This window comes from Streptomyces sp. McG3, from assembly GCF_018619185.1.
Taxonomy (GTDB): domain Bacteria; phylum Actinomycetota; class Actinomycetes; order Streptomycetales; family Streptomycetaceae; genus Streptomyces.
Genome location: NZ_JAAXYC010000012.1, coordinates 1 through 57,667, shown reverse-complemented (window position 1 = coordinate 57,667; position 57,667 = coordinate 1). Strand labels below are relative to the sequence as shown.

The following is a 57,667-nucleotide window of genomic DNA, read 5'->3' as shown; positions in this document are numbered from 1 at the left end:
CCCCCGCCCCCGTCCCCCGCGGTCCTCGTGGTGCGCGAACCGGCCCGCGTACTGCTCACCGGGGCGACGGGCTATGTGGGCGGGCACCTGCTCGACGCCCTGCTGGAGCGCGGCGCGCAGGTCACCTGTCTGGTACGCGGAGAGCGCGACCAGGACGCCGCAGGCCGGCTGCGCCGCGTCTCGCCCGGTCTGCGTGTGGTGGCCGGGGACATCGGCCGCGAAGGGCTGGGCCTCTCCGCGGCCGGGCACGCCCTCGCCCGGGACGCCCAGATCGTGGTCCACGCCGCCGCCGACGTCCGCCTGGTCGCCCCGCCCGAGGATCTGGAGCGCACCAACCACGACGGGGTGCGGCGGCTGCTGGCCTGGATCGACGCCGAGGCCATGGGCGGGGTCCGGTTCCACCACATCTCGACGCTCGCCGTGGCCGGCGGGATCGACCCCGCCGCCCCCAACCGCCGGTTCAGCGAGGCCGATCTGCGCATCGGCCAGCACTTCCGCACCCCGTACGAGCGGTCCAAGTTCCTCGCCGAGGAGGCGGTCCGCGCCTGGGCCGCCTCCGGCCGCCGCTGCCACATCCACCGGAGCGGCCACGTCGCCGCCCACAGCCGCACCGGCGCGTTCCACGGGGGCATCGCCACCAACCGCGTCTACCAGACCCTGCGCGGCTATCTGCTGGCCGGAGCCGCCCCGCGCCTGGAGGGGGCGACGTTCGCCTTCAGCCACGTCGACACGGTGGCCGCCGGGATCGCGGCACTGGCCCTGTACGCGGACGCGGCCCCCGGGGCCCACCATGTCGAGACCCCGCATCAGGTCGCCCACGACGAACTGGTGGGCTGGATGAGGCGGTCCGGCCACCGGATCGAGCTGCGCGACGCGAAGGACTTCGCCGCCGCGCTGGACCGGGCGGAAGGCGATCACCCCGAGGAGGTCCGGCTGGCAGCGGCCTGGAGTCTGCTGGAGGACCGCAACGTCCGGACCGACTCCTCGCACACTCTCGCCGTACTCGACCGGCTGGGGGTCCGGTTCACCGCCCCGACGCCCCGGTGGTGGGCCTCCGCGCTGGCCTGGGCCACCGAGTCCGGCTTCCTGCCCCGGCCGGACCCCGCCGGCCACTGAGCGCACGCACTCCCGCCACGGGCCGCAGGCTCCCGCCGCAGGTCCCCGAACCGTGAGGTGAACCATGCCCCGGCTGTCACCCGTACTGAAGCAGGCCACTCCCGTCACCGCCGTCCGGGGGGAAGGGCTGTACCTCTACGACGCGGAGGGGCGACGCCACCTCGACTTCACCGCGGGCGTCGGCGTGACCAGCACCGGTCACTGCCATCCACGGGTCGTCGAGGCGGTCCGCGAACAGGCGGGCCGGCTGATCCACGGCCAGTACACGACCGTCCTGCACGAACCGCTGCTCACCCTGACCGAACGCCTGGGCGAGGTCCTGCCCGAGGGCCTGGACACCCTCTTCTACGCCAACTCCGGGAGCGAGGCCGTGGAGGCGGCGCTGCGCCTCGCCCGGCAGGCCACCGGGCGAGCGAGCACCGTCGTCTTCGACGGGGGTTTCCACGGCCGGACCATGGGCGCCGCTTCCCTGACCACGGCCGGCTCCCGCTTCCGGGCGCGCACCGGCCCGTTGATGCCGGGCGTCGCGGTCGCGCCCTTCCCCCACGCCTTCGACCTCGGCCTGGACGAATCCGCCGCGGTGGAGTTCGCCCTGCGGGGCCTCGACCGGGTCCTGGCCACCACCAGCGCCCCGGAGGAGACCGCCGCGTTCGTCGTGGAGCCCGTACTGGGCGAAGGCGGTTACGTTCCCGCCCCCGACGGCTTCCTCGCCGGACTGCGCGAACGCGCCGACCGGTACGGCATCGTCCTCGTCCTCGACGAGGTGCAGTGCGGGTTCGGCCGCACCGGGCGGTTCTGGGCGCACGAGTACGAGACCGGGGCCGCGACCCCCGACATCCTCGTGACGGCCAAGGGCCTGGCGAGCGGTTTTCCCCTCTCGGCGATCGCCGCGCGCGCCGATCTCATGAGCCTCGCCCGCCCCGGCTCCCACGGCGGCACGTACGGCGGGAACGCCGTCGCCTGTTCGGCCGCCCTCGCGACCCTCGACGTCATCCGCGACGAGAAGCTGGTCGCCAACGCGGCCGAGCAGGGCATGCGGCTCGCCCGCGGCCTGCACGCCGTCGCGGAGCGGACCCCGGCCGTCGCCGATGTCCGCGGGCGTGGGCTGATGCTGGGCAGCGAGTTCCGCCGGCCCGACGGGTCGCCCGACCCGGACACCGCGGGCAGGGCTCAGCAGGCCGCCGCCGAACTCGGCCTGTTGCTACTGACCTGCGGGGTCTGGGGGAACACCGTCCGGATGATCCCCGCCCTGACCGTCACCGGCGAGCAGGTCGACGAGGCGCTCGCCCTGTGGTCGAAGGCCGTGGCGACCGCCGTACGGGACCGGGACTGAACAGCACGCGCCGCCCTCACTCGTGCGGGAGCCGGCACGACGTACAGGACAGCCGAAGGGACCCCGATGGAGAACGCTTCGCGTGTCAACGCGCCCACCCCCTCCGGGGCTTGGGACACCAGCAGGCTCAAGGCCGGGCACGAGGTGTGGCGCCTGGCACCGACCGAGCAGGACCGCGCCCGGCTGTGGTCGGCCGCCGGCGGCCCGCGAAGGGAGCCCGACCCGGTCTGGGAAGCCCTGCGCTCCCGCATCCGCACGGGGCTCGATGCCTTCGGGTTCGCCCTCGTGCGGCAGCTCTTCCCCACCGGCCCTGTCGCAGACCTCCACCAGGAGGCGGACGTCACCGAGCGGGTCTCCCGGCTCGTCCGGGACTTCGGCGAGATCGTGCCGCAGAACGGTGCGGGCGACGTGACGCAGGTGCTGCGGCACCGGGAGGGGGACCCGGACGAGATCGCCTTCCACTGCGACACCTGCGACCTCCTCGTCCTGCTCTGTCTGCGGCCGGCCGCCCGGGGCGGCGCGACGCGTGTGGCCGGAGCTCCGTACATCCATGACGTCCTCGCCGCCGAACGCCCCGACGTGCTGGAACTCCTCGGCCAGGACTGGTATTTCGACCGCACCGGCCGCGCGGGCAGTCAGCTGGTCCGCACCCCGATCCTCACCACCGGACCGGACGGCGCCGTCACCTGCTACTACCAGTCCCGTACGGTGCGGGCCTCCGCCGGGCGCGATGGGCGGCCCCCGCTCGACGCCGCACGTGCCGAGGCCCTGGACGTCCTGGACGAGGTCCTCAACCGCCCGGAGACCGCCCACGCGGTCACCCTGACCTCCGGAGACCTGTTGATCATCCGCAACAGCCGCGTCATGCACGGTCGTTCCCCGTTCACCGACGGCCCCGAACCGCACCACCGGCGGGTCCTGCGCCTGTGGCTGGACGAGGTGGCGGTGTGAGGGGCGCCGTGAGCGGTACGGCAGTCGTCACCGGCGCGGGCAGCGGACTGGGCCGTGCCGCCGCCCTGGCCCTGCTCGGCCGGGGCTGGAACGTGGTTCTGGCCGGCCGGCGCCCCGACGCCCTGGACGGGACCGCGGCCCTCTCCCCGGCCGGGGACGAAAACGCTCTCGCCGTCCCCACCGACATCACCCGCCCCGACGAGGTCGCGGCGCTGTTCCGTGCCGCCCGCGACCGGTACGGGAGGGTCGATCTGCTCTTCAACAACGCCGGAGCCCCGGCGCCCCGCGTTCCCGTGGCCGAGGTGGCCCTCGACGACTGGAACCGGGTGCTGGGCACGATCGTCACCGGCACGTTCCTCTGCTCGCGGGAAGCGTTCCGCGTCATGTGCGAGCAGAACCCCTCCGGCGGACGGATCATCAACAACGGTGCGCCGTCCGCGTACGCACCCCGCCCGCACTCCGCCGCCTACACCGCGGCGAAGCACGCGGTCCTCGGCCTGACCCGCTCGCTCTCCCTCGACGGCCGCGCCCACAACATCGCCTGCGGCCAGCTCGACGTGGGGAACGTCGAGCCACCGGACGGCGCCCCGCAGCCCCCCGCGCGTCAGGCCGACGGCAGCGAGGCGGTGGAGTCGACACTGCCGGTGTCCCACTTCACCGACGCCCTCCTGCTGATGGCCTCCCTGCCTGTCACCGCCAACGTGCAGTCCCTCACCGTCCTCCCCACCACGATGCCCTTCGTCGGCCGTGGCTGAGCGCCCCGCGACAGGCGGACGGACCCGGCCACGCCGAGCCCCGCCCCCGTCCATCGCGCCGTACGACACACTCTCCCCGCCCCTCGACCGAAAGAGGCGAACCATGCTCGGCGAGACCGCCCGCACCTGGCTGCACCGCTGGGACGAGCAGCAGGAGCGCTACAGCCCGGACCGGGAGGAACGCTTCCAGGTCGTCCTCGACATCGTCGGCCGGTCCCTCGACCGGAGCGGGACGGCCACCCGGCCGCTCCTGGTGGACCTGGGCTGCGGCACCGGCTCGCTGACCACCCGGCTGGCCCGCGCCTTCCCGCGGGCCGACACCGTCGGCGTCGACGCGGACCCGCTCCTCCTCGGTCTCGCGGAGGAGGCGGTCACGGGCACGGACATCCGCCTCCTGGCGCGCGACCTCACCGCACCCGGCTGGGCCGACGACATCGCACCGGCGCCCTGGGACGCGGCCGTCTCGTCCACCGCGCTCCACTGGCTCGACCCCGACGAACTCGCCGCGCTCTACCGCACCCTGGCCGGCCGGCTGCGCCCCGGAGGCGTCTTCGTCGACGCCGACAACCGCAGGCCCGCCGACAACCGGGAGCTGAACGACATCGCCCGCCATGTCCGTTTCCGCCGCGGCCACCGGACGGGCCGTCAGGGCCGCGAGGCCTGGGCGGGCTGGTGGAAGTCCTTCCTCTCCGCCCCGGAACTCGCCCCGCTCGCCGAGGCCCGGGCCCGCTCGCCGATCGCGCACCGCACCTTCAGGGAGCCCCACGGACTGACGACCGCCGACCAGATGACGCTCCTGAGCGAAGCCGGTTTCAGCGGTGCCGCCACCGTCTGGCAGTGCGGCGACGACAGTGTCCTGGTGGCCGTCCGCTGAGCCGGTGAACGGCACCGGGCCGGCCGGCGGGGTCGCGGAGGACCGGCATTCCGGGTCCCGGCACGAGGACGGGCCCGACCATCCGGTGCGTGGCGCACGGTGACGCGTCATCTTCTCCGGTCCAGGACGGTGGTCCACGGCCGGCCGCCGACGCGACTCAGCCGAGGTCATCGGGTGTGAGGTCGGGACGCAGGCGGTGCCAGGAGGGCTGGCGCAGCCGTCCGGCCCTGGTGCGGGTCGCGTAGCGGACCTCGCCGACCAGCCGGGGCTCCACCCACCGGGCCCCGGTCACCGCGGGCCGCTCGGTGAACGGGCAGGTATCGGTCGCAGCGGCGTGGAGGAGGGCCCCGAGGGTGACGCGTTCGGCGTCGCTCCAGCCGGTGCCGACGCCGCCGACGTAGCGGAGTCCCCCGCCGGGGTCCGGCCGGCCCATGAGGAGGGCGCCGGGCAGCGAGGTGAGGCGGCCGTGGCCGGGCAGCCAGCCGCCGACGACGATGTCCTCGGTCCGCACGTGCCGGATCTTGACCCACGCCCGGGAGCGGACACCCGGCTCGTAGAGGGAGGTGCGCCGCTTGGCGACGATCCCTTCGAAGCCGGCGGCCCGGGTCATCTCCAGCGCCCGCCGACCGTGTCCGACGACCGCGGCCGGGGTCGACCACGCGGGCCCGCCCAGGTCCAGGGAGTCCAGGACGGCGCGGCGCTCGGAGTACGGGGTGCGGGTGAGCCGGCTCGTGCCGAGGAACACGACGTCGAAGAACATCAGGTGCACGGGCGCCTTCGCGGCCATGCGGGCCGCCCTGGCCCGGGAGCCGGCCAGCCCCATCCGGGGCTGCAGCCGCTGGAAGTCGCCGCGCCCCTCGTCGTCCAGGGCGACGATCTCCCCGTCCAGCACGGCGGGGCGGGAGCCCAGCGCCGCTCCCAGGCTCATGAGCTCGGGATAGGCGGGGGTGATGTCGGCGCCGGACCGGGAGCGCAGCTGTACGGACCCGTCGCCGGGAAGGTAGACCATGCACCGCTGCCCGTCCTGCTTCACCTCGTACGCGTACGAGGTGTCCTCCGAGGGCGGGGGCAGCCGCCCGGGGGTCGCGAGCATCGGCGCGATGCGGGGCAGACGCGCCACGGAACCGTCCCGGTCCTCGGTCAGGAGGCGCTCCGCTTCCTCGCCGTGCGTTGGGCGCCGGTCGTCTTCTTCGCCGCGGTCGTCTTCCCTGCGCCCGTCTTCCGGCCGGTGGTCTTCCTGGACGCGGTCGCCTTCCGGCCGGTGGCCGACGTCCCGGACGAGGCCGTCCTCTTCGCCGGGGTCTTCTTCCGGGGCCGCATCTCGTGCACCGTGGCTTCCCCTCCCCCGTCCTCCCCGCGGCTCTCCTTCGCCGCCTCGACCGACGCGTTCAGCGCGGCCATCAGGTCCACGACCTTGCCCTCCTGCTGCTCCTCGCCCTCGGCGGGCTCCGGAAGCTCCTTGCCCTCCGACTTCGCCGTGAGCAGTTCCTCCAGGGCGTCCCGGTAGGTGTCCCGGAACCCGGCGATGCTGTCCACAGCCATGGTGTCGGTGAGCTGGACGGCCCGCTCGATCTCTTCGTCGTCCAGCTCGACCTGGAGCGGGGCCAGGGACTCGGGGCTGCGGATCTCGTCCGGCCAGCGCATCGAGTGCAGCACGATCGCCCCTTCCCTGACCCGCAGCAGCCCCAGCCGCTCACGGTTGTGCCAGGCGAACTTCGCGACGGCCACCTTGTCCGAGCGCTCCAGCGCCCGGCGCAGCAAGGTGTAGGGCTTCTCGGCGACCTTGCCGTCGATCGCGAGGTAGTAGGAGTCGCTGATCCGGATCGGGTCGACGCTGCCGGCGTCCACGAACGCGACGATCTCGATGGCTTTCGCGGTGGGCAGCGGAATCCGGTCCAGTTCCTCATCCGTGATCGGCACCGTCTGTTCCTTGGAGAGCTCGTAGCCCTTGCCGATCTCGTCCTGCGACAGGACTTCGCCGTCCAGCTCGCAGACCTTCCGGGTGCGCACCCGTCCGAGGTCCTCCAGGTGGACCTGGCGGAAGTGGATCGAGTGGTCCTGGGTCGCGGAGACGACCTTCACCGGGATGGTGACCAGGCCGAAGCTGATCGCACCGGTCCACAAAGGCCTCGGCATACCTACCTCCATGCCCGCCGCGCGGGCTGAGTCGCCGTGCGGGCTCTCACGACCCCCACCACATTCTCAGCACCATTCGTATCCCGGCGCCATTCGTGGTGCTGCGCCGGGACGCGGAACGGCGAAGGCGGCGGCCTTGTCGTTCCCCTCATTGGCGAGGAAGACGATTCCGTGGGGGGAAGACGGTCGCCTCACATCCGGGATCGCAGCACGTCGACCTCACACCCCGGTGCGAACGGGTCGAAGCCGCGCTCGATCAGCCAGCGGACCGCCAGCAGGCTTCGCAACGACCACCACGCGTGGATCACGTCGAGGTCGATGCCGCCGCCATAGCCGGCGAGGACGTCGTCGAGGTGCTTCTCCTGTCCGAGCGTGAAGGTGGCGAGGTCGTACAGGGCATCGCCCCGACCCGCCTCGGACCAGTCGATGATGCCCGTGACCTCGTCGCCGTCGAGGAAGACGTGCGCGATCTGCAGGTCGCCGTGCGTGAACGCCGGAGTCCACGGCCGGAGCGCGGCCCCGGCGACCCGGCGGTTGTGGGCGACCAGGTCAGCGGGCAGGAGGCCGTTCGTCACGAGCGACGCGCACTCGTCGTCGAGTTCCGCCGCCAGCGCGACAACGCTCCGCCCGGCACGACCGGGCCAGGGCGGCGGCGGCGCGTCGTGCAGCTTCCGGATGGCGGCGCCCGCCGCGGCCCACGCCGCCGACGACCCGGTGGACGGCCCGCCGAGACGCCCGAGCGTTGTTCCCGGGAGTGCGGCGATCGCGAGCACGGGCGGCTTGTGCCACAGGACCTCCGGGGTCGGGACCGGCACGAGGGACATCGCCTCGACCTCGACGTCGATGCGCGCCTGATCGGCGTCCACCTTCAGGAACACGTCGCCGACGCGCAGAGTCGCGCGCTCGGAATGGGCGACGACGACTTCGATCTCTTCCATGGGCGACCAGTATTCCGGGGACCACGACAGGACCACCAGCGGGCTGGGCTCCCCCAGCGAAACCGGGACAGTTGAGTACGGGAGCCCACAGGTGGACCGCCGGTTCGTACCCTGACGAGGGTGGAGGACCATAGAGCTACCAGGATCGTTACGCGTCCGGCGCCCGCCCTGCGGCGGTACGTCGGCTCGTATGCCGGTTTCGACCTTCGCGGGTTCCCGGCGGGGGTGCACTGCGGTCCGCCGGGCCGCATGCTCACTGCGGTGATCAGCCTGTCCGACCCTCTGGAGGTGGCGACGGGCGTCGACGACGGGTCACCGGTGACCCGATTCGGCAGCGTCGCCGGCGGTCTGATGTGCCGGTCCGTCGCGATCCACCACGACGGACACCAGCGAGGCGTGCAGGTGTCGCTGACACCGCTCGGGGCTCGGGCCGTCTACGGCATGCCCGCCGCTGCGCTCGTCCATCAACTGGTTCCACTCGACGAGCTTCTCGGAGCGCTCGGCGTCGAGCTGGTCGACCGGCTCCGAACGGCGACGACCTGGGCCGCGCGGTTCGCCGTGCTGGACGAGTTGCTCCTGCGAGCCGTCGGCCGCAGCGACGGTGGCGAACGCGTCCCCCGGGTACGCCCCGAGGTGGCCGAGGCCTGGCGCCGCCTCGTCGCCGCGCGGGGCCGTGTCCAGGTCGGGGCGGTCGCCGCAGAGCTGGGCTGGAGCCGCCGGTATCTCACCGAGCGGTTTCGCAGTGAGGTGGGCCTGTTGCCGAAGACCTTCGCCCGGGTTCTGCGCTTCGAGCACGCGCACGAACTGGCAACAGCGCACGCCCCGCTCCCGTGGGCCGATGTGGCGGCCCTCTCCGGCTACGCCGACCAGGCCCATCTCGTCCGGGAGTGGAGCGAGTTCACGGGCCGGTCGCCGACAGCCTGGCGTCGCGGCGAAGTCCTCCTCGGGACCGGGTAGTCGCCGGCCGGCTGCCCGTCGCGTCGGCTCCCGTTCCCTTTCCTTCAAGACCACCCGATGGCCGTCCGGTGACGATCGTCGGCATGAGACTCATCGACCACGAACGCGACGCCATCGACCTGCGGACCACCCCCGTACACCTCGGGCTGGGCTCGAGAGCCAAACCCGTCGAGGGCTTCGCCTGGGACCCGGAGGTGCTCCAGGCCTACAGCGCCGCGGTCGCGGCGGACGGCGCCGAGGGCCGGACAGTGACGATCTTCGACGGCGACGGCCCCGGCGACCACTGGGAGCGCCACCCCGCCGGCGACGAACTGGTCGTCTGCCTCAGTGGGTCGGTGACGGTCACCCGCGACATGGACGGGGTGCCCGACCGTGTGACGCTCCGGCCGGGCGAGGCCACCGTCAACCCGGCCGGGGCGTGGCACGCGGTCGACATGGCGGGGCCGGCGTCCATCCTGACCATCACCGCCGGCCTCGGCACCGACCAGCGTTCCCGGACCGACACCCGGGGACTGCTCACCGAGACATAGCCCGGCGCGACCGCGGTTCGAGTCCGGAGCGAGGCGGTCGAGTGGGAGAGGAAGCCACCAGGCCGGCAGAGAGCGGGCCGGTGGCTTCCTCGGCCACGTGGCGGTCTTGAGCCGATGTCACGGTGACGCGCCCCGGAGGACGGGGGGATAGGGCGGTGCAATCGCGAGTTGGCATCATTCCCAGCAGGTGTCCGCTCCCCCACACTCTCTCCGTACCGTCCCGCGCCCCGTCCGTTCAGCGGACAAACTCCAGGGTGCGGCTTCACCGGACAGTAGGAGAAATCCCCCATGAGACACGTCCCGACCGCCATCGCCTCCGCCCTTGCCGGCCTCGGATTATTCGCCGCGCTGGGTTCAGCTCCCGCGGTCTCCGCCGCTCCCGCTCCTGCTCCTGCCACCTCCACCTCAGCCGGCATTGCCGCGTACAACGGGTCGGGCGAGAACGCCGCCGCGAACCGGGCCTTCTTCGACGCGGTCATGAAGTCGGTCGCCGAGAAGCGGGCCGCCAACCCCGGAACCCAGGCGGTCACGGTCACGTACAGCGCGGCTTCCGCCCCGAGCTTCCGCACCCAGATAGCCAACAGCACCCGGATCTGGAACAGCTCGGTCTCCAACGTCCGGCTTCAGGAAGGCTCCAGGGCCGACTTCACGTACCGCGAAGGAAACGATCCGCGCGGATCGTACGCCTCGACCAATGGGCACGGCCGTGGCTTCATCTTCCTGGACTACCGGCAGAACCAGCAGTACAACTCGACCCGCGTCACCACGCACGAGACCGGACATGTGCTCGGCCTGCCGGACAACTACTCCGGACCGTGCAGCCAGCTGATGTCCGGCGGCGGCCCCGGCCCGTCCTGCACCAACGCACAGCCGGACGCCAACGAGCGAGCGCGGGTGAACCAGCTCTGGCAGAACGGCTTCGCGGCCGCGCTGGCCCGTGCCGCCTCCTAGCCGGGAACTGATAGCTGCACCTGCGTGAGTGGCGGGCCGTTCCGGGCGGGGAGCGGCCCTCCACACCGAGCCTTCTGCCGTCAGCGATCCGGTGCGGAGCGGCAGGCGGGAAGTCCGCGGCGGCGCAGGGTCGCGGTAGGGCCAACCCGACCACGCCCTGGTCACATGAGCCACACGACGGCAGAACCCGGCTCCACCTGACTGAGGGCCGCGTGTCGCGGAACTCCGGTGCCGGGCCCCTGCTCAGCCGGCAAAGCGCACGGCGACGCCGGGGCATTCTCGCGTCTTTGCGGGGTAGGCGGATGCCACACCTTTCCGAGGAGGAACCATGTCCGGACTGATCACCCGTCTCACGCAGTTCACCCGCAGCCCCCGTGGCCGGCGGACCATGGAGTCGGCCCGACGTGCCGCGGCCGACCCCCGCAAGCGCGCCCAGGCTCGCAGCCTGCTCGGCCGGCTGCGCGGACGCCGGTGACATCGGCGCTTCGGCGCTTCGGCGGACGACCGGAAGTACCTGCCGGCATCACCCATCGGAGAACGGGGATGAGCGGCCTCGACGGAAGTCGATCGCTACCCTGCCCGGCGCGTCCGCACGGCTGCCAGTCGCCGACCGCATCGGCGACACCATCGCGACCGACTTGATCCACAGATTCTGAATACTCCTCGTGGCGCGGGGTGGGCGTCAGTATGTTCGCTGCTCGCAGAGCAATAGACGGCACGACTCGACGCGGCCAACAGGGCGTCGCGGGTCTGTCGTTCTCCGATGTGATCCGCACCCCGCCTTGGCCGTGGCGTCGCACTGCCGCTCCGGCGTAGCTCCCGTGCTCGGCGAAGGCGAGGAGGTGCCGCCGCAGGCGGAGCCAGACGAAATCGGCCTCACCGCTCATGCTCCTGGCCGCCTTCGTGCTGGAGCCGGGCGCTGCGCGCCTTCGCGGGAATGGGCATCAGGTTCCCAGCCCTCGGACGTGGGCGCCTCTGGAGGAGGCCCCGTCGCTCGTGCAGCTGTCGTCCTCGCCGGACTCGCGCGGTACACCCAGTTGTCGTCCACAACGGGCTCGCCTGGTACACCGTCGGACTCCAGCCTGACCGTGGAGACGTCGGCCGGCGAGCGTCAGTGGCCAGCAGGCCGGTGTCGCCGGTCGCGCGGTGCAGCTCGGCCAGCCCGGCGAGGACGACGCCCTGGTGGTATGTCCAGGCCGGGTGCCGGTCATGGGCGCAGGAGTCGTCGAGGCCGTCGTTGACCATCCGGTCCGGGTTGATCATGCCGCTCTTCCGGAACCAGTTCCAGCCGCGTTGCGCCCGGTCCAGGTACGTGGTGTCGCCGGGGATGCCGTTGTGCAGGGCCGCGTTGACCTGGAATGCACCTCGACGGCCAAGGAGTGCAGCCCGAAACGGGCCGCGGTGGCCTCGATCCCAGCGGGGCCGGGGTCCATCAGTCCGATCCAGGCGACACCACCCGACCGCTCCAGCCCATCCGCGGCTTCCCGCAGGTCAGGCGGGCACGCGATGCGACGCCCTTCGGCGTGGATGCGGCCGTCGATGATCGTCATCGGGCCGCCCCGTCTCCGGCTCGCGGCACCGGGATCAGAACACTCTGCACGGCGGGCCCGACGAGCGTGATCAGCCTCTCGCGCTCCGCCTCGCTGAGGGTGGGAACGCCGACGACCCCCCGTCCCACCACGAGCCCGACGAGCATCGACGACACGATCCCCACCCGGAGCGCCACGTCGTCGTCCGGGGAACGCGACGCGAGAGCGTCCACGAGCAGTCGTTCCTGGAGGAACTCACGGAGTTGGCCGTTCGCCCCGTCGTTGGCGATGGCGCCGCGGAGCATCGCCATGAGCGGCTCCGAGCTCCGTACGTCCTGCTCCCACACATCGAAGAAGGCGCGGACGACGCGTTCCCCCAGGCCGTTCTCCTCGCCCTCGAACGCGGCGCTGAAGCGTGTCAGCGCGTCCGCGGGAACCGACATGACGGCGGCGAACAGCTCGTTCTTCGAGCGGAAGAACTGCATCACCAGCGACGCGTCCACCCCGGCGTCGGCCGCAACCCGGCGGATCGTGGTCGCGGTGAAGCCGTCGGTCGCGAATCGCGCGCGGGCCGCGGCGAGGATCGCCTGCCGCGTCGAGTTCGTCCCCGGTCGCCGTCCGCGACGGGCGGTGGTCGGATTCGTGTGAGCGGTCATGGCCCAAAACTACCGCCCGATCACTATCTCAACACGTGTTGAGTTTCCCGATTCGCAGACGTACGCTCGGTTCGTCGGCAGAAACCGCCTGCGGACGGAGACATGCGAGGAGCTCACCATGAGTGACATCCAGAAGGTATTCACGCACTCCCAGCCCCTGGAGCCGGGGCCCAGGTACGGAATCCTGAGCGGCTTCGAGCCCGGCACCCGGACCCTTGAGGCGGGTTTCCAGATCGCCCCGCCGTTCAAGCCGCTGCCTGTCGACATCGCGTTCGAGAAGGACGTGGCGGTCACCCTGCGTGATGGCGTGACGATCCACGTGGACCTCTTCCGGCCCGCCGGGTCCGAGCGGGTGCCGGTCATCGTGGCGTGGAGCCCGTACGGGAAGGGTCAGGGGACCTCCGCCAGCGTGATGGGCATCTTCGGCATGGTCGGGCTCGACAACGGGGTCGTCTCGGGGCTTGCGAAGTTCGAGGGGCCGGACCCGGCGTACTGGTGCGCGCAGGGCTACGCGATCTGCAACCCCGACATCCGGGGCGTGGTGGACTCGGAGGGCGACAGTGTCGTGTGGGACCGGCAGGAGGGCCGGGACTGCTACGACCTGATCGAGTGGCTGGGCGTACAGGACTGGTGCACCGGCAAGGTAGCGATGAGCGGCACCTCCTACCTCGCGGTCTCCCAGTGGTTCACCGCGGCCGAACAGCCCCCGCACCTGGCGGCGATCAACCCCTGGGAAGGCGTGAGCGACGTCTACCGTGACCTGGTGATGCGCGGCGGTCTGCCGGACACCGGGTTCGCCGAGCAGCTCCAGAACAACAGCTACTGGGGCAAGGGCCGACGGGAGGACATCCTCGCCGAAGCCGAGCGGTACCCCCTGATGAACGAGCTGTGGGAGAACAAGATCCCGCAGTTCGAGAGGATCGACGTGCCCGCCTACGTCGTCGCCAGTTACTCCAACACCTTGCACACCGCGGGCACCTTCCGTGCCTGGCGCCGGATGGCGTCCGAGGACAAGTGGCTGCGTGTCCACAACAGCCAGGAATGGCCCGACTACTACGACGCGGAGAACACGGAGGACCTGCGCCGGTTCTTCGACCGCTTCCTCAAGGACGATGACAACGGATGGGAGCGGACGCCCCGCGTGCGCTACTCCCTCCTCGACCTCCAGGGCGGCGACCAGGTCAACGTCCCGGCGGACCAGTTCCCGCCGGCGGACGTCACCCCGGTGAAGTACTACCTCGACGGGCTCTCACGGGGCATGGCGACCGAAGCACCTGGCGTGGCGGCGACGGCGGACTACGCCGTCGAATCCACCCCGGGTCAGGTGTCGTTCGTGACGCGCTTCGCCCAGGAGACCGTGCTGGTCGGTTACCCGAAGGCCCATCTGTGGGTCGAGGCGGAGGGTGCGGACGACATGGACCTGTTCCTCCTCGTCCAGAAGCTCGACGCGTACGGCACGCCGCTCCAGGCCTTCACCGTGCCCAACCACAACGCGCGGGTGCATGACATCACCGAGCACGGCGCCTCGATCCTGCGGTACAAGGGGGCGGACGGACGGCTGCGCGTCTCGATGCGCCACCTGGACGAGAAGCTGTCGACCGAGGACGTCCCCGCCCACAGCTTCGACCGGGTCGAAAAGCTCTCCCCCGGCGAGATCGTGGACGTCGAGATCGACCTGCTCCCGGTGGGGCTCACCTTCCACCCGGGCGAGCAGCTGCGCCTCGTCGTCAGCAGCCGGTCCCTCCTGGGCACGATGATGCCCGGAAACCGCGAGTACACCACTCCCCACGGCGGTCGCCACATCGTCCACACCGGAGGCGACCGGGCCTCGTACCTCCAGCTGCCGGTCAAGCCCGCGTAACCGAAGCGCCCCGCCCACGTGCGGGGCGCTCTGCGTACGGGGCGCCCGCCCGGCCCGGTGCGGCGTGCCCGGCCGTGCCGTGACCGTGACCCTCCAGTCAGGTCCCACCGGCGCCGGAAGCATCGACGACCACGAGCTGTTCTACGCCCGCCGCTCCCTGAAGCGCTTCCGGGCGCGGCGTGGACGCCAAGGGCTGCTCTATCTCCTGGCGGCGGACATCGACGAGGACAACGCATTCCTGCGGGAGAGCGCCATCGCCTCGGACGGCCGCTTCACCCCGGGCACGACGGTCCTCACGGCACGGGGTCTCACCTCGGGCGAGTTCCTGGCCTGGATGGACAAGGCCTTCGCAGCCGACGAGAGCGCACTTCTCGACGCCCCTCCCGAGCACTACGTCATGGTCCCCGAGGCGAACGGATCGTTCAACGTGGGGGAGAACATCGGGCCGCACGTCTGTTCCTTCTTCATGGGCGGCTGGGGAACGGACGCGATGGCGTGGGCCGTCGAGGCGGACGGGCTCCTCCCCCAGGCCGAGTCTCCGCACAAGATGTCCTCCCACCTCTTCCTCTCCGACGGCACAGTCGTCGGGCGCGCGCTGACCCAGTTCGGCGACGCCGCCGACGGATTCACAGCGCACCTGACGGTCTACGTGCCCGAAGCGTGTCCCCGGGAAGTCCTCGAACACGCTTCGGGCTTGTACACCGTCAGGCTCGATGTGAACCCGTCATCGGTGTCCCCGAACTGGATCAGTACCCGTCCCACGACCGTACCGTCGGACAGGAGGCGCGCCCCGACGGGCCCGCTTCCTGGCGACGGGGCCGACGGGGGACGGCGGCGGGGCGCTTCGGCGTCGCGCCCCGCCGCCGTCACCGGCCCGGTGGGAGCGGCCGGTCCCGTCACCGGCGCCCTCCGCGCCGATGACGGTGTCGAGAGGGTCACTCAGCCGGGGAGGACCCATTTCTGGTTGGCGCCGGTGCCGCAGGTCCACAGGTGCAGCCTGGTGCGGTCGGCGGAGGAGACACCCTCCGCGTCCAGGCACTTGCCGGAGACCGGGTTCCGCAGGGTCCCGTCCGCCTGCGCGGCCCACTTCTGGGCACCGGTGTTGTTGCACCCGTACAGCTGGACCTTGGTGCCGTTCGCCGTACCGGCACCACTGATGTCCAGGCACTTGCCGAGCGCCCGCAGCGTACTGTCCGTGCCGACCGTCCACTTCTGGGCAGCCGACTGATTGCACGTGAACAGCTGAACCTGCGTCCCGTCCGCAGACGCACCACCCGCCACATCCACGCACTTGCCACCGATACCGGTGACAGCACCCTCCCTCGGCCCCGTGGAGCCGCCGAGTTCCTTGATCCGGACGTTCCGGAAGGACACGTCGTCGCCGTCGCCGTGGTTCTGCAGGCCGATGTGACCCTGCTGGAGGCTGCGGGCGGGGTCGGTGTTGGTGAAGTTGTTGATCTTGCGGCCGTTGAGGAAGAGCTGGAGGCGCTCGCCCTCGACCCGGATCTCGTAGGTGTTCCACTCCCCCGGCGGGTTCAGTGCCGCGTCACGGACGGCGAGGTCGGCGGACTTGAAGCCGTAGACGGAGCCGGTGGTGCGGTCGGGGGCGTCGGTGGCGTCGATCTGGATCTCGTAGCCGTTATCGACGGCCGACCACGGGTCGTCGGAGGCCGGGAAGCCCACGAAGACACCGCTGTTGTCGTCCCCGCTCTGACGCCAGTCGAGCTTGAGGGAGTACGACCGGTACTCCTCGGCCTGGTACCAGTACAGACCAAGGCCGCCCTGGGAGGTGAGGGTGGCGTTCGCGTGGGCGAAGGATCCGGGGCCGGCCTGCTTCCAGCCGGTGGTGCCCGAGGAGCCGAAGAGCGTGGTGTAGCCGGTCTCCGGGCGGCAGTCGGCCTCCGTCAGCTCCGCGGCCCAGCGGATGCCGCCGAGCAGGTGCCGGCGGAAGGCGGGGTCGGTGTACGAGCCCTCGGTGTGGCCACCGCCGGTGTAGAAGGCGCGCCCTCCTTCGTAGTCCTTGCACCAGGCGATGGGGTGGTCGGCGCCCATGGTGCCGCCGCTGTAGGTGGACTCGTCGAGCGAGGCCAGGACGTGCGCGGTGGTGCGCGGGTTGGTGCGGTAGTCGTACCACTCGTCGGTCCGCTGCCAGCTCGGGCCGAGGTGGGCGGTGGCGTCGTGGGCGCGGTCCTCCACCTTGACGGTGGCCGGCTGGATCTGCGGGTGGGACTTGAACAACGCCCCGGCCAGACCGCCGTACCAGGCCCAGTCGTACTCGGTGTCGGCCGCCGCGTGGATGCCGACGTAGCCGCCGCCCGCCTCGATGTACCCCTCGAAGGCGTCCTGTTGGGTGGTGTTGAGGACGTCGCCGGTGGTGGAGAGGAAGACGACGGCCTCGTATCCGGCGAGGTTCGACGGGGTGAAGGCGGCGGCGTCCTCGGTGGCGGTGACGGTGAAGTTGTTGGTGGCGCCCAGCTCGCGCAGGGCGGTGACGCCTTCGTCGATGGAGGAGTGGCGGAATCCGGCGGTCTTGGAGAAGACCAGCACGTCGTACGCGGGGTCGGCGGCGGCCGCCATGCGGGCGGGGGTGCCAGGGGCGTCCGTGACGCGTACGAGAGTGTCGGGGGCTGCCGCCGTGGAGACGGCGGCGGGAAGGGCGGCGGCCGCGAGCAGGCCGCAGGCGGCCCAGCAGGCGAGGCGTCCGAGAGGCCGGACCGGTCGTCGGCTCATGGCAGGATCCACTTCTGGTTGGCGCCGGTGCCGCAGGTCCACAGGTGCAGCCTGGTGCGGTCGGCGGAGGAGACGCCTTCCGCGTCCAGGCACTTGCCGGAGACCGGGTTCCGCAGGGTCCCGTCCGCCTGCGCGGCCCACTTCTGGGCACCGGTGTTGTTGCACCCGTACAGCTGGACCTTGGTGCCGTTCGCCGTACCGGCACCACTGATGTCCAGGCACTTGCCGAGGGCCCGCAGCGTACTGTCCGTGCCGACCGTCCACTTCTGGGCAGCCGACTGGTTGCACGTGAACAGCTGAACCTGCGTCCCGTCCGCAGACGCACCACCCGCCACATCCACACACTTGCCACCGATACCGGTGACAGCACCCTCCCTCGGCCCCGTGGAGCCGGAGGTGGCGACGGTGAACTCGTCCACGTCGAAGAGGGCTCCGCCGCCGCCCTTGAAGACGAGGTGCAGCGTGGTGGTGCCGGCCGGGCGGTCGGTCAGGTTGGTGGAGACGTCCTGGAACGTCTCCCAGCCTCCCGTGACGGGGACGGCCACGGAACCGAGCAGTGTGCCGGTGGGCGATCCGGCGCGCACCTCCAGCGTGCCGCCGGCTCCGGCGGAGGAGACGCGGGCGGTCAGCCTGGTGGCGTTGTCGAGGGCATACGGCGCGAAGGAGATCCAGTCGCCGTTCTCGATGTTGCCCACGGTCTTGCCGCCCCGGGCCCCGGCGTGGTCGACGACCGTCACCCCGGCGGAGCCTCCGTAGTGCTCGGCCTGACGATGGCTCGGCTGGCTGATGTGCTCGTCGTGCGTGGTCAGGGCGGGCTGCCCGCCCGCGCCCTTGTCGGTGTACTCGGCGTCCCAGACGCCGAAGATGTTGGCGTTGGGGTCGTGCTCGCCGTCGGCGATGGTCTGTACGGTGCCGGAGCAGCCGTTCGCCGAGGTCTGCGGGTGGCCGTGGCTGTCGTGCCCGATGATGAAGGTGACCTTGACCTTGGAGCAGTCGATGGCGCCGTCCTCCGGGTCGGTGACGGTCACCTTGAACGGAACCGCGGCGCCCGGGTCGATGATCCGGCCGTCGACGGGCAGTTCCAGCTTCACGGTGGGTGCGGTGTTGCCCACGGTCACGGTGACGGAGGCGGTCGCGGTCAGGCCGGTGCCGTCGGAGACGGTCAGCTCCGCGGTGTACTGGCCGTTGGCGGTGTAGGTGTGCGTGGGGCTGGCCGCTGTCGAGGTACCGCCGTCACCGAACTTCCAGGCGTAGGTCAGCGGATCGCCGTCGGGGTCGGAGGTTCCCGCCGAGGAGAACCGCACGGCGAGCGGGGCCTGGCCCGAGGTGCGGTCGGCCTTGGCCTCGGCGATCGGAGAGCGCCCGCCGGAGACGTTCTCGATGCGGTAGACCGCGCTGTTCGCGTCCCCGTTGAAGTAGCCGGTCCCGTAGTCGAGCACGTACAGCGCTCCGTCGGGTCCGAAGGCCATGTCCATGACCTGGGTGCCCTGCCACGGGAAGGCGTTGATGGACTGCACGGTGCCGTCGCCGGACTGCTCGATGCGCTTGATCCACTTGCGGCCGAACTCACCCGCGAAGAAGTCCCCGTCGAAGCTCTCGGGGAATTTGACCGGGGAGGTCGAGGCCGCGTCGTAGCGGTAGACCGGACCGCCCATGGGGGACTCGGAGCCGCTGCCGAATTCCGGGACCGAGCCGCCGTCGTACGGGACCCAGGCGGGCTGGGCCGCGGGAAGGTCGGTCAGGCCGGTGTTGTTCGGCGAGGTGTTCTTCGGCGCCGAGCAGGAGAAGGCGGAGCCGGACGTCGAGTTCGCGAAGTTGTAGTCGACGTACGCGTTGTTCTTGCCGGTGCAGTAGGGCCAGCCGTAGTTGCCCGCCTTGCTGATCCGGTTGAACTCGACCTGGCCGGCGGGCCCGCGGGTGGCGCTCGCGGTGCCGGCGTCGGGGCCGTAGTCCCCCAGGTAGACCGTGCCGGTGGGCTTGTCGACGCTCATCCGGAAGGGGTTGCGGAAGCCCATGGCGTAGATCTCGGGCCGGGTCTTCGCGGTGCCGGGAGCGAAGAGGTTGCCCGCCGGAACGGAGTAGCCTCCGTCGGCGTTGACCTTGATCCGGAGCACCTTGCCGCGCAGGTCGTTGGTGTTGCCCGACGAACGCTGGGCGTCGTAGGCGGGGTTGCGGTTCGCCCGCTCGTCGATGGGGGTGTAGCCGTCGGAGGCGAAGGGGTTGCTGTCGTCACCGGTGGAGAGGTACAGGTTGCCCTGCGCGTCGAAGTCGATGTCGCCGCCGACGTGGCAGCAGAGACCGCGGCTGGCGGGGACGTCCAGGACCTGTTTCTCGCTGGCGGTGTCCAGAGTGCCGTCCGTTCTGAGGACGAATCGGGAGAGCCGGTTGACGCCGTTGAAGGGGGCGAAGTCGGCAGCCGAGCCGGTCGCGGGGGCGTCGCCGGCGGGGGTGTTCAGCTTCGGGGCGTAGTAGAGGTAGACGAAGCGGTTGGCAGTGAAGCCGGGGTCGACTCCGACGCCCTGGAGGCCCTCCTCGTCATGTGAGTAGACGTCCAGTTTGCCGGCGACCTTGGTGGTGCCGGCCGCGTCGGTGCGACGCAGCGTGCCGTCCCGCGAGGTGTGCAGGACGGACCGGTCGGGCAGGACGGCGAGCGTCATCGGCTCGCCGGTCTCGGCCACCCCCTTGGCGAGGGTGACCTGCTGGAACTCCGGTGCCGCGGGGGCGGCTTCGGCTTGGTTCTGCTGAACGGTGAGGGCGCCCGCGGCGGCGAGCAGAGTACTGGCGATCGCCGCGAGGGGCCGGGTGAGTCTCCTGTGCACGCGCATCCTCCGTGGGTCAACGGGGCTGAGGGTCTCGCACAGGCGCGCGCCGTCGCGCCGGGAGACGCGGGCGCCCGGGAGGGAGGGAGGCACACGCGTCCTTGCTGTCCGGTACAGGTCAGGAAGGTAATGGCTTTTTCATCAGCCAGAAACCCTTTTGACGTGCCAGGCCGGAACTTTATTCTCTGGGGGGACAAAGTGTCCCCGTCCGACCCCCCTCCCCAACTCCGTTGTCAGGAAGCTCACTTCCTGCTCGAAGGCTCCCTTCAGGCCCTCTTCCGGTCCGGCCCAGCGCAGCGGTTCTGCCGAAAGGACGACGAGCGACTCCTCGGTGGCACCACGCGTCGGCATGACGGGGGTGACGACCAGCGGCAGCGACGCGCCGGCGGTGAACACCGGTGCCACCGGTGAGGTGGATCCGGTGATCACCTCTCCAAACGTGGTGGCCACCCCGCCGGCGAAGGCTTCGGAACGAACCGCGTTGACGCGCTCCACCTTCTCGCACCGGCTCATCCGTGAGGCGGTGGACGTCTGCACCCACCGTGTGACGGACCTCTTCGCCGTGTTCTCCACAGGAGGCCGGGGGAAGGGGTGAGCTTCCACGGTCTCCGAGCCGCTGTGATGCCGCCGAGCGTGATGGGCTCTCGTGTCCCCGGGGCGCGGCTCCGGCGATCTCTTCGGTACGTCGCCGTCTGCCCTTCTGTCAGGGCGTGTCGGGCAGGTCCGCGGTGAGTGGCGCCGGTGGTGCGGCCTGTTCGCGTTGGGCGGGGAGGGTGACGGTGACGGTGGTTCCTGTTCCGGGGGCGGAGGCGACGCGCACGGTTCCGTGGTGGGCGTGGACGATGGCCTGGACGATGGCGAGACCGAGTCCGGAACCGCCATTGGCGCGGCTGCGGCTGGTGTCTGCCCGCCAGAATCGGTCGAAGACGCGCGTGAGGTCTCCGGGAGGGATGCCTGGGCCGTGGTCTGTTACCCGAATCGTGACGTGGGTTGCCGTCGGTTGGACAGTGACGGTGATCGTGGTGCCGGGTGGGGTGTGCTGGATCGCGTTGCCGAGGAGGTTGTTCAGGACCTGTTGAAGCCGGGGTTGGTCTCCGTGCACGCCGGCGGGTTCGGGAGCGTACAGGTCGATGGCGCGGTCGGGTGCTACCACCTGTGCGTCCTGGACGACGGCGGTGGCCAGGCGCTGGAGGTCGACCGGCTGGGAGTCCAGGGGGCGTCCGGCGTCGAGGCGGGCGAGCAGGGAGAGCTCCTCGACGAGAAGACGCATTCTGCCGACCTCACCGTCGACCCGTTCCAGGGCTCTGTTCAGGTCGGCGGGAGCGCTGAGACCGCCCTGGTTGTAGAGGTCGAGCCAGCCGGAGATCGTGGCCAGCGGGGTGCGCAGTTCGTGGGAGGCGTCGGCGGCGAAGTCGCGGATCTGGGTCTCGGCGCGGGCTTGGGCGTCGAAAGCGTCGTTGACGGCGATGGCGAGCCGGTCGGTCTCCGTGTGTGACCCGTGGACGGGCAGACGTTCACTGCGGGCGCCGGATGCGATGTCGTCAGCTGTGTCGGCCATCGTCCCCAGTGGGCGCAGGCCGATCCTGAGAATGAGCAGTGCGACGGCGAAGGCCAGTACGAGGGTGATGCCGACGCTGGTTGCCTGCCCGGAGATGAAGTCGGCAACGGTGACCCGGTCGATGTCGGTGCGCATGGTGAGGATGACGGCGGAGGCTTCCACCACCTGGTGCGAGGTGGTGATGGTCAGTCCGGCTGTGGGGATCCGCAGCGCGAGCAGGTCGGGCACCGATGTCGCGCCGTCGAAGGTCAGGACCTGGTCGAGACGGTCCTCGGTCAGGCCGTTGATCGCCCGGGGCACGCCCGCCCCGACCTGTTCGGCGATCTTGCCGGAGGCGTCGATGACGGTGATGCCCATGAGGGGCTCGACCAGGGTGGCAAGCTGATCGCCGTCGACGGTCTGCGGGCGCTCCTCCAGGGCTTGGTGGACCCGGTCGCCGGATTCGCGCAGCGTCGCCTCGGCCCGGTGGTGGAGATACGTGCGCAGGGTCACGGCGCCGGCGATCGAGTTCCCGACGAGGCCGGCGGCCAGCAGCACGAGGACGCCGATCAGGAGGCGCCCGCGGATGGTGGTCAGCCGGTGGGGCGTGACGGCGGAAACCCAGGTACGCGCGTTCATGAGGTGGGGCGGCGGAGGCTGTAGCCGATGCCACGGACGGTGTGCAGCAGTGGTTCCCGGCCGTGGTCGATTTTGCGGCGCAGGTTGGACACGAAGCGCTCCACCACGACGGAGTCCCCGCCGAAGTCGTACTGCCAGACCGCTTCGAGGATCTGGGACCGGGTCATGACGTGCCCGGGGTGGGAGAGCAGGAAGCGCAGGAGCCGGAACTCGGTGGGCGACAGGTCGACCCGGTCACCGCCGCGCTGTACGGTGTGGCGCCGCTCGTCGAGTTCGAGATCGGCGTAGCGCAGGACGCCGTCGTCGACGGCGCCCGCGCTGCCACGCGCCCGGCGGATCAGGGCATGGAGCCGGGCGCCGACCTCGACGACGCTGAAGGGCTTGGTGACGTAGTCGTCACCGCCGAGCCGAAGTCCCCGGACACGGTCCTCGACGGCGTCCCGGGAGGTCAGGAACAGCACCGGCACCGTGTTGCCTCGGGAACGGATCAGCTGCAGGACGTCGAAGCCGTCACCGCCCCCGGGCAGACCCACGTCGAGGACGATCACGTCGGGCGTGTGCCGGGAGAGCTGGTCGAGAGCCTGCGGTACGTCGCCCGCGAGATGGACCTCGAATCCGGCGAAGCGCAGGGCCGAGGCCATCAGCTCGCGGATACCGGCATCGTCATCGACAACGAGAACCGTGTCCGGGGAGTTCATGAAGGGTGTCCTACTTCGGGGCGGGAAGATACGTCACGGGAGCGGGTTCGGTCGCAGGTGAGTCCGCGCGCCCGGCTTCCTTGTCCTCCAGGCGCGCGCCTTCAACATCCAGGTCGGGCAGCCACTTGTCCAGGAAGCGCGGCAGCCTCCACGCGCCGTGGCCCAGCAGCGACAGTACCGCCGGGACCAGTGTCAGGCGGACGGCGAACGCGTCGACAAGGACGCCGACCGCCAGTGCCAGAGCGATCGGCATGATCGCCGGATCGTGGCTGAAGAGGAAGCTCGCGAAGACGGCCACCATGATCAGTGCGGCCGCGGTCACCACCCGGCCCGCGTGCCTGGCACCCCCGATGACGGAGGTGTGAGGACGCCTCGTCCGGACGTACTCCTCGCGTATGGCGGAGACGAGGAAGACCTCGTAGTCCATGGCCAGGCCGAAGAGGACGGCCATCACGATGATGGGCACGAAACTGGCGACCGGCCCCGTCGAAGGGACGCCGAGGGTGCCCGCGAGCCACCCCCACTGGAAGACCGCGACGATCGCGCCGAAGGAGACGCCGACCGACAGCAGGAAGCCGAACGTCGCCTTGACCGGGATGGCGATGGACCGGAACGCGGCCATCAGCAGCAGCAACGAAAGCCCGACGACCACCAGGGCGAAGGGCAGCAGAGCGCCACTGAGCTTGTCGGAGACCTCGATGCTGACTGCGGTCCGGCCGGTGACCGCGATGCTGCTGCCGCTCTGTTCCGCCAGAGGGCTGACACGGTCCTGGAGTGCCGTGACGAGTTCGCTGGTCTGTGGATCACGGGGCCCGGTGTCCGGGGTGACCTGGATCCGCGCGGCAGCTCCGTCACCGGAGTAGTCGACGGGACTGACCCGCGCGATGCCCTGGACCCCGGCCAGATTCCGAGCGACCTGCTGGCCGGCGGTCTTCAGAGCGCCCGGCGGCGCGTCGGTCACCAACACCACGAGGGGACCGTTGGCTCCGGGACCGAAGGCGTCACCGATCTTGTCGTAGGTCTGCCGCACGGCGGTCGAGGTCGGTTCGCTGCCGTCGTCGCTCAGGGCGAGCTGGAGCTGTGTGGCAGGCATACCGAGCGCGGCAAGGGCCAGAGTGACGGTGATGAGCGCCCGCCACGGACGACGCACGACCGCCGCGACCCAGCGAGCCCCCATCGACGGCTTGCCGGTGGGATCCGCGGCATCGCGCATACGTACGGCGCCACGTGAGCCGGGCTCGGGACGCAGCCGCTCCCCGGCGAGCGCCAGCAGGGAGGGCAGGAGTCCCAGCGACATCACGACCGCGACGGCAACTGCCGCGGCGGCGCTCAGGCCCATCGAAGTGAGCACCGGAACACCGGCCACCGTCAGTCCGGCCAGAGCGATGATCACGGTCATCCCGGCGAATGCCACAGCGCTGCCGGCGGTCGCGGTCGCGTGGGCAACCGCGTCCTGCACGCTGCGGCCCTGCACCAGCTCCGCACGGTGGCGCGAGACGATGAACAGGGCGTAGTCGATTCCGACCGCGAGACCCAGCATGATCGCCAGCGTCGGTGCCTTGTCCGAAACGCTCAGGACCGCGGACAGACCCATCAGCCCTGTCATGCTCGCTACGACCGAGATCAGGGCCGTGAGCAAAGGCATGCCTGCGGACAGCATGGAGCCGAAGGTGATCGCCAGAACCGCGAGCGCGACCAGTACCCCGACCCCTTCCATCGGTCCGACCGGAGGGCTCGACTCCTTGTACGCGTCACCTCCGAAGAGCACCTCGACGCCCGCGGCGCGGCTGCCGGCAGCCGTGTCCTTCAACGCGTTCAAGTCGTCCTCAGCGACGTCCTGGTCCTTGGCCACCGAGAACTCGACCCGGGCGACAGCGGTCTTCCCGTCCGGTGTCACGGTCTGGCTGCGCATCGGATCACTGACCGAGGTGACGCCGGGGACGGTGGCCGCGGCGGACAGGGTCCGCTTCAACGCGGCGGCATTGCCCGGATCCTCGAACGAGGTGCCAGAGGGCGCCTCGAAGACGATCTCCGCGCTCTGCCGGTCGGAGGCCCCGAAGTGATGGTCCATCTTCTCCAGAGCGCTTTGCGCAGCCGACCCGGGGATGTCCGACCTGGAATCGAAGCTTCCCGCGAAAGTGATCCCGAGCACGGCGGTCGCGGCGACGACGAACAGCCACACGGTCAGGACCGTACGGCAGCGGCGAACCGCGAACACCCCCCATCGATGAAGCAGCACAGCCATGCTTACAGCTCATTTCCGTCAAGAGGTATCGGCGAAGCCCCCATGACAGCCGCGCTTCTTGACGGCACCACCTCCCTGCACCTGACGATTCCTTGACGGTCTCGCCTCGTGACGACTGCTGCCTCGTGTGGCCGAACGCACCGGGGAGGTATGGCCGAGCCGGGTGGTGGGCACAGGTCCAACCGACGCTCGGCAATGCCGCAGACATCTGCCGGTAACCCACCTATTGACTCTTTGCTATAGCGGCGGCAATGTTGCAGACATGAGCACCGATGCCCTCAGCCCCATGGAGACGACGTCGTTGGCCGACCAGGCTTACCGGCGGCTTCGCGATGCGGTTCGGGAGGGCTCCCTGCGGCCGGGAGAGAAGATCACCGAACGTGATCTCGCCACCCGTCTCGGTGTCAGCCCCACCCCGGTGCGGGAAGCGCTGCGTCAGCTGGTGCACGAGAAGGTGGTGGAGCGGGTCGGGACCCGGGCGCTGCGGATCGCGGATCACTCGGATTCCGCGCTTTCGGAGATCGTGGAGGCCGAGGTCCGGCTGTCGGCCCTCATGGCCCGCCTGGCCGCCCGGAACGCCACTGACGCCCAGCTCGCCGACCTGGCCGAGGTGCTGGATCAGGCCGATGCCGTGGTCGGCGAGATCGAGCGGGATCTGGCCGAACGCGGGGCACGGGCCGACGCGACCGACAGGCTGGCAGCCGTCCACCGCCTGCTGCGGCGCTTCCACCACCAGGTGGAGGCATCAGTCGGCAATCCCGTGCTTGAGGGCCTTCTTCAGCAGGCCCGCGCGTTCAGTGACGAGGAGCGTCTCGATCTGACGATCAAGCTCGCTCCGGAACGAGCCGAGGCTTTCCGCCGGAGGTTCCGCGAACACCGCAGCCTGCTCGACGCCCTCCTCGACCGTGACGAGGAACGGGCCGAGATGCTCGCCGCGCATCATCACCGCGAGGCACTGAACCAGCTCTCCAGCAGCTGATCGAACGCGTCCGCATCCGCATCCGGCTGCCGCTCATTGGGTCACCGCGACAGCCGACGCACCCCCCTTTTGCTATAGCATATGGCAAGGAGCCGCCATGCTGCATCAACCTGCTGCGACCACTTCGGACGGGACATCCACCCTCGCGTCGTCGACACCCGCCCCCGGACGGCGGATGAACGCGAGCGCGGTGCTGTGGGTCACCCTGGCGGTCTTCGCCCAGGAAGCGGTCTGGAATTTCTACGACGCCCAGGTTCCCGAGCAACTGCGCCAGTACGTCACCTCGGCGGGCGTCATCGGCCTGATCATGGGGCTGGACCATTCCTTGGGCATCTTCACCCAGCCGTCCGTCGGGTTCCTCTCCGACAAGCTCGTCCGCCGCAAGGCGGGGCGGTGGCCGATCGTGCTGCTCGGCGCCGTGATCGCCACGGTCCCGTTCGTGCTCATCCCCTGGGCGGACAGTCTTCCCGTCCTGATGGTGTGCGTCGTCGGGTTCGCCCTGGTCGCCAACGCTTTCAAAGGCGTCACCGAAACACTGATATCCGACTACGTCCCCACGGGCAGCCGCAGCAAGGCGCAGGGGTTCATCAAGGCCGGCGTCAGCCTGACCATCATCGTCTCGTCCCTGATCAGCCTGCTGGTCGTGGACCGCAGCCTGCACCTGGCGTTCGCGATCCCTCCGGCCCTGATGTTGGTCATGCTCGGCTTCTCCTGGATGTTCCTCGGCCGCCGTCACCAGCAGGCCGTTCTGCCCGAACAGCCCACCGAGGGCCAGAAGGACGCACCGGAGTTCACCTCTCCCTGGGCGGTCCTGAAGGACGCGGTACGCACGCCTTCCAGCCCCACGGTGCTGCTGATGATCGGCATCTTCTGCTTCGCGGGCATGTGGACCGCGTTGCGGTCGCTGAACACGCCCTACGGCACCGAGGTCCTCGGGCTGACCCGAGGTGAAGCCGGCGGGCTCGCTCTGCCGGGCGCCGTCGCCTTCCTGGTCTGTGTACTGCCCCTCGCCTACGGCTCCGACCGGCTGGGGCAACTGCGCGCCATGCGCTACGGCGTCGGACTGTTCGTCATCGGCCTCCTGGTCGGCTTCGCCGTCCCGACGGTCCCGGGGACGGTCGTCTCGACCGTCCTCTGCGCCATCGGCTACGCCTCGTTCGCGGTCAACGCCCTGGTCGCCCTGTGGAACCTGGCCCCCACCCAGAAGGTGCTCGGCACCTACACCGCCCTCTACACCATCGCCTCCTCCGCCGGCATGGCCCTGGGCCCGGCGATCCTCGGCATCACGGTGGACCTCACCAGCTGGCGCTTCATGATGCTGAACGCCGCCGCCTTCGCCGCGGTCACCTTCGCTGTCTTCACCCTCCTGGCCCGCCGGATTCCCCACCGGAGCCAGTCGTGAGGAAGCACACCACCAGCACGCCGAAAGGTCATCACCCCATGGAACTCCGCATTCTCGCCCCGACCGGGGCACTGGGCGCCGGCTTCGACGCGGACGCGTTCCGGCGCGGCGTCGCAGCCCGTCCCCATGTGATCGCCTGCGACGCCGGGTCCACCGACTCCGGCCCCGCGGCCCTCGGCTCCGGCACACCCAAGCTCTCGGCTCAGGCCGTCGCGCGTGACCTGCGGCTCCTGCTGAAGGCCCGGGACGAGCTGAAGGTGCCGCTCATCATCGGATCCTGCGGCACCTCCGGTCGCGATGTCGGCGTCGACGAGGTGGCAGCCCTCACCCGCCGTATCGCCGCCGAGGAGAGCCTGCACTTCAAGCTCGCCCTGATCTACTCCGACCAGCCCGCCGACCGCCTCCAGGACCTCTACGACGCCGGCCGCATCCGGCCACTCGCCCATGCACCCGAAATCGACCGGGAGCTGTTCGAACGCAGCCACACCGTGGCGATGATGGGCGTCGAACCCATCCAGGACGCTCTGGTCGAGGGCTGCGACGTCATCCTGGCCGGCCGCGCCAGCGACACCGCCCTCTTCGCCGCACTGCCCCACCTGCGCGGCGCCCACTCCGGCCTCGCCTGGCACCTGGCCAAGACCATCGAGTGCGGCGCCGCCTGCGCCGTGCCACCCTCCGCCAACGGGCTGCTCGCCACGCTGCGCGACGACCACTTCGACGTCACTACCCTCGCCGACGGCACCCGGCTCACACCCCGCTCGGTCGCCGCACACACCCTGTACGAGAACGCCGACCCGTTCCACATCGCCGAACCCTCGGGCGTCCTGGACACCACCGACGCCACCTACGAAGCCGTCGACGAACAGACCGTCCGCGTCCGCGGCGCCCGCTACCTACCCGCGGACGGCTACACGAACAAACTCGAAGGCGCCGAACTCGTCGGCTACCAGACCGTCATCATCGGCGGCGTCCGCGACCGCATCGTCATCGACGCCCTGCCCAAACTCCTGCCGTTCGCCCAGCAGTACTTCGACGCGAAGATCCTCGACCTGTTCGCCGGCGAGATAGACCCGTCCACCATCGACATCGACTACCGCCTCTATGGCGACGGTGCCGTTCTCGACGGCACCGAACCCGATCCGCTACGGCCTCGCGAACTCGGCGTACTCATCACGGTGACCGCCCCCGACCAAGCCACCGCTCACGCGATCTCCACGTTCGTCGCCCACGCCAGCAGCCACCTGCCCATCGCCGAGTACGACGGACTGGTCTCCACCCTCGCCTACCCCTACTCACCCCCCGAGATGGACCGAGGCCCGCTCTACCGCTTCACCCTCAACCACGTCGCCACCGGCATCACCCCCACCGAACTGTTCCGGACCACCACCGAGGAGCTGTAGTACCCATGGCCACCCTGCTCGACTACTGCTCCCTGGTCCGCTCCAAGAACGCCGGCCCCTTCACCCTCACGTTCGATTTCATGTGCCACGACCACACCGCCTACGACGCGCTGGTGGCGACCGGATTCCTCGACAAGGGCCTCTTCGCATCGCTCTACGGCACCGATCCCGATCAGATCCTCGTCGTCAACCACCCCGGCGCACTCGCCGTAAAGGTCTCCCTGCCCCGCCCCACCGTTCAGGGCGACATCCACGACACCGACTGCTACGCCGGCCAGCAGTACGCCCCGCTCATGGACAGGGAACTGCCTCCGGTCCCCTGACCGCGCCTCCCCTCCCCACGAACTCCGGAGCCACACCCATGCCCACCGAACGTCCCCTCTCCCCCTGGCACCTGCCGCCCGACCATCCCGCACAGCTCTTCCTGACCGGGGCCACGCCGCTGTTCGCCCTCTCCGTCGACCCGCGCGTCTCGTACTGCCTCTACGTGCCCCGCGGGCACAGCAACATCGGTGAACCCAGCCCCCTGGTCGTGGCAGTCCACGGGACCCATCGCAACGTCGGCCAGGTCCGAGACCACTTCGCCGATTTCGCGGAGGAACACGGCTGCGTCGTACTCGCCCCGCTGTTCCCCGCCGGCCTGACCGGCCCCAACGACCTGGACAGCTACAAGTTCTTCACCGAGCCAGGCTTCCGGCCTGACCTGCTGCTGCTCGACATGATCAAGGAGGCTGCCGCCCGGTGGCACATCCGAACGGATCGCTTCCACCTTCACGGCTTCTCCGGCGGCGGGCAGTTCGCCCACCGCTTCTTCTGTCTCCACCCCGACCGCCTCGCCTCCCTTTCCGTCGGCGCACCGGGCCGCACCACCCTCCTCGACTCCCGAACACCCTGGTGGCGGGGCACCGCTGACAGCACAGACCTCTTCGGAGTCGCTCCGGACACCCAAGCCATGGCGGAACTACCCGTGCAACTCGTCATCGGGGAACACGACACCCACGTCGAGGTCTGGGAAGGCGCCGAGCAACCAGGCAGCCGCATGAACCGCCTGAACGAGCTCCGCGAGAACTGGGACCGACACGGCATCGCCTCGCAACTGGACATCGTCAGCGGCGCCGGACACAACGACCTTGCCGTCATCCCCACCGTGCTCTCCTTCCTGACCGAACAGGTTGAAGCGTCGGCAGGCCGTCGGCAAACGCCGGCGAGGCCGCAGTGCTGACGAGAGAACTGCCCCGTCTGTGAGGAGAAGCAAGCAGGATCCACCACCCTGGTCCAGACGCGGGGGGTGCACCGGTCCCGCGCCCGTGCGACCGGGAGATCCTGGACTCCTGGGGCATGGCAGTCACCAGGTGTTCAGGCGGGTGCGCCTGGCGGTGAGGAGCTGGTGTCGCCGGCCGTTGCAGAGGACGGCTCCGGTGCGCCCGAGGCCGTTACGCGTGTGGTTCGGGCCCGCGCGACGGCGTCGTACAGAGCCTTCGGGTCGTCCGCGTGCAGCCTGACCACCTGTACGGGGCGGGAGGCGCCGAGGAACTTCGGCACGTCGAGGGGTTCGGCCAGTCCGAGGGTGATGGAGGTCTGCGAACCGATGGGCATGTTCAGCTCGTTGTCCTTCTTCACATGGGTGAACAGCGTCTCGCGTCGGATGGAGGCGATCTGGTCGAGCGGCACGAGGAAGTCGATGCCGGCTGCCTGCCGGATGCGCAGTGTGCCGCCGGTGAGGACGTGCGGGCGTGTGACGGAGGCCGCGTGCAGGCCGAGGACGAACAGGACGGTGTAGACGTCCACGACGAGAAAGACGGTGTGAACAAGGGGCCAGTTGGCGAGCAGGAAGGACAGGACGACCGTCTCGATGACGCAGGCGAACGTGAGACTGTACATCATGGCGGCCTGGTCACGGCCGTGGGTGAAGACCGCGTCGGCGCCGTTGACGCCGTGCGGGCGGCGGGCAACCCACCGGAGCAGGCTCGCCATGATCCGCAGCTCGTGCATGACAAAGCGCGGCACGGGCTCGGGCACGAGCTGCTTGAGCGCTTCCGGCCGGGACAGTCCGTGCCGCCGCAGCCGCAGCCAGTGGTGTGCTTCGGCACAGACGAGCACCAGCAGGAGCAGCCTGCCGCCGAGCAGAACAGCGCCCGGCATCGGCATCCCACTGATCAGACCGGCCAGGAGCACGAGCTGGGAGCCCAGCGCGATGACGCGCATCGTCCGCAGGGCCGGGCCGCGGCGGGGGACGGTGCTCCGGCGAACGGCCGGCCGGCCTTCGGGCGTCTTCATGATGGTCCTTCCTGCTTTTCGGCCGCGACTTCCCTCGCACGCGTGATGGCCGCCGGCCGGGCTGGCGCGAGGTCCACGAAGATGCCGCTTGCCAGGGTGCCGGCGCTCCTGTCGGGGAAACGCGCTGCCAGGGCGAGCAGGGTTGTCTCCCGTACGCCGCATTCGCGGTATCCGTCACTGAGTCGCAGGGGCTCGGGCAGCAGCCCGAGATGGTGGTAGTGCCGTACGCCCCGCGGGGTTGCCCCGTGGAGCGCGGCGATCTCGCCGATGCGCATGAGCCCAGTGCAAACCATGACGCCGCGTGAAGGTCAAGAGCGGCCTGCGCGGCGGGACAGCGCAACCGGTGCAGCTCCGGTGAAGGCCCCGGAGGGGGCGCCCGCGGCTATTTGACCTTCACGCGGCGTCATGGTTTTCCCTGGGTGTCACCCGGCCCGGGGCGGTCACCGAGCTCGCGGGACGAACCTCTGAGAGGACCCTGAAATGACCACCACTGTCGAGCAGAACATGGCCTTGCTGCGCACCGCGTACCAGCTCGTGGAGAGCGGCGGGTTCGAGGATGCCGCGCAGATGCTGACCGAGAACTTCATCGCCAACGTCCCTGGATCTCCCGACCCGCTGCACGGCCGTGAGACCTGGCAGCACGGCACGAAGATCATGAAGGACGCCTTTCCCGACCTGAAGATCAACGTTCAGGACATGTTCGGCGTCGACGACAAAGTGACCGTGCTGGTCCACTTCCGGGCCACGCACCAGGGTGCGTTCCAGCAGTTCGAGGCAACAGGCCGCCAGGTCAGCTACCGGAGCGTCGAGGTCTACCGCTTTGAGGACGGCCGGATCGCCGAGGAGTGGGTCGCACCGGACCTGATGAGCCTCATGCGGCAGATCTCGCCCACCTCCGCCGGTCACTGAGCAGGCGTCTGCTCGCGATCGGGCAACGCGTCCAGGTGGTCCAGGGCCGTGTGCAGGGAGGCGGTGAACGCTGCTCGCTCGGCGGCACGCGCGTCGGCCTCGGCCAGGCGGGCGGCGAGCCGTCGACGCGGGTCCGCGTGCACGTCCCGGCAGGCGCCCGCGTCCCACACCCCGAGCGGCTCGCCGATTTCCTCCAGCGGCAGCCCGAGGTGCTTGGCCGCGCCGATGATCGCCGGCCGCTCGCCCGCATCCTCGCCGTACACCCGGTAGCCGGCCGGGGTCCGGTCAGCTGGTAGCGGCCCGGCGCCGTCGTGGAAGCGCAGGGTGGTCGTCGGCATGCCGGGGCGCTCGGCGAGCTGGCAGATCCTCATCGTGCTCACACCACCGACGGTAGATCTTCGACCCGGTTCTCCCCCTTGAAGCCCGCCAACCGGATCTGTCGGACCGGCACTTCACGTACATGGCGTACCTCGGTGCCGTGCGGAGCCCCCTGCCGCCCTTCCGGCACGGGATCGCACGGGATCGCACGGGTGAGGGCCCGCGCCGTCGTGCTGGCGCGGGCCCTCACCCGTTCTGGAACAGCTGCGGCCAGGTGCTCCCGGCCGCCGGGGTCAGCGGACGAAGTAGCCGCGCTCCGCGTCGAAGTAGGCCTTCTGGCCCTTGACGTAGGTGATCCCGTACGGGCCGCCGAGGTTGCGGTACTCACCGCTGGCCCAGCCACCCTCGATCTCCGCGTGGCCGCCGCCGGCAGGGCCGTCCCAGCCGTTCGTCCCCTGCGCGGAAGCCGGGCCGGCGGCAACGAACCCGGCCGCGGCGACAGCCGCCAGGGTGATCGCGATACGACGCATCATGACCGTTCTCCTTCATGTCATCGGTACGTGCAGTGGGGCCACTCTGATCACTGAAACGGCCAAAGGCATATGCGGCACGCGGATACTCCGACAAGGAGAACCTGTTCGGGCTCAGCCCCGCCCCACCGGCCGCAGGTGCGCTTCTTCGGGCAGCGCCGGCCCAGCACCTGGACCCACTGCCACTCGGCGGTCGGATCGGGCCGCTGTGGACACCACACGACAGCCTTGTTGCGTTGCGTGTATCGGGAGTTGACGGAGGGTCAATACTGTGGCACGTGCATGACATTGCCTGGTCCGCGCTTGCTCGTCCGGAACACGCGGCGGCATCGTCGGATGCGGCGCACGGGACCCCGGGCGCCACATCCCCCGACGCGTGAACCTCCGACGCGTCACTGTTCCAGGAGACCTCTTCATGACAGCAACGCGCATTACCAAGCGACGGATCGCAGGAGCGATGGCCGCGGCCACCACACTGGCACTCGCCGTCGGCGCGGGTGCGGCCTTACCGGCGCAGGCGGCTCCCGCGCCCGAGGGCAGAATCCTGCACGCCGGTGCGGCCGGGGCGATTCCCGGCAGCTACATCGTCACCCTGAAGGAGACGGCCGGCTTCCATGTGTCCGCGGCGCAGGGCAAGAAGCTGATAGCCGGCTACGGCGGCCGGATCGAGCGCACCTACACGTCGGCGTTGAACGGTTACGCCGCCCAGCTCAGCAGCACCGGAGCCAAGCGGCTCGCCGCCGACCCGGCGGTCGCCTCGGTCGAGCAGAACCAGAAGGTCCACTCGACCGCCACCCAGACCAACGCGCCCTGGGGCCTCGACCGGATCGACCAGCCGAACCTGCCGCTGAACGGCACGTTCACCTACCCGGACTCCGCCGGTGTCAACACCACCGTCTACGTCCTGGACACCGGCGTGCGCATCACGCACCAGGACATCGTCGGCCGGGCGTCGAACGGCTACGACTTCGTCGACAACGACAACGTCGCCCAGGACGGCAACGGTCACGGCACCCACGTCGCCACGACCGCCGCCGGAACCGTCTACGGCGTGGCCAAGAAGGCCAAGATCGTCGCCGTGCGGGTCCTCAACAACAGCGGTTCCGGCACCACCGCCGGGGTCATCGCGGGCGTCGACTGGATCACCGCCAACCATGTCGCCTCCTCCGTCGCCAACGTCTCGCTCGGCGGCGGCCCCAGCACCACCCTGGACAACGCGGTGCGCCGGTCGATCGCGTCCGGAGTGACGTACTCGATCGCGGCCGGCAATGCGAACGCGCCCGCCTCCGGCTTCTCACCCGCCCGGGTGGAGACCGCACTGACCGTCGGTGCCACGACCAGGACCGACGCCCGGGCCACCTACTCCAACCACGGCCCCCTCGTGGACCTCTTCGCACCGGGGTCCGACATCACGGCCGGCTGGGCGACCTCGGACACCGCCACCTACACCGGCAACGGGACGTCCTTCGCCGCCCCGCACGTCGCCGGCGCAGCCGCTGTCTACCTGACGAACCACCCGGGCTCCTCTCCGGCCGCCGTGGGCACGGCCCTCGTGAACGGCGCGACCTCCAACGTCCTCACCGGCGTCGGAACGGGCTCCCCGAACAAGCTGCTGAGGCTCGTCCCGTAACCGCGGGAGCGACCTGACGCCGCGCTCGACGGCCGGGCACGGACACGGAGAACTCTCTGTGTCCGTGCCCGGCCCGAGCCGTTCGGCGCCCGCGAGGCGCCCGTACCCGTAGCCGCGGCGCACTCAGCGCCGCGGTGTTCAGTGCCGAGGCCCCGCCGATCATCGGTCCGCCCCGACCAAGCACCCGGGCGGTGGCGGCCGGGCGGTTCGCCGGGGCGCACGCGCCGCCGGGCTCCGGCGTCACAGCTGGTGGCGGACCCCGGCCTCCTGCTGTGCGGCGGTGAGCTGTTCGCGCAGGCCGCCCTCGATGGAGGTGCGGGCGGCGCCGCGACGGAAGAGAGGGAGCACGGTGCGCTGCTTGCCGTCCTCGACCAGGAGGGCCAGTCCGCTGTACAGCGCGTAGGCGCCGATCCCGATGCCCGTCCACCCTGCCGCGACCTGCAGTGTGCTGCCGAGGCCCGCCTCGTAGAGCCCGGTCAGGCCGAAGCGCACCGCCGTGAGGCAGAGCAGCACAGCGAAGAGCGGTTTGGACTGCGCCGACGCACCGGCGAGCGCGAGGACGAAGGGAACGAGCGCCAGGAGGAACACCGCCTGGGCCACGAGCGGCTCTCCGGGCGGAGAGTTGAGGGAGGTCACGCTCGTCCCGGCCCAGGCGGCGCTGAGGAGAAGCAGCGCCGTTCCCGCTCCGGCGTCCCGGGCGACGAAGGCGAACAGCCCGGCGACGAACTGCAGGGGCACGACGAAGATGAGGAGCAGGAGCAGCAGCACACCGCTCTGGGCGAGTGGAACCCATCCCAGCTGGAGGGTCGAGAGGACCGCGCTTCCCATGCCGAGCGCGAAGAACCCCAGCGGAAGGGGGCTGGCGATCGGGCGAAGGACGATCCGGGTGACCGCATCCGTCGTCAGCGGATCGGCGGGCTGAGGTGTAGCAGTGGCATCAGGCACGCCTGCAGCGTACGTGCAGTGGTCTCCACAAGGTTTCGGGTGCCCAGGTGCCCAGGTGCCCAGGTGCCCAGGTGCCCGGGTGCCCAGCAAGAGCTTCCTGACACGAGCGCAGCGTCCGGGCACGTGAGACCTACGCGGCCGGTCTCGGTCCTCGTGGCAGGACGCGGTCTGCTGACTCGGATCCGGAGGGGCCGGCGAGCGGTCAGCCGCCGTGGAGGCCCCACTCGTCGAGGCCGCCGCAGGCCTCTCGTCTTGCGTGGGCGGGCGGCCGGCGGCGGGCGGCTTCCGAGAGCGTTTCGGCGATCGTCCGCCGAACTTCGGTGAACGTCGGCGAGCTCATGCAGCCGGCGCATCAACGCTGTTCGGATCGTCGGCGCTGAAAGCGACAACCAGCGGATGCGGCGCGGCGCTCCCGGTCGTGGATACGTTCCCGGCGAGCCCTCGTCGTCCAGGTCGAGCCGATGGAGGTGCCCGCCACCGTGACCGGAGGTCTCTGTGGCGGGTGTTTTCCCGATGGGCTCGGTGCGCCGGGAGAGTGAATTCCCCTGCCCGCCTTATTGCGAGAGCCTTGCAACAAGGCGGGCGTGCCCCTTTCGGCCCAGTGGCCGGGGACTGTGTCGCCGTCGATTTTCCTGGGGTGTTCGCTTGGCTGAATTGCCGCTCCCACCGGCCTGTTCATCCTTCGCGGACCGCTCGGCCGCCCTGCGGAACCGGTCGGGGTGTGCACGGGACGTGGTTTCGGCGTGCTTGTCTACGGCTGCGCAGTTTTTGGGTGCAGGCGGGCCCGCGTTTCGAGCCGCCCCGTCGATCGACCCTTGCCTGCCAGACCGCTCGGTGCGCGATCTCCCGCTGCGGCGCCGAACGTCGCCCCCCATCAGCCCACCCCTCGCTTCCGCATGCCCCGACGCATGCCGGGCAGCGGGTCAGCAGACAGAAGGAATGCCGTGAAGGTTCCCCAGACCAGGCCTCGTTCGCGACGCGTCCTGGACCAGTCCCTGCTCGTGCTCGGTGCCACCACTCTGGCCGCGGGACTCGGAGCGATGACCCTCGCCCCGGGTCTGAGCGCGGCCTCCAGCCACCGTGAGGCGCCACTCATCGCCGGGGACCCGCGGGCGGACAACACCGACGTGTACGCGTTCACCAGCCCCGACAAGGCCGACACCGTCACGATGGTGGCCAACTGGATCCCGATGGAGGAGCCCAACGGCGGCCCGAGCTTCTACGCGTTCGGCGACGACCTGCGCTACAACATCAAGATCGACAACAGCGGTGACGGCGTCGCCGATGTCACCTACAGCTGGCGCTTCCGCAGCAGCTACCGCGATGACGCGAACCAGTTCCTCTACAACACCGGCCAGGTCACCTCGCTGAACGATCCGGACCTCAACTTCCGCCAGGTCTACGACCTGGTCGTCACGACCGGAGGCAAGAGCCGGACTCTCCTGTCGGGCGTGCCGGCGGCCCCGTCCCGCACGGGCCAGGCGTCGATGCCCGACTACGCGGCCCTGCGGAAGCAGGCGACCTTCGGTCTGCCGGGCGGCGGCAAGACGTACACGGGCCAGGCCGAGGACCCGTTCTTCGCCGACCTGCGCGTCTTCGACCTCCTCTACGGCGGCGACCTGAGCGAGCGGGGGCAGGACACCCTGGCCAGCTACAACGTCAACACCATCGCCATCCAGGTCCCCAAGAAGCAGCTCGCCCTCAAGGGCAACGCCTCCCGCAACCCGGTCGTCGGCGTGTGGTCGACCACCGATCGCGCGGGCGTCACCGTCGCCGACTCCCGCGACCAGAAGGGCAAGGGCGGCGCGAAGCAGTGGAAGCAGGTCTCCCGCCTCGGGAACCCGCTGGTCAACGAGGTCGTCGTCCCGCTGAAGTTCAAGGACGCCTTCAACACCCTCAACCCGAGCCAGGACCGCACCGTCCAGCCCGTCGTCGACAAGGTGTACGACCCGATCCTGCCCAAGCTGATCCAGCAGGTCTACGGCATCCCCGCCCCCGCGACGCCCCGTAACGACCTCGCCGAGATCTATCTGACGGGCATCTGCAAGGTCTGCGGTCCGATCAAGGCCGATCTGAACGCACACCGCCTCAACAAGGACGCGACGCTCAGGAAGATCGTCCCGGCGGAGGAACTGCGCCTCAACATGGCGGTACCGCCCACCGCCAGGCCCCAGCGCCTCGGAGTTCTGGCGGGCGACCTGGCCGGCTTCCCGAACGGGCGACGCCTCGCCGACGACATCGTCGACATCTCGCTCCAGGCCGTCGAGGGAGCCGCCCAGACCGGTGTTCTCGTCCCCGAACTCGCGGACGGCGACAAGGTCGACACGAACGAGGTCCCGTTCGGTACCTCGTTCCCGTACGTCGCGCTGCCGCACACCAAGAACGTGAACCGCGGCCCCGGCGCGGCCGGCCGTAGCGCCGAGCAGGCCTCGACGGAGAACACCGCGGCGAGCCCGGTGACCAAGACCACCCAGGCCGCCGCGCTCGCCGGAGTCGGCGCGCTCCTTCTCGGCGTCGGCGGCTTCCGCCTCCGGCGTCGCGGCAAGAACAGCTGAACCGGCAGGCAAAGGACATCTGACGCGGTGCCCGGGCCGGGCCGAAGAGAGCCGCCCCGGCCCGGGCACCGCGGCTCCAGCAGCATCGAACATTCGGGAGGGAATTCCGTGCACCCGGACCACACCGCACCCCCGCACCTGCCGCCACGCCCCTCACGCGGCAGCAGGCGGCTGCGGAACATCGTGGTCACCCTGACCCTGGGCGCGGCGATGTTCGCTGCCGGAGCGGTCATGCTGGCGCCCGATCAGACCACCGTTTCCCGCCCGTCGCGTGAGGGCCAATCAGCGGGTTCACCATCACGTGGGTCGATCGAGGCGCTCCAGGCCCGGGTGACCCGTCTGCCCAAGGATCCGGGGGGCTGGGCCGCCCTGGGAATGGCCTACGTCCAGCAGGCCCGCACCACCGCCGACCCCGCCACCTACGACCGGGCCGAGAAGGCGCTGCGCACCTCGTTCACCGTGCAGGCCGGGGGCAACACGGACGCCGAGATCGGCATGGGCGCCCTGGCCGCGGCACGCCACGACTTCCCCACCGCGTTGCGCTGGGCACGCAAGGCCACGACCAGCGGCCCCTACAGCTCCTCCGCCTTCGGCGTCCTGGCCGACGCGTACACCCAGCTGGGCCGCTACGAGGAAGCCGACAAGGCCGTCCAGAAGATGACGGACCTGCGCCCCGACGCCGCATCCCTCGCCCGCGCCTCCTACGCCTTCGAGCTGAAGGGGGAAACCGACCGGGCCCGCGCCCTCATGCGCCGGTCGCTGGCGGCAGCGGCCACCCTGGCCGACACCTCGTTCGCCCACAACGTCCTGGCAACCCTGGACCTCCAGGATGCCGACCCACGAGCCGCCCTGGCCCGGACGCAGACCGGGCTCGGGGCCGCCCCGGGGGATTCGGCTCTTCTGGAGACCCGGGCCCGCGCCCACATGGCCCTGGGCAACACCACCAAGGCCGTCGCCGACTTTCGGGCGGCCATCGCGATCGCGCCCCTGCCGCACTACCTGCTGGGCCTGGGCGAACTCGAACAGTCCCTGGGCCACCGGGAACAGGCCGAAGCGCAGTACACCCTCCTGCGCGCCCAGGACCGCATCCGGGCAGCCGCGGGCGACCCGGCCGACACGGACGCCATCCTCTTCGAAGCCGATCACGGCGATCCGCGACGCGCCGTCACCATGGCCGGACAGACCCTGCGCACCCGCCCCTTCGTCGCCGTTCACGACGCGTACGCCTGGGCCCTGCACCGGGCCGGCCGGGACGCCGAAGCCCTCGTCCAGGCCGACAAGGCCCTGGCCGAGGGGACGCGCAGCGCGCTCTTCCGCTACCACCGCGCCGCCATCCACCACGCGCTGGGCGACACCGAAGCAGCCCGCCGCGATCTGACCCAAGCGCTGCGCGAGCCGGGCTTCCACCCCCTGCACGCCGACGCCGCCCGCGACCTGCTCCAGCGAATCGACACCACACCATGAACCACACCCTGCGCCGAGCCCTCACCACCCTGGCCGCCACCGCCCTCGCCGCCGTGGCGAGTGTGGCGTCAGCGCCCACCGCTACGGCCCATCCTCTGGGCAACTTCAGTGTCAACTACCACACGGGCCTCGTCCTTCGCCCCGACCGGATCGACGCCCAGGTCGTGGTCGACCGCGCGGAGATCGCGGCGCTCCAGGAACGCCCCGCCATCGATTCCGACCACGACGGCACCGTCAGCGACAGCGAGTCGAGCGTCTACGCCGACAAGGTCTGTTCCGGCCTGAGCGAACAGCTCCATCTGACCGTGGGCGGTGAGCGAGCGGACTGGATGCGGTCCTCGGCGACCCTGGTGTACGAGAACGGGGAAGCGGGACTGAAGACCAGCCGGCTCACCTGCGGCCTGACCGCCCGAGCCGATCTCAGCGAGCCCGCCGACGTCCGAGCCGAAACGCACTACGACACCACGCGCATCGGCTGGCACGAGATGACCGCCACCGGCCAGGAGGTCAGGCTCACCCGGACCGACGTACCAGCGGCCTCCACCACCCGCGAGCTGCGCCAGTACCCCCAGGACCCCCTCGCCTCCCCGCTCGACCAGCGCACAGCATCGCTGCGCGGCGAACCCGGACATGGCGGGGGCACCGTGCCGGCCGTGGTGGCGGACCTCCCCGGCGCGGGTGTGATCAGCGGGGTGCTCGCCAAGGTCACCGGGGCCTTCGACTCGCTCGTCGGCGCCCGAGAGATCACCCTGCCCGTGGGGCTGCTGGCGTTGTTCCTGGCGCTCGTCCTCGGGGCGTCCCACGCGGCAATGCCCGGCCACGGCAAGACCATCATGGCCGCCTACCTCGCGGGCCGCCGCGGCACCAGGCGGGACGCCGTCACCGTAGGGGCCACCGTCACCCTGACGCACACCGCCGGCGTCCTCGTCCTCGGACTCGCCCTGCCCGTCTCCACCCACCTGGCCGGAGAGACCGTCCTGATGTGGCTCGGAGCCGCCAGCGGGCTCCTCGTCACCGGCATCGGCCTCTGGCTCCTCACGGGAGCCGTCCGGGGCAGGCCGCAACACAACCACCATCACCACGGCCCGGGCCACAGCCACGTCGACCACCACCACGGCCACCATCATGATCACGACCACGGGGCCGACAGCCCTCACCACCACGGGCCCGTCACCACGGCCTCCACTCGCGACAGCGCGCCGGCCGGGGAACTCCAGGCGACCCCCGCGGTCGCGACACTCGCCCCGCCGGACCACGAACACCACCCGGCGGACACGTCAACGGCCCCCCGAAACGCTCGGCGTACAAGCCGCTCCGGCCTCGTCGGCATGGGGATCGCCGGCGGCCTCGTCCCCAGCCCCTCCGCCCTCGTCGTGCTCCTCGGCGCCGTCGCCCTGGGGCGTACGGCCTTCGGCGTGCTCCTCGTCATCGGCTACGGACTCGGCATGGCCGCCACCCTCACTCTCGCCGGACTCCTCCTCGTACGCCTGCGCGAACGCATCGAGAACCATGACCGGGCCCGGACCCTCCGACACAGCCCCCTGCTCCGGAAGCTGGCGCGGACCGGGCCCGTCGTCACCTCGCTCCTCGTCGTCGCCGTCGGCCTCGGCCTGACCCTGCGGGCAGCGACAGGGAACGGCTAGGGCCTCGAACCCCCCTGCGGGGAGACGCCACAGACCGAGACCCGATTTGTGCACTTGCATAACCTTTGCAATAAGGTCGACAGAGGGGTTCCTCCCCCTCCGGGCCCGCCCGCCGACGTTGGAGCCGTGCACGATGCCGCTCGCCCCACACGAAGCACCTGACTCACCACCTGTCACCGTCGAAGTGGTGCTGCTGCGGCACGACCCCATCGAGGGCTTCGTCCACCGCCGGCTGATCAAGGCTCCGGGCAGGGAAGCGAGTCCGGACCGTGCCGCGAAGGGGCTCGCGCCCACGGGCGAACACGACTCCCCGAACCGGACAAGGTCGCCCGCTCCCCCAGGGCGGACCCTCCTTCCCCACCGGACCTGGAGATCGGCCACGTCGTAGGCGCACGCCGTTCGCCATCTCGCGTTTCCCGAAGACACCGATCGCGCCGTCGCCGCACATATCTCCGCCCGGCCCGACCTCGCGCACGCCGTGCGCTCTCCGCTCCTCGCGAGCGCGGGAGAGGTGCGGCACGCCTGGCTTCCGCCACGCCGCGACTCCATCCGGCCGGGCCGCGCCCTGGCCGGGGCGCGCCCCCGTTCGGCTCAGCCGTCGTTGCGGGCGCAACACACGCATGGTGACCTGAAGGCAGCCCAGCGTCACATTATGCGACTTCTACCGTGTGCTCCTCGTCGATCAGGGCGAGTTCCCGCGGGCCTATGTGGCGCTTGGAAGCTTCAGCTCCCAGCCGCCCCGCCTGGACTCTCCGGAGGGCAAGCGGCTCTCACCGGAAACGGACCCCCATGCACTCTCCCCGCATGCTCCGACGACGCCCCGCTTCCCGCCGGGCCGAGCGCACCCTCGCCGCCACCGGCGCGCTGGCCCTGCTGACCGCCGCGGCGGTCACCGGCCTCGCTCCCGCCTCCAGCTCGGCCTCCAGCCACCGTGAGGCGCCGCTGACCGCCGGAGACCCGAGGGCCGACAACACCGACGTCTATGCCTTCACCAGCCCGGACAAGCCCGACACCGTCACCCTGGTGGCGAACTGGCTCCCGTTCCAGGAGCCCAACGGCGGACCGAACTTCTACCCGTTCGCCGAGGACGCCCGCTACAACATCAAGATCGACGCCGACGGCAACGGCAAGCCGGACACGACGTACACGTGGGAGTTCACCGACCACGTCCGCGACTCCGCCGACCAGTTCCTCTACAACACCGGCGTCGTGAAGTCGGTGAACGACGAGACCCTCAACTTCCGGCAGACCTACAGCCTGAAGGTCACCGACAGCAGCGGGAACACCAAGACGCTCCTGAAGGACTCCCCGGTCGCACCCTCGAACGTCGGCAAGGCGTCGATGCCCGACTACGCCTCCCTCCGCAAGGAGGCCGTGGTTCCGCTGCCGGGCGGTGGGACGACCTTCGCCGGCCAGGCGTCCGACCCGTTCTTCCTGGACCTGCGGATCTTCGACCTCCTGTACGGGGGCGACCTCTCGGAGACCGGCCACAACACGCTGGCCGGCTACAACATCAACACCCTCGCCGTCCAGGTGCCCAAGTCGACGCTGGCGCTCAAGGGCGACGCCAAGCGCAACCCCGTCATCGGCGTGTGGTCCACCACCGACCGCCGAGGGGCGAACGTCACGGGCACGGCCGGCAAGGGCAGCGAGGACGCGAAGGCGAAGGACGCTCAGGGGGCACCCGCCAAGGACGGAAACGCCGACGACTGGCGGCAGGTCTCCCGCCTCGGCCACCCGCTCATCAACGAGGTCGTCGTGCCGCTGAAGTTCAAGGACGCCTTCAACGCGCTCAGCCCGGAGAAGGACGCCACGGTCACCCCGGTCGTCGACAAGGTCAAGGACCCCATCGTCCCCAAGCTCATCCAGAACATCTACAAGGTCCCCGCCCCCGCCACGCCGCGCAACGACCTCGTCGAGATCTTCCTCACCGGGATCTGCAAGGAGTGCGGCCCCATCAAGGCGGACCTCAACTCGCAGCGCCTCAACCAGGACGTCGACAAGTCCGCGGTCGTTCCCGCGGAAATGCTGCGCCTGAACATGTCCGTCCCGCCCGCCGCCAAGCCCAACCGCCTCGGCGTCCTGGGCGAGGACCTGGCCGGCTTCCCCAACGGCCGCCGGCTCAACGACGATGTCGTCGACATCGAGCTCCAGGCTCTCGAAGGCGCCGCGCAGACCGGGAAGATCGTGCCCGCCCTGGCAGCCGGCGACGCCGTCGACACGCCCTACCGGGAGCCGGGCGACACCTTCCCGTACGTGGCGCTGCCCAACACCGCGGCCGTCAACCAGGCCGACTCGCTCCACCCCGACGGCGGCGTCGGCGCCGGCCTCGGCGGCCTCGCCTCGGGCGACGGCTTCCCCGTCGCGCCCGCCGCCGCCCTGGGCGGCGGGGCCCTCCTGGCCGTGGCCGGAGTTCTGGCACTGCGCCGACGACGCGGCGCCGGCCAGGCATGACCAGCCCGTTCCTCCCCGGTCGTCCGACCCGCCGATGGCGGGTCGGACGACCGGACCACGGCATGGCTGTCGGTCGTCGACCACGGCGAATACCCGGTCGGCGACAAGCCGCAGGGTTCGCCGCCGTCGCCGTCGGGGCAGCTCTGGCCTGCCTCGGTGTCTCAGCTCTGGGAACGGGCCCCGGGGAGGCGCCGGCGCGCATGGACCGAGGCAGCCTGCCGGTTCACCCGGGGTCCGGCCGAGCGGCGTCTTCCGACAGCCGGACGCCCGCAGCGCCGACCCGTATCCGCATCCCCGCCATCTCGCTCGACCAGCCCCTGATCGGCCTGCGCGTCCAGCAGGACGGCCGTCTCGGCGTTCCCGACGAACCGGGAAACATAGGGTGGTGGAGCGACGGCCCCCGCCCCGGTGGCCCCGGCGCGACGGTCGTCGTCGGCCACGTCGACTCCGCCACCGGCCCAGGAGCCTTTCACGGACTCTCCACGCTCGACCCGGGCGACGAAGTCACCATGGTCCAGGACGACCGGTCCACCATCACCTTCACCGTCCGGGCGCTGCGCCAGTACGGGAAGGACGCCTTCCCCGACAGCCAGGTCTATGCGACCAGCGGACCGCCCGCCCTGCACCTGATCACCTGCTCGGGCACCTACGACCGCAGCCGCCGCGAGTACCGGGACAACCTCGTCGTCTACGCCACCCTCGACAACGCGGGTGTGCCGAAGGGATGAACGCGAGCCCCGAGACCGGGGCCTCCCCACGATCACTGGTATCGGTCGCTCTCGCCCTTCCACGACGCGCTCTCGCGCTCTGCGACCGGTCGCCCCGGACCGCTTCGACGAGGACCGTGTCCGCCGCCGAAAGCTCTCCTTCCTCTTCGGCGGGGTGACCCACCGGCTCGGGGACCTCCCTCCTCCTCGGCGCACCTGGGCGGAAGCGCGCTGAATCGTCGTGCCCTCATGCCGCGCGCTCCATCCGTGTCCCCAGGGGCTCGGCTCGCCGAGGCGCCGGTGTCGAGCCGATCGGCCGGGGCGAGGCCGGCTCCCCCCATCGCTCCCGCTCTCCGGTTGATCCCCTTTCGCCGCCTCGACCGTCTGCTCGCGAGGAGGCCCGTCGCGGGGTGCCCAGGAGAGTGACACCCCGCGACGGCTGTCCCCCACGGGCCTTCCACCGTGGGGAACGGGTGAGGCATCCATCCCCGATGGAAGCCTCGGCGTGTGCGGTGCTTCCTCCGAACAGCCGCTCACATGGGGCATTCGCCACCGCCCGCACGCCGGATTGGTCGACCCGCACATGGCACCCGGACGGCCGTAAGGGCTGGCCCGGGCTCAGACTTCCTCTCAAAATTCCTCGCCCTCGGACCAATCCGATGTCGCGGCAGCCCCGAATAGCAGACATGACGATCAAGGCGGCACCGGCACGGCGCGAGCACCAGTCTCGGCGCACTGCACGTTTCACCGCGTTGACCATCGTCTCTCTGTCCCGACGCCTGACCTGACGCCCGACGCCTGACCTGACGTCAGCACTCGCCACGCCCGAGCGACGCCACACCCACACCCCTGACCGACACTCAGCGCAACCGACCGATCACACAGGAGATTTTCCGTGAACGCCTTCCGTTTCCGCCGCGCCGCCATCGCCGTCACCGCCGCCGCCGTCCTGCCCCTCACGCTCACCGCCTGCGGCGGGGACGACAGTTCCTCCGACACGGCCGCCGACAAGGCGAGCAGCTCCGCCCCCGCCGACGAGAAGTCGAGCCCGGCCGCCGACGACACCACCCCCATGGACGGCCCGTTCGGCCCGGCCTGCGCCTCCGTCCCCAAGGACGGCGCGGGCTCCTTCGACGGCATGGCCCAGGACCCGGTCGCCACCGCCGCCTCCAACAACGAGGCCCTGTCCACCCTGGTCACCGCGGTCAAGAAGGCCGGTCTCGTCGACACGCTCAACAACGCCCAGAACATCACCGTGTTCGCGCCGACCAACGACGCGTTCGCCAAGATCCCCAAGGCCGACCTCGACAAGGTCCTGGCCGACAAGGAAATGCTCACCAGCATCCTCACGTACCACGTCGTCGGCGAGAAGCTTTCCCCCAAGCAGCTGGAAAGCGGAACCTACGACACCCTCCAGAAGTCCACCCTCGCCACCAAGGGCTCCGGCGAGAACTACACCGTCAACGACACGTCCAAGGTCGTCTGCGGCAACGTCCCCACCGCCAACGCCACCGTCTACATCGTCGACACCGTTCTGATGCCCAAGGCCTGACCACTCCCGCGCCCTGCGTTGAGCCCCGAGTCGCCTCCACCGACTCGGGGCTCTTCCCGCACCGACAAGGGCTGACAGCCGGCGGACCCTCCTGACAACAGAAGCCACGGGTCACTGCTGACCTGGAACCACGACGCTCCCCCGCGCCGATGCGCGGGGGAGCGTCGTGGTTCCAGGTCCAGCCGCGTTCAGGGCCGCACGGTGCACAGGGCCAGGAGGCAGAGGTTGAATCCCTGGGTGTTACTGGGGCCCGTGTGGCCACCGGGTCCGGATTCGCCGACGGTGCACCGGGCCAGCAGACAGAGATTCCCACCCTGTATTCCCCGGTAGAAGGCGAGCGGGCCGGAAGAGGTTCCGCCCTCGCGCGCGGTAGGCGCCTGGCGGGGTGCTGCCTCGGAGGAGGCCGAGGCAGCCGGAGCGGATGCCAGCAGCACAGTGCCGACCAGGGCTCCGACGAGCTGCCACCGCAGAGCGGGAACAGGGATCTTCATCATGTTCTCCCTTTCGAATTCCGGGACGTGGGAAACGCGGTGCCCGAACAAGCGTCCGGACATGACCTCTTCGGTGCGGAGCCCTCCACGGATGGGTGTCTGGCGTAAAGCCGCCTGACGATTGGCTTATACGCGCCAGCGAACTGCAAAAGATCGGCCCGCTGACGTGTCGTGCGCCACATGAGCAATCCGAGGCTGGTGTGACTCCGAACGACTGGTGTGAAGGCCCCGTTGGGGCGACGTCAGCGCAACGGAGGCTGTCAACGTGCACCGGCCCACAGAAGCGGATGCTTCGCGATCGCGATGCGTACGCGCTCGACCAGAGCCGGCAGTCGCCGTGATCGGCCCCGACCCGTCCCGCTCCGCCCTGCCGCACATGCGCGCCCCGGCCCATGCCGTCGCAGGTCTCCCCCACCGAGGTGAATTCGCGTGACCGACGTACCGCACACCGGAACCCCGACGAACACCCTGCGCCTGACCGCCGCTCAGCAGGGGGTCTGGTTCGCGCAGCGGCTCGACCCGGCGGATCCGGCCTACAACATCGCGGAGTACGCCGATATCCGGGGCCCTGTGGAACCGGACCTGCTGCGCCGCGCTGTCGGCCACACCGCGGCCGAGATGGAGGCTCTGCGCACCACCTTCGGTGAGCGGGACGGGGTTCCCTTCCAGCACGTGCGGGAGAGCACGTCCATATCCATGCCTTGGGTGGACCTCTCCGCCGAGGTGGACCCGCATGCGGAGGCTCTGCGGAGGATGCGGGTGTGTCTGGCCGAGCCCGCGGACGTATCGGCGGGGCCGCTGGTCCGTGTCACCCTCTACCGGCTCTCTCCGTCGCGCCACCTCTTCCACCAGCAGGTGCACCACCTGGCGCTCGACGGCTACGCGGCGGTGCTGGCTCTCTCCCGTATCGCCGAGGTCTACACCGCTCTCGTTCTCGCCCCGGATGTCCTTCCCGAGCTGCGTCCCGCGGGGTCTCTCGCCACGCTCATCGAGGAGGAGGACGCCTATCTCGCCTCCGAACAGGGCTCCCGGGACGAGGAGTTCTGGGCAGGACACCTCGTCGGCGCCCTCCCTCCCGAGACCCCCGCACCGTCAGGCACGAGGGGGAAGTACGGGACGGCTTCGGTGCGGCGGGTGTACAGCCGGGCGGAGACGGAACGGCTGAAGGCGGCCGCCAAGCGGGCCGGAACCGGCTGGCCGACGTTCGTCATGGGGGCGCTGGCGCTGTGCCTGCACCGGGAGAAGGGGCTCGGCGAGGTCGTGCTCGGCCTGCCGGTCACCGGTCGGCGTACTCCCGCGGCACGGTCGACGCCCGCCATGCTCAGCTCGATCCTGCCGATGCGACTCGCCGTCTCCCCCGCCGACCGGGTGACCGATCTGGCGCGCCGGGCCTCCGCCGAAGCCCGTTCCGTACTCCGTCACCAGCGCCGGCCGGCCGAAGCACTCCGCCACCAACTGGGGTTGACCGGGACGACGACGGCCCTGACCGGGCCCTCCGTCAACATCCTCGCCTTCGACGACGCCCTGCGATTCGGCCCTCATCCGGCGACCCTGCACAACCTGTCGATCGGCCCGGTGGAGGATCTGGCCGTGGCCGTGCACGCCTCCTTCGGCGACGGTGGTATGCACGTCGATCTGCTGGGCAACGCCGCGCGCTACGGTCAGCAGGACCTCGTAGGGCCGCATGAGCGCCTGTGCCGGGTTCTCGACGCGTTCGTGGAGGACCCGGAGAGGACCGTCGGAGCGGTGAGCCCCGTCGCCGAGGACGAACAGCGGCGCGTGCTCGGCCTCGGCGCCGCTCAGCCGTCGAGGAGTGACGCCCCGGAACCGCCGCCCTTGACCGAGCAGTTCGCCCGGCAGGCGCGGACCACCCCTCAGCACACCGCCGTTGTCTGCGACGGCACGACCCTCACCTTCGAAGAACTCAGCCACCAGGTGGACGGCCTGACGGCGCTGCTCGCCTCGCGGGGCGCCCGGCCCGGCACCCGCGTCGCGGTGGGACTGCCACGCTCCACGGATCTGGTGGTGGCGATGCTCGCCGTGATGCGGACAGGGGCCGCCTATCTGCCGCTCGACCCCTCCTACCCGGCGGAGCGGCTCGCCTTCATGATCGACGACTCCCGGCCCGTCGCCCTGGTGGCGACCGCGTCCTCGGCGGGCACGATCGATCCTCGGGGTTCGGTCCCGCGCGTCGACCCCTCGACGGCACCCGTCGGCTCCCCGGCCGGCGCCGTCGGGGAACTGCCCGGACCCGGACCCCAGGACGCCGCGTACGTCATCTACACCTCCGGGTCCACCGGCCGCCCCAAGGGCGTCGTCGTCGAGCACCGTTCTCTGAGCAACCTCCTGGAGCACCACCGCCGGGAGGCCCACACCCTGGCCGAGGAAGCTCTGGGGCGACGGCTGCGGGTGGCGCTGTCCGCCGCGACCTCCTTCGACGCGGCCTGGGACCCGGTGCTCTGGATGGTCGCCGGACACGAGCTGCACATCATCGCGGACGACGTCCGCCGCGACCCGCAGGCACTGGTCCGGTACCTCGTCGACCATCGCGTCGACGCGATCGAGACGACCCCCACCTACCTGCGGCAGATGCTGGCGACGGGGCTGCTCACCTCGGAGAGCCACCGGCCGCGTGTCATCGCCCTGGGCGGGGAAGCTGTCGACGACGGGCTCTGGGAGGAGCTGGCCGCCGATCCCGACCTGCTGGTGTTCAACTTCTACGGACCCACCGAGACCACCGTCAACGCCGTGACCGCCCGGGTCACCGGTGCGTCGCCCGTGATCGGGCGGCCCGTCACCGGGGCCGGGGCCTATGTGCTCGACCCGTCCCTGCACCCGCTGCCCAGAGGATCGGTGGGCGAGCTGTATCTGTCGGGCGAGGGCGTGGCCCGTGGATACGCGGGCCGTCCGGGGCTCACGGCGGAACGCTTCATGCCGGACCCCTTCGGCCTTCCGGGGGCCCGGATGTACCGCACCGGTGACCTTGCCCGGTGGGGCGAGGACGGTTCACTGGAGTTCGCCGGACGCAGCGACCGGCAGATCAAGGTGCGCGGTGTGCGGGTCGAGACCGGGGAGATCGAGGCCGCGCTGCGTTCTCTCCCCGGTGTCGAGGACGCCGCTGTCGCCCTGACCACCGCGCAGGACGGTCCCGAGCGGCTGGCCGCGTTCCTGGTGGCCGGAGCGGGTGCGCCCGCTCACGCGGAGACGCGCGACGCGGTCGCGGCCCTGCTGCCCGGCCCGTCGGTGCCGACGGCCTGGGCGACGGTGGAGCGTCTGCCGCTCACCCCCAACGGGAAGCTCGATGTGGCGGCTCTGCCGCCGGCTCTGCCGGTCGCGTCCGACGGCGGTGCTCCGCGCACCGCCCTGGAGGCCCGGATGTGCGCGGTCTTCGCCGCGTGCCTGGGGGTGCCCCGGGTCGGCAGGGACGACGACTTCTTCGCGCTGGGCGGCCACTCGTTGCTGGCGATGCGGCTGATCGGCCGGATCCGCGGCGAGTTCGGCGCCGAGGTGCCGATCAGCACCCTGTTCTCCACGCCCACACCGGCCGGCCTGGTCGCGACGCTGGATGAAGTCGCCCCGGCCCGGCGGTCGGTGACGGCCCTCGCCCCCCGCCCGCAACGGCTCCCCCTCTCGTTCGGGCAGCAGCGGCTGTGGCTGCTGGAGACGCTGGGCGACGCGGGTGCCTCGTACCATCTGCCGGTCGCGCTGCGCCTGCGCGGCGCGCTGGACCGCGACGCTCTGGAGCTGGCCCTCCACGATGTCGTGGAGCGGCACGAGGCGCTGCGCACGATCGTGGCGGAGACCCCGGAGGGCCCGTGCCAGCAGATCCTGCCGCCCGCGCGGCTCCCGCGTCCGCTACTGCGGGTCATGGCGGCCGGTGAGCCGCTGGAGCCGGACGGCGCCCGCTTCGACCTGCAGCACGAGATCCCCTTGCGCGCCCGGTTGTTCCCCCTGGGCGCCGAGGAGAACGTGCTGATCGTGACGTTGCACCACATCGCCACCGACGGATGGTCGATGGGGCCGCTCGTACGGGATCTGTCCACCGCCTACGGCGCGCGCCGCTCGGGGCGGGCACCCGGGTGGGACGAGCTGCCGGTGCAGTACGCCGATTTCGCGCTGTGGCAGCGTGACCTGCTCGGCGATCCCGACGCACCGGACAGTCTCGCGCGCCGCCAGCTCTCCTTCTGGGCGGACTCCCTGGCCGGGCTGCCGGAGGAGTCGTCGTTCCCCACGGACCGGCCGCGCCCGGCCCGTTCCTCCGGGCGGGGCGGGAGCGTCCCCGTGCGGATCGGGGCGCAGGACCACCGGACGCTGGTCAGGCTGGCCGGGGACCGCGGCGCGAGCTCCTTCATGGTGCTGCACGCGGCGCTGGCCGCTCTGATGTCGCGCCTGGGCGCGGGCGAGGACATCGCCGTCGGCACCCCGGTGGCAGGCCGTACCGACGATGCGCTCACCGAACTGGTCGGCTTCTTCGTCAACACGCTGGTCCTGCGGGCGGACACCTCGGGCTCCCCGGCGTTCCGTACGCTCGTGGAGCGGGTGGCCCGTACCGACGTGGCGGCCTACGCCCACCAGGAGCTGCCCTTCGAGCGGGTGGTCGAGGAGCTGGCGCCGACGCGCTCGATCTCCCGCCATCCGCTGTTCCAGGTGATGCTGAGCCTCAACAACACGCCCCTGCCCCGCCCGCATCTCGACGGTCTCACCGTCGGCCACGAGAAGTCCGTGGGGCGGTCGGGCTCCAAGTTCGACCTCAGCTGGGACCTGTCCGAGCACCACGACGACCAAGGCCGGCCGGACGGGATCACCGGTGAGCTGGAGTACGACGAGGACCTCTTCGACCGTACGACGGCGGATCGGTTCGCCGAGCACTTCACCCGCCTCCTGAGCGCCTTGCTCTCCGAGCCGGACCGTCCGATGACGGACGTCGGCTTCCTCACCCCGTCGCAGCGCGCGGCGGCACTGGACGAGCTGCCGCGCAGCGCGCGGACGCCGCTCGGCGCGAGGCCGGCCGCCTACGACGGGACGGTGCTGGACGTCCTGGCGACCCGCGCGGCCGTCCAGCCGGACCGCACCGCGGTCGTGGCCGGCGACGAGCGCCTCACCTTCGGTGAACTCCGCCTGCTCTCCGACCGCCTGGCCTGCTCGCTCCGGGACCGGGGGGTCGGGGCCGGTGACCGGGTGGCGGTGGCGCTGCCCCGCACCTCCCTCGCCGTCGTGGCGGTGCTGGGCATCCTGCGAGCCGGAGCGGTGTACGTCCCGCTCGACCCGGCGCAGCCCGCGGCCCGCACCTCGCTGATCCTCGACTCCGCCGCCCCGCGCCTGGTACTGGCCACCTCCGCCACCCGGGCGGCTCTCCCGGACACGACCGACGTCCTCCTGCTCGACGGGGCCGCCGAGCAGGAGAACACGGCTGCCGCGACCATGCCGGTGCCGCCCCGCGGCCATGACGCCGCGTATGTGCTGTACACCTCCGGATCCACCGGGCTGCCCAAGGGCGTCGTGGTCGAGCACCGGTCCCTGGCCGCGCTGCTCGCCCATCACCGCGACCGGCTGATGAGCCCCGCCGAGGCGGACAACAACGGGCTGCCGCTGCGGGTGGCGCACACGGCCGCGATGACGTTCGACGCCTCCCTCGACCCGCTGCTCTGGATGATCGCGGGCCACGAACTGCACCTCGTGGACGATATGACGCGCCGGGACCCCGAAGCGCTCACCGCCCTGCTCCACGACCGGGCGATCGATGTCGTGGAAACCACCCCCTCGTTCGTGGAACAGCTGCGCTCCTGCGGCCTGTTCGCTCCCGGCCGGTCGCGGCCACGCGTGCTGGCACTGGGCGGGGAGGCCGTACCCGCACCGCTGTGGCGGGAGCTGGCCGCCCTGTCCGACGTGGCGGTGTGGAACCTGTACGGACCCACGGAGACCACCGTGGACAGCGTGATGGGCCGTGTCCTGCCCGGCGTGCGGCCCCACCTCGGGCATCCGGTGTCCGGCGCCCGGGCCCGGGTCCTGGACCGGCGGCTGGAGCCGGTCGCCCCCGGGGTGACGGGAGAGCTGTATCTGTCGGGCCCGGGCGTCGCCCGCGGCTACGACAACCGCTCCGGCGCGACGGCGGAGCGCTTCCTGCCGGATCCTTACGGAGCGCCGGGCTCACGGATGTACCGCACCGGTGACCTCGCGCGCCGGGTCGAAGGACGTCTTGAGTACCTGAGCCGTGCCGACGGGCAGATCAAGATCCGCGGTTTCCGGGTCGAGACCGGCGAGGTCGCGTCCGCCCTCGATGCCCACGGTGACATCGCGCAGTCGGCGGTCGCGGTCCGCTCCGACTCCGGCTCCGGCTCCGGCTCCGGCTCCGACTCCGGCTCCGGGGAAGCGCAGCTGGTCGCCTGGGTCGTGCCCGCCGGTCATCGGGACCTGTCCTCAAGGGAGTTGCGGGCCTTCGTCGCGCAGCGGCTGCCCGCCCACATGGTGCCTTCGCTGATCGTGCCGGTCGCCGCCCTCCCGCTGACCCCGCACGGGAAGGTGGACTTCGCGGCGCTTCCGCTGACCACCGTCGCGGAAAGTACGGACGGGAAGAAGCGGGCCCCGCGGTCCGCCCCGGAGGAGATCCTGTGCGCCCTGTTCGCGGAGAGCCTGGAGCACGAACAGGTCGCCCCTGACGACGACTTCTTCGAGCTGGGCGGACACTCGCTCCTGGCCACCCGGCTGATCGGCCGGATCCGCTCGGCGTTCGGCGTCGAACTCCCGGTACGGGCCCTGTTCGAGTCCACGACCCCCGCATCGCTCGCCGAGCGGCTGGAGGGAGCGGGCGCGGCGCGGCCCGCGTTGCGGCGGGCGCCCCGCACGGAACGGCCACCGTTGTCCACGGCCCAGGAGCGCCTGTGGTTCCTGCACCAACTGGACCCCGAAGCTGCGGCATACCACATGGCGTTCGCGGTCCGCCTGGACGGCAGCCTGGACCGGCACGCCCTGCGGCGTGCGCTGGGTGATGTGCTGACCCGGCACGAGGTCCTGCGCACGGTGGTCGAGCCCGGCGACGGCAGCCCCCGTCAGCATGTGCTCGCGCCCGGTGACGCGCTGCCGGGACTTCCCGTCGTGGCGGTCGAGCCGGCGCGCCTGGGCGAGTCACTGCGCGAGGCGGCGGCCGAGCCCTTCGACCTCACGCACGACGTCCCCCTGCGGCCGGTCCTGTTCCGGAGCGGCGAGGACCGGCACACCCTGCTGGTCACCGTCCATCACATCGCGGCGGACGGATGGTCCATGGGGCCGCTGGCCCAGGACCTGGCCGGCGCCTACGCGGCGCGGTCCGCCGGGCGAGCACCGAGCTGGGCGCCCCTGCCGGTCCAGTACGCGGACTACACGCTCTGGCAGCGCGACCTGCTCGGCAGCTTCGAGGATCCCGTCTCCGCGGCGTCGGCCCAGCTCGCCTTCTGGAAGGACCGCCTGGCCGGCGCCCCGGAGGAGACCGCCCTGCCCACCGACCGTCCCCGCCCCGCCTCGCCGAGCGGTCGCGGGAGCACGGTCCCGGTACGCGTACCGGAGGAGACCATGGCGGATGTGGCTCGGCTGGCCAGGTCGACGGCGAGCAGCACGTTCATGGTGCTGCACGCCGCCCTGGCGGCGCTGCTGCACCGGATGGGCGCCGGCGGCGACGTCACCATCGGCACCCCGGTGGCCGGGCGGACCGACGAGGCACTCGACCCCCTGGTCGGCTTCTTCGTGAACACCCTCGCCCTGCGGACGGACCTGAGCGGCGACCCGGACTTCACCGAGCTGCTCTCCCGGGTACGGGAGAGCGACCTCGCCGCCTACGCCCACCAGGAGCTGCCCTTCGAGCGGCTGGTGGAGGCCGTGCGGCCGACGCGCTCGCTCTCCCGCCACCCCCTGTTCCAGGTGATGCTGACCCTCAACAACCACCGGCCGCCCCGGCTGGACCTGCCCGGTCTGGAGGCCCGGCTGGAGGGAGTCGACACCGGAGGCGCGAAGTTCGATCTCTCCTTCTCCTTCACCGAGCGGACGTCGGCCGGAAGTGGCGGGGCCCACCTCGACGGAACGCTGGAGTTCAGCCAGGACCTGTTCGACACGGAGACCGCTGTACGGATCGCCGACCGGTTCACCCTCCTCCTCGCGCACGCGGTGGGCGGCCCCGCCACGGTCGTGGGCGACCTGCCGCTGACCAGCACCGAGGAACAGCGACGGCTGCTGGAGTTGGGCGGTGGCGCCGGTGCGCTCCGTCACGACGCCGCGCCTCCCACCACGGTGCTGGACCGGTTCGCGGCAACGGTGGCCGCGGCGCGCAGCGGTGACATCGCGGTCACCGCCCCGGACGGCAGCCTCTCCTTCACGGAGCTGGACGCCCGTTCCGACCGGATCGCCGCACTGGTCGCCCGGGCGGGTGCGGGCGCCGGCGACCGGGTGGCCGTGCTGCTGCCGCGCAGCACCGACTCGATCGCCGCCCTCCTCGCCGTGCTCAAGCTGGGGGCCGTCCACGTGCCGGTGGACGACTCCCTCCCGCAGGGCCGGATCGACGCGGTGCTGGCCGACGCCCGCCCGCACACCGTGCTCACGGCGGACGCCACCCACGCCCGGGCAACGGCCCGCTGGCACCGTCTGAACCTGGACTCCGCGGACTCCGCCACCGCGCCCGCACCCCTGTGGGAGCGGGCCCGGCCGGGACTCACCGAGCCCGCCTATCTCCTGCACACCTCGGGCTCGACCGGCCGCCCCAAGGGGGTCCTGGTCGGCCACGGCTCCCTCGCCCGGCTGCTGGAACACCACCGGCGCCATCTCTTCGGGCCCTCGGTACGGGCGGCCGGAAGACCCCGGCTCGACGTCGCGCTGACGGCCGCCCTGTCCTTCGACGCCGCGTGGGACCCGGTGCTCTGGATGCTCGATGGGCACCGGCTCCATGTCCTGGACGATCTGACGCGCCGGGACCCGGAGGCCCTGGTCGAGGCGGTCCGCGTCCTGGGCCTGGACGTGCTGGAGTCCACGCCCACGCATGTCCGGCAGTTGCTGAACGCCGGGCTGTTCGCCGGGGCGGGCCGGGCCCCGTCCGTGATCGTCCTGGGCGGCGAGGACGTCCCGGCCGTCCTCTGGGACGATCTGCGGGCCCGGCCGGGCCTGACGGCCTGGAACTTCTACGGGCCCACCGAGGCGACGGTGGACACCCTCACCGCCGAGCTCCGGGCGACCGGGCGGCCGGTGCTCGGCGCCCCGGTCGAGGGGACGGCCGTACGGCTCCTGGACGACCGGCTGTCGCCGGTCCCGGTCGGGGTGACCGGCGACCTCTACCTGGCCGGGGACAGCCTGGCCCTCGGCTACCACGGACAGCCCGCGGGCACCGCGGACCGTTTCGTGCCCGACCCCTACGGCCCCGCGGGAACGCGGATGTACCGCACCGGAGACCGGGCCGTACGGACGCCCGACGACGCTCTGGAGTTCGCCGGGCGCGCCGACGACCAGGTCAAGGTCCGCGGGTTCCGGGTGGAGCCGGAGGGGATCGCCGCCGTACTGGCGGAGCACACCGACGTCTCCCAGGCGGCGGTGGTGGCGCACGGTGAGGGTCCCGGAGGCTCCCGCCTGGCCGCGTACGTGGTGTTCGCCGCGCAGCCCGCCGCCCCGGCCGGGAGCGCTGCCGTGGACCGCGCCGCACCCGCCGCCCCCGCGCGGTCCGCATCCGAACGGCTCGACGGGGTGAGGGAGCACGCGGCGGCCCGGTTGCCCGGGTACATGGTCCCCTCCGGCTGGGCAGCCGTGGACAGCATCCCCCTGACGCCGAACGGAAAGCTGGACCGGAAGGCCCTGCCCGGCCTCACACCGCGAGGCGAGTCCTCGGGCACGGGGCGCAGCCCCCGTAACCCCCGGGAGGACGTCCTGTGCACGCTGTTCGCCGAGGTGCTGGAGCGCGAGCAGGTCCTCATCGACGACGACTTCTTCGCCCTCGGCGGTCACTCCATGCTGGCGGCCGGGCTGATCCGCCGCATCCGTGACGCCCTGGGAGTGGACGTCAGCATCCGCAGCCTGTTCGAGGCGCCCACGGTCGCCGCACTCGCGGAACGGATCGGCGCCGGCGTCCAGGACAATCCGCTCGCGACGCTGCTGCCCCTGCGGACCAGAGGCAGCCTGCCGCCGCTGTTCTGTGTCCATCCGGCCGGCGGCCTGGCCTGGTCGTACGCGGGGCTGCTCCCCCACCTCGGCAACGACCGGCCGGTCTACGGGCTCCAGACCCCGAACCTGGACGGGACCGAGCCCTTCCCGGACAGCATCGAGGCGATGGCCGCCGTGTACGTGGCGGAGCTGCGGGCCGTCCAGCCGCACGGCCCGTACCACCTGTTCGGCTGGTCCTTCGGCGGCAACGTCGTCCAGGAGGTCGCCGTCCAGCTTCAGGAGGCGGGCGAGGAGGTGGCCCTGCTGACGATCCTGGACGCCTTCCCGCTCGCCCCGCTGGACGACCTGGACAGCGCGAGCCGGGACACCGTCTTCCGCGCCCTGCTCTCCAACATGGGAGTCGGCCAGGAGGCTTTGGACGGGGACGGTCCGGTGGAAGCCGCCGCCGTACGGGACCAGTTCCTCGCCGGCGGCAGTCCGCTCGGGTCGCTGGAGCCCGCCACGATCGACGCGATGGTGGACAACTTCGCCGGTCAGGCACGCCTGATGCGGAAGTACACCCCCCGTGTGTTCCACGGACCCGTGCTGTTCTTCACCGCCACCGAGGGACGCCCCCGGGACACCTTCGGCCTGTCCCTGTGGGGCCCGTACATCGACGGACCCATCGAGAACCACGACGTGGCGTGCGCGCACGCCCAGATGATGCAGCCCGCCGCGCGGGAGCAGATCGGCACCACCGTCTCGGCCGTGCTCGACGCCGGCCACCGCACCGAACAAGGAGACCTGTCATGACGAATCCCTTCGACGACCCGCAGACCCGGCACCGTGTCCTGGTCAACGACGAGGGACAGCACGCCCTGTGGCCGTCGTTCGCGGCGGTGCCCGCCGGCTGGGGCGAGGTGTTCGGCCCGGCGGAGCACGCGGCCTGCCTGGAGTACGTAGAGGTCAACTGGACCGACATCACCCCCAGGAGCGCCCGCGTGCGGGTGGCATGACCCTGCCTCTCCTGCCTCCTCCTCTCCCCGACCGCACCGGACCCACGCGCCCGC

Annotated in this window: 42 protein-coding genes; 25 read left to right on the top strand and 17 right to left on the bottom strand. The window is 71.1% G+C overall.

Annotation, left to right across the window (positions count from 1 at the left end; all coding sequences use genetic code 11):
- The 5 genes from HET64_RS03965 to HET64_RS03945 all read left to right on the top strand — a co-directional run.
- Nucleotides 1-1,116 (top strand): SDR family oxidoreductase (locus tag HET64_RS03965; RefSeq protein ID WP_215102324.1); only part of this gene is annotated, 1,116 nt, incomplete at its 5' end.
- Between the two features lie 64 nt (nt 1,117-1,180).
- Nucleotides 1,181-2,449: an aspartate aminotransferase family protein gene (locus HET64_RS03960; protein WP_215102322.1), complete on the top strand. Its 1,269-nt coding sequence runs from the start codon at nt 1,181-1,183 to the stop codon at nt 2,447-2,449.
- A 66-nt stretch (nt 2,450-2,515) separates the two neighbouring features.
- Nucleotides 2,516-3,400, top strand: coding sequence for a TauD/TfdA family dioxygenase (locus tag HET64_RS03955; RefSeq protein ID WP_215102320.1), 885 nt, complete (start codon nt 2,516-2,518; stop codon nt 3,398-3,400).
- 8 nt (nt 3,401-3,408) lie between these two features.
- Entirely contained in the window at nt 3,409-4,155 is a 747-nt protein-coding gene (locus tag HET64_RS03950) for an SDR family oxidoreductase (RefSeq protein WP_308369789.1), read from the top strand.
- Between the two features lie 103 nt (nt 4,156-4,258).
- Nucleotides 4,259-5,029, top strand: coding sequence for a trans-aconitate 2-methyltransferase (locus HET64_RS03945; protein ID WP_215102316.1), 771 nt, complete (start codon nt 4,259-4,261; stop codon nt 5,027-5,029).
- 157 nt (nt 5,030-5,186) lie between these two features.
- Here the strand turns inward: HET64_RS03945 and ligD are convergent, their stop codons facing one another.
- The 3 genes from ligD to HET64_RS03930 form a co-directional block, all read right to left on the bottom strand.
- The gene (gene ligD / locus HET64_RS03940; RefSeq protein WP_215102309.1) at nt 5,187-6,149 is read right to left on the bottom strand and encodes a non-homologous end-joining DNA ligase; all 963 of its coding nucleotides are present in this window, start codon (nt 6,147-6,149) and stop codon (nt 5,187-5,189) included.
- A gap of 20 nt (nt 6,150-6,169) precedes the next feature.
- Nucleotides 6,170-7,165, bottom strand: a complete 996-nt coding sequence (locus tag HET64_RS03935) for a Ku protein (protein WP_215102308.1) — start codon at nt 7,163-7,165, stop codon at nt 6,170-6,172.
- A gap of 191 nt (nt 7,166-7,356) precedes the next feature.
- Nucleotides 7,357-8,103, bottom strand: a complete 747-nt coding sequence (locus HET64_RS03930; RefSeq protein ID WP_215102304.1) for a phosphotransferase family protein — start codon at nt 8,101-8,103, stop codon at nt 7,357-7,359.
- Between the two features lie 120 nt (nt 8,104-8,223).
- On the opposite strand from HET64_RS03930, the gene HET64_RS03925 reads away from it, so the two are divergent.
- The 4 genes from HET64_RS03925 (at nt 8,224) to HET64_RS03910 (ending at nt 11,016) form a co-directional block, all read left to right on the top strand.
- The gene (locus HET64_RS03925; RefSeq protein WP_215102303.1) at nt 8,224-9,060 is read left to right on the top strand and encodes a helix-turn-helix domain-containing protein; all 837 of its coding nucleotides are present in this window, start codon (nt 8,224-8,226) and stop codon (nt 9,058-9,060) included.
- 83 nt (nt 9,061-9,143) lie between these two features.
- Nucleotides 9,144-9,590 carry a cupin domain-containing protein gene (locus HET64_RS03920; protein WP_215102302.1) on the top strand — a complete coding sequence of 149 codons (447 nt, stop codon included), beginning with the start codon at nt 9,144-9,146 and terminating at the stop codon, nt 9,588-9,590.
- Between the two features lie 288 nt (nt 9,591-9,878).
- Nucleotides 9,879-10,541: a snapalysin gene (gene snpA, locus HET64_RS03915; protein WP_215102301.1), complete on the top strand. Its 663-nt coding sequence runs from the start codon at nt 9,879-9,881 to the stop codon at nt 10,539-10,541.
- A gap of 328 nt (nt 10,542-10,869) precedes the next feature.
- A complete protein-coding gene (locus HET64_RS03910) occupies nt 10,870-11,016 on the top strand; it encodes a hypothetical protein (RefSeq protein WP_215102300.1) in 147 nt (48 codons plus the stop codon).
- Nucleotides 11,017-11,417: 401 nt separating this feature from the next.
- On the opposite strand, the gene HET64_RS03905 is transcribed toward HET64_RS03910, so the two are convergent.
- Both HET64_RS03905 and HET64_RS03900 read right to left on the bottom strand, forming a co-directional pair.
- Nucleotides 11,418-11,849 (bottom strand): glycoside hydrolase family 76 protein, encoded by a 432-nt coding sequence (locus HET64_RS03905; RefSeq protein WP_374105534.1) that lies wholly within the window; start codon nt 11,847-11,849, stop codon nt 11,418-11,420.
- Nucleotides 11,850-12,087: 238 nt separating this feature from the next.
- Nucleotides 12,088-12,726, bottom strand: a complete 639-nt coding sequence (locus HET64_RS03900; RefSeq protein ID WP_215102299.1) for a TetR/AcrR family transcriptional regulator — start codon at nt 12,724-12,726, stop codon at nt 12,088-12,090.
- Nucleotides 12,727-12,844: 118 nt separating this feature from the next.
- Between HET64_RS03900 and HET64_RS03895 the strand changes: the two genes are divergently transcribed.
- A complete protein-coding gene (locus HET64_RS03895) occupies nt 12,845-14,587 on the top strand; it encodes a CocE/NonD family hydrolase (protein WP_215102297.1) in 1,743 nt (580 codons plus the stop codon).
- Between the two features lie 939 nt (nt 14,588-15,526).
- Here the strand turns inward: HET64_RS03895 and HET64_RS03890 are convergent.
- The 6 genes from HET64_RS03890 to HET64_RS03865 all read right to left on the bottom strand — a co-directional run bounded on the left by HET64_RS03890 (nt 15,527) and on the right by HET64_RS03865 (nt 25,255).
- Nucleotides 15,527-17,317: a ThuA domain-containing protein gene (locus tag HET64_RS03890; protein ID WP_215102289.1), complete on the bottom strand. Its 1,791-nt coding sequence runs from the start codon at nt 17,315-17,317 to the stop codon at nt 15,527-15,529.
- Nucleotides 17,314-20,136: a PQQ-dependent sugar dehydrogenase gene (locus HET64_RS03885; protein ID WP_215102287.1), complete on the bottom strand. Its 2,823-nt coding sequence runs from the start codon at nt 20,134-20,136 to the stop codon at nt 17,314-17,316. Before HET64_RS03885 ends, HET64_RS03890 begins: the two co-directional genes overlap by 4 nt.
- Nucleotides 20,137-20,277: 141 nt before the next feature.
- Nucleotides 20,278-20,631 (bottom strand): hypothetical protein, encoded by a 354-nt coding sequence (locus HET64_RS03880; RefSeq protein WP_215102284.1) that lies wholly within the window; start codon nt 20,629-20,631, stop codon nt 20,278-20,280.
- A gap of 208 nt (nt 20,632-20,839) precedes the next feature.
- A complete protein-coding gene (locus tag HET64_RS03875) occupies nt 20,840-22,312 on the bottom strand; it encodes a cell wall metabolism sensor histidine kinase WalK (RefSeq protein WP_215102282.1) in 1,473 nt (490 codons plus the stop codon).
- Entirely contained in the window at nt 22,309-23,010 is a 702-nt protein-coding gene (locus tag HET64_RS03870; protein ID WP_215102280.1) for a response regulator transcription factor, read from the bottom strand. The genes HET64_RS03875 and HET64_RS03870 overlap by 4 nt, the downstream gene beginning before the upstream one ends.
- A 10-nt stretch (nt 23,011-23,020) precedes the next feature.
- Complete coding sequence (locus tag HET64_RS03865; protein ID WP_215102272.1) at nt 23,021-25,255, bottom strand: MMPL family transporter; 2,235 nt, start codon at nt 25,253-25,255, stop codon at nt 23,021-23,023.
- Nucleotides 25,256-25,541: 286 nt separating this feature from the next.
- Between HET64_RS03865 and HET64_RS03860 the strand changes: the two genes are divergently transcribed.
- The 5 genes from HET64_RS03860 to HET64_RS03840 all read left to right on the top strand — a co-directional run bounded on the left by HET64_RS03860 (nt 25,542) and on the right by HET64_RS03840 (nt 30,258).
- Nucleotides 25,542-26,234 (top strand): GntR family transcriptional regulator, encoded by a 693-nt coding sequence (locus tag HET64_RS03860; RefSeq protein WP_215102270.1) that lies wholly within the window; start codon nt 25,542-25,544, stop codon nt 26,232-26,234.
- Nucleotides 26,235-26,331: 97 nt separating this feature from the next.
- A complete protein-coding gene (locus HET64_RS03855) occupies nt 26,332-27,636 on the top strand; it encodes an MFS transporter (protein ID WP_215102268.1) in 1,305 nt (434 codons plus the stop codon).
- 38 nt (nt 27,637-27,674) lie between these two features.
- On the top strand, nt 27,675-29,036 hold the full coding sequence (locus HET64_RS03850; RefSeq protein WP_215102266.1) for an acyclic terpene utilization AtuA family protein: 1,362 nt from the start codon (nt 27,675-27,677) through the stop codon (nt 29,034-29,036).
- A 5-nt stretch (nt 29,037-29,041) separates the two neighbouring features.
- Entirely contained in the window at nt 29,042-29,359 is a 318-nt protein-coding gene (locus HET64_RS03845; protein ID WP_215102264.1) for a DUF4387 domain-containing protein, read from the top strand.
- A gap of 38 nt (nt 29,360-29,397) precedes the next feature.
- Entirely contained in the window at nt 29,398-30,258 is an 861-nt protein-coding gene (locus HET64_RS03840) for a PHB depolymerase family esterase (protein WP_215102262.1), read from the top strand.
- 134 nt (nt 30,259-30,392) lie between these two features.
- Here HET64_RS03840 and HET64_RS03835 read toward each other — a convergent pair whose 3' ends face one another.
- The gene (locus HET64_RS03835) at nt 30,393-31,313 is read right to left on the bottom strand and encodes a hypothetical protein (protein WP_215102260.1); all 921 of its coding nucleotides are present in this window, start codon (nt 31,311-31,313) and stop codon (nt 30,393-30,395) included.
- Nucleotides 31,310-31,588: a MerR family DNA-binding transcriptional regulator gene (locus HET64_RS39980; RefSeq protein WP_215102258.1), complete on the bottom strand. Its 279-nt coding sequence runs from the start codon at nt 31,586-31,588 to the stop codon at nt 31,310-31,312. Before HET64_RS39980 ends, HET64_RS03835 begins: the two co-directional genes overlap by 4 nt.
- Nucleotides 31,589-31,793: 205 nt before the next feature.
- Between HET64_RS39980 and HET64_RS03825 the strand changes: the two genes are divergently transcribed.
- Nucleotides 31,794-32,222, top strand: a complete 429-nt coding sequence (locus HET64_RS03825) for an ester cyclase (RefSeq protein ID WP_251144734.1) — start codon at nt 31,794-31,796, stop codon at nt 32,220-32,222.
- Here the strand turns inward: HET64_RS03825 and HET64_RS03820 are convergent.
- Nucleotides 32,216-32,593 carry a MerR family transcriptional regulator gene (locus HET64_RS03820; RefSeq protein WP_215102326.1) on the bottom strand — a complete coding sequence of 126 codons (378 nt, stop codon included), beginning with the start codon at nt 32,591-32,593 and terminating at the stop codon, nt 32,216-32,218. The two genes, HET64_RS03825 and HET64_RS03820, sit on opposite strands and share 7 nt — an antisense overlap.
- Before the next feature lie 240 nt (nt 32,594-32,833).
- Nucleotides 32,834-33,073 (bottom strand): hypothetical protein, encoded by a 240-nt coding sequence (locus tag HET64_RS03815; protein WP_215102256.1) that lies wholly within the window; start codon nt 33,071-33,073, stop codon nt 32,834-32,836.
- 412 nt (nt 33,074-33,485) lie between these two features.
- Here HET64_RS03815 and HET64_RS03810 point away from each other — a divergent pair, with 412 nt between their 5' ends.
- On the top strand, nt 33,486-34,700 hold the full coding sequence (locus HET64_RS03810; protein ID WP_215102254.1) for a S8 family peptidase: 1,215 nt from the start codon (nt 33,486-33,488) through the stop codon (nt 34,698-34,700).
- A gap of 240 nt (nt 34,701-34,940) precedes the next feature.
- On the opposite strand, the gene HET64_RS03805 is transcribed toward HET64_RS03810, so the two are convergent.
- Nucleotides 34,941-35,645, bottom strand: a complete 705-nt coding sequence (locus HET64_RS03805) for a GPR1/FUN34/YaaH family transporter (RefSeq protein ID WP_215102252.1) — start codon at nt 35,643-35,645, stop codon at nt 34,941-34,943.
- A 908-nt stretch (nt 35,646-36,553) separates the two neighbouring features.
- Here HET64_RS03805 and HET64_RS03800 point away from each other — a divergent pair.
- From HET64_RS03800 to HET64_RS03775, 6 genes are all read left to right on the top strand, one after another.
- Nucleotides 36,554-38,200: a DUF4331 domain-containing protein gene (locus HET64_RS03800; protein ID WP_374105533.1), complete on the top strand. Its 1,647-nt coding sequence runs from the start codon at nt 36,554-36,556 to the stop codon at nt 38,198-38,200.
- A gap of 108 nt (nt 38,201-38,308) precedes the next feature.
- Nucleotides 38,309-39,664, top strand: coding sequence for a tetratricopeptide repeat protein (locus tag HET64_RS03795; RefSeq protein ID WP_215102248.1), 1,356 nt, complete (start codon nt 38,309-38,311; stop codon nt 39,662-39,664).
- On the top strand, nt 39,661-41,307 hold the full coding sequence (locus HET64_RS03790) for a nickel/cobalt transporter (protein WP_215102246.1): 1,647 nt from the start codon (nt 39,661-39,663) through the stop codon (nt 41,305-41,307). The genes HET64_RS03795 and HET64_RS03790 overlap by 4 nt, the downstream gene beginning before the upstream one ends.
- Nucleotides 41,308-42,111: 804 nt before the next feature.
- The gene (locus HET64_RS03785) at nt 42,112-43,761 is read left to right on the top strand and encodes a DUF4331 domain-containing protein (RefSeq protein WP_251144733.1); all 1,650 of its coding nucleotides are present in this window, start codon (nt 42,112-42,114) and stop codon (nt 43,759-43,761) included.
- A gap of 200 nt (nt 43,762-43,961) precedes the next feature.
- Entirely contained in the window at nt 43,962-44,489 is a 528-nt protein-coding gene (locus HET64_RS03780) for a class F sortase (protein ID WP_215102242.1), read from the top strand.
- 874 nt (nt 44,490-45,363) lie between these two features.
- Complete coding sequence (locus tag HET64_RS03775; RefSeq protein WP_215102240.1) at nt 45,364-46,020, top strand: fasciclin domain-containing protein; 657 nt, start codon at nt 45,364-45,366, stop codon at nt 46,018-46,020.
- A 188-nt stretch (nt 46,021-46,208) separates the two neighbouring features.
- Here the strand turns inward: HET64_RS03775 and HET64_RS03770 are convergent, their stop codons facing one another.
- Entirely contained in the window at nt 46,209-46,511 is a 303-nt protein-coding gene (locus tag HET64_RS03770; protein WP_215102238.1) for a hypothetical protein, read from the bottom strand.
- Between the two features lie 429 nt (nt 46,512-46,940).
- Here HET64_RS03770 and HET64_RS03765 point away from each other — a divergent pair, with 429 nt between their 5' ends.
- On the top strand, nt 46,941-57,410 hold the full coding sequence (locus tag HET64_RS03765) for a non-ribosomal peptide synthetase (RefSeq protein ID WP_215102236.1): 10,470 nt from the start codon (nt 46,941-46,943) through the stop codon (nt 57,408-57,410).
- Nucleotides 57,407-57,613, top strand: a complete 207-nt coding sequence (locus HET64_RS03760; protein ID WP_215102235.1) for an MbtH family protein — start codon at nt 57,407-57,409, stop codon at nt 57,611-57,613. The genes HET64_RS03765 and HET64_RS03760 overlap by 4 nt, the downstream gene beginning before the upstream one ends.
- Nucleotides 57,614-57,667 lie beyond the last annotated feature (54 nt).

Excerpts from the sequence above, each read along its gene's own strand:
- HET64_RS03845 (WP_215102264.1), top strand. The coding sequence starts at position 29,042 with ATGGCCACCCTGCTCGACTACTGCTCCCTGGTCCGCTCCAAGAACGCC.
- HET64_RS03935 (WP_215102308.1), bottom strand. The coding sequence starts at position 7,165 with ATGCCGAGGCCTTTGTGGACCGGTGCGATCAGCTTCGGCCTGGTCACC.
- HET64_RS03850 (WP_215102266.1), top strand. The coding sequence starts at position 27,675 with ATGGAACTCCGCATTCTCGCCCCGACCGGGGCACTGGGCGCCGGCTTC.
- HET64_RS03815 (WP_215102256.1), bottom strand. The coding sequence starts at position 33,073 with ATGATGCGTCGTATCGCGATCACCCTGGCGGCTGTCGCCGCGGCCGGG.
- HET64_RS03955 (WP_215102320.1), top strand. The coding sequence starts at position 2,516 with ATGGAGAACGCTTCGCGTGTCAACGCGCCCACCCCCTCCGGGGCTTGG.
- HET64_RS03825 (WP_251144734.1), top strand. The coding sequence starts at position 31,794 with ATGACCACCACTGTCGAGCAGAACATGGCCTTGCTGCGCACCGCGTAC.
- HET64_RS03780 (WP_215102242.1), top strand. The coding sequence starts at position 43,962 with ATGGACCGAGGCAGCCTGCCGGTTCACCCGGGGTCCGGCCGAGCGGCG.
- HET64_RS03870 (WP_215102280.1), bottom strand. The coding sequence starts at position 23,010 with ATGAACTCCCCGGACACGGTTCTCGTTGTCGATGACGATGCCGGTATC.
- HET64_RS03835 (WP_215102260.1), bottom strand. The coding sequence starts at position 31,313 with ATGAAGACGCCCGAAGGCCGGCCGGCCGTTCGCCGGAGCACCGTCCCC.
- HET64_RS03820 (WP_215102326.1), bottom strand. The coding sequence starts at position 32,593 with ATGAGGATCTGCCAGCTCGCCGAGCGCCCCGGCATGCCGACGACCACC.
- HET64_RS03790 (WP_215102246.1), top strand. The coding sequence starts at position 39,661 with ATGAACCACACCCTGCGCCGAGCCCTCACCACCCTGGCCGCCACCGCC.
- HET64_RS03760 (WP_215102235.1), top strand. The coding sequence starts at position 57,407 with ATGACGAATCCCTTCGACGACCCGCAGACCCGGCACCGTGTCCTGGTC.
- HET64_RS03785 (WP_251144733.1), top strand. The coding sequence starts at position 42,112 with ATGCTCCGACGACGCCCCGCTTCCCGCCGGGCCGAGCGCACCCTCGCC.
- HET64_RS03770 (WP_215102238.1), bottom strand. The coding sequence starts at position 46,511 with ATGAAGATCCCTGTTCCCGCTCTGCGGTGGCAGCTCGTCGGAGCCCTG.
- HET64_RS03910 (WP_215102300.1), top strand. The coding sequence starts at position 10,870 with ATGTCCGGACTGATCACCCGTCTCACGCAGTTCACCCGCAGCCCCCGT.
- HET64_RS03895 (WP_215102297.1), top strand. The coding sequence starts at position 12,845 with ATGAGTGACATCCAGAAGGTATTCACGCACTCCCAGCCCCTGGAGCCG.
- HET64_RS03800 (WP_374105533.1), top strand. The coding sequence starts at position 36,554 with ATGCCGGGCAGCGGGTCAGCAGACAGAAGGAATGCCGTGAAGGTTCCC.
- HET64_RS03840 (WP_215102262.1), top strand. The coding sequence starts at position 29,398 with ATGCCCACCGAACGTCCCCTCTCCCCCTGGCACCTGCCGCCCGACCAT.
- HET64_RS03810 (WP_215102254.1), top strand. The coding sequence starts at position 33,486 with ATGACAGCAACGCGCATTACCAAGCGACGGATCGCAGGAGCGATGGCC.
- snpA (WP_215102301.1), top strand. The coding sequence starts at position 9,879 with ATGAGACACGTCCCGACCGCCATCGCCTCCGCCCTTGCCGGCCTCGGA.
- HET64_RS39980 (WP_215102258.1), bottom strand. The coding sequence starts at position 31,588 with ATGCGCATCGGCGAGATCGCCGCGCTCCACGGGGCAACCCCGCGGGGC.
- HET64_RS03855 (WP_215102268.1), top strand. The coding sequence starts at position 26,332 with ATGCTGCATCAACCTGCTGCGACCACTTCGGACGGGACATCCACCCTC.
- HET64_RS03860 (WP_215102270.1), top strand. The coding sequence starts at position 25,542 with ATGGAGACGACGTCGTTGGCCGACCAGGCTTACCGGCGGCTTCGCGAT.
- HET64_RS03890 (WP_215102289.1), bottom strand. The coding sequence starts at position 17,317 with ATGAGCCGACGACCGGTCCGGCCTCTCGGACGCCTCGCCTGCTGGGCC.
- HET64_RS03875 (WP_215102282.1), bottom strand. The coding sequence starts at position 22,312 with ATGAACGCGCGTACCTGGGTTTCCGCCGTCACGCCCCACCGGCTGACC.
- HET64_RS03945 (WP_215102316.1), top strand. The coding sequence starts at position 4,259 with ATGCTCGGCGAGACCGCCCGCACCTGGCTGCACCGCTGGGACGAGCAG.
- HET64_RS03960 (WP_215102322.1), top strand. The coding sequence starts at position 1,181 with ATGCCCCGGCTGTCACCCGTACTGAAGCAGGCCACTCCCGTCACCGCC.
- HET64_RS03865 (WP_215102272.1), bottom strand. The coding sequence starts at position 25,255 with ATGGCTGTGCTGCTTCATCGATGGGGGGTGTTCGCGGTTCGCCGCTGC.
- HET64_RS03930 (WP_215102304.1), bottom strand. The coding sequence starts at position 8,103 with ATGGAAGAGATCGAAGTCGTCGTCGCCCATTCCGAGCGCGCGACTCTG.
- HET64_RS03900 (WP_215102299.1), bottom strand. The coding sequence starts at position 12,726 with ATGACCGCTCACACGAATCCGACCACCGCCCGTCGCGGACGGCGACCG.
- HET64_RS03920 (WP_215102302.1), top strand. The coding sequence starts at position 9,144 with ATGAGACTCATCGACCACGAACGCGACGCCATCGACCTGCGGACCACC.